The organism is Bythopirellula sp. (assembly GCF_041737835.1).
Lineage (GTDB): Bacteria > Planctomycetota > Planctomycetia > Pirellulales > Lacipirellulaceae > Bythopirellula.
In genome coordinates, this window is sequence record NZ_JBGSQY010000057.1 from 57672 (window position 1) to 115342 (window position 57671).

The window sequence follows — 57671 nt, forward strand, 5'->3', positions numbered from 1 at the left end:
TAGTGTGTCACTTGGTCATAACGCACAAGTTCGAACAACGCCAGATGCTCTCTTCGCTTGCTTACATCATCCGAGTGAGGAATCAGGGTCTGTAGCGATTCTTGCTCTGTTTTGTCTCGAAGATCATCCAGCGAGTCCAACAAGTCAAAGCCTTCAACCGTTGGTAAGTGATCGATCACATGCACATCGTGATGGCCGCCCATGGAATGGGCTTGTTGGCTACCATGGGCCATCTTATTTGGATCATACACACTCAGGGCCCCAGTAAGAATAAACCAATCCAGGTCGGCCCCGCCAGCTAACGAATCAGGAACGTAGTCATCGAAGACGGTTTCTTCAGACTGGAGATAAGCCGCAAAACTCTCGTCTTCGATGTGATGAATGCGCTCGTGATAGTCGCTCGCGCTCGACCATGCGGCCATTAGTAATTCAAGGGTAGTTAGATCGTAGGCCACCAAACCACCGATAAGCAAATCTTCTCCTTGCGAGCCGTTGAGCGAATCCACTCCTTCACCACCGATTAAGACGTCATTGCCCGCGTCCCCTTCCAACGTATCGGCGCCGCTATCACCTGAGAGCAAATCATTCCCCGCCTCACCTCGCAAATAGTCATCCCCTGCTCCCCCGAAGAGGAAATTATTGCCGGCTTGGCCGTAGAGCGAATCGTTGCCATCCTGTCCCCAGAGATGGTCGGCTCCTTCACTACCAGTAAGCTGATCGTCACCGGCGCCGCCATAAAGTTTGTCGTCTCCCAAACCGCCAAACAAGCGATCGTTGCCAGCTTGGCCGTCCAAGAAATCATTTCCGGCATCACCAAACAGCTGATCTGCACCCTCTTCCCCTTCCAACCTGTCATTGCCCTCACCACCATAGAGGAGATCGTCGTCAGCGCCGCCGTACAAGGTGTCGACATCATTCTCGCCATAGAGTCGATCTGCCCCTGCATCTCCACGGAGCAAATCTTTGTCGTTCCCCCCGCGTAGAGTGTCATTGCCATCGCCGCCGAACAAACGGTCCGCCCCTTCTCCTCCATACAACGTATCATTGCCAACATCGCCCCACAAAGAGTCGTTGCCACTCTCGCCAAACATGACATCATCGTCGGCTCCCCCCGTTATTCTATCGTTGCCGTCGCCGCCATAGATTTCGTCGTTACCCCGATCACCATGTAAAGAGTCGTCGCCCGCATCACCAAAAAGTTTATCATCACCAAGATGTCCGATTAGATAGTCATTGCCTAAACCACCGCGTAAGGAATCGTTTCCTTCTCCACCCTTCAGTTGATCGTTTCCATCACCACCTTGTAAGGCATCGTCGCCGTCATCTCCCAAAAGCAGATCATTGCCATCGTCACCTTTAAGTGCGTCATTATCTGCCCCCCCGCTCAACTTATCTTCACCATCACCGCCATTCAGGTCATCGTCCCCAGCTTCTCCTGACAAGGAATCATCGCCCTCGTCGCCGAAAAGGCGGTCATCACCTTGCTGGCCATTAAGCAAGTCGTTACCCAAGCCACCCCGCAAGACATCATTCTCGGTGCCTCCGCGCAGAATATCATCTCCCTCATTTCCGTAGATTATGTCGTTGCCCTCGTCACCAGAGAGAACGTCGTTTCCAGCATTTCCTAACAGCGTGTCATTGCCCAGCCCTCCCATTAGAGAGTCGTCGTGATCTCCTCCTTCAAGGCGATCATTACCATCTCCGCCGGAAAGAGAGTCATTACCTTCGTCGCCGTAAATGCGATCGTCACCACGTTCTCCGAACAATTGATCATTGCCCGTTCCCCCACGCATGTAATCAGCACCTTCTCCTCCTAGAATTAAATCGCTCCCGTCACCCCCCGTGATCGTATCGTTCCCAGCATCACCATGAATCACATCATTTCCGATCGAGCCACGGAGTATGTCGTTTCCATCTCCACCAATCAGCAAATCGCCGCCTTCACCGCCGTCAAAATCATCGACGTTCGTGCCTCCCATTAATGTGTCGTTGCCGCCTTCGCCCACGGCCCGCGAAGGAAGATTTGTGGAGTTAACAAAAGTGTCGTCTCCATCCTTGCCAACAAAGTGAATCTGCGTGACTTGCGAAGCGAGATAGTCCAGAACGATTGACTCGTCACCCGATTCCAATTGCGCTTTGATATTGCCATTGGCCGCCTGGGTTATTGTCACCGTGTCCGCATCGCTGCTTCCCGTGACGACCAACTTCGAGCCGTTCAAATAAAATTGCGCAGCACTCACCGCCAACAACCGGCGATCTTCGAGCGACTCCACGCCCAGCGCGCATTGTGTGACGGGTTTCGCCTTACGGGCCTTCTTCTGGGAATTGAAAAGATCGGAAATACCACGGAGAAGGTTTGCTATCGACATGGGTCTCTATTGGGAGTGCGAGACAAAGATGACGTCACTGCCATCCTGCTCAAGGAAAGAAAATATGTGTGCAACGTTTATCGCGACATCACTGCGCGAACAAAACATCCATGTTGCAAACCATGACTGGCATCATGGCGGCATCAAAGCGATTTACCTAAAGAGGACGCAGTCCCTGGCGTAAGGTAAATGCGAATGTCCATCGAAAAGCCCCTGCATCTGAAGAGTAGGCAATGTCATCGGGAAAAGAAACACAGATTTCACTTTTTTTCGGTCTTCCGACAAATAAAGCGCACAGACCGTGGGATCCAAATTGCTACAAATTCTCCGGCTCACCAATCCCGTAAACTTGGTATTTTTCCGAGCCGACTAAAAGAGCACCCCCCTAAGTGAGGATCGGGCTCACCACCTGCCCGTGAACATCTGTCAGTCGATAGCGGCGGCCTTGGAACTTGTAGGTGAGCCGCTCGTGATCGACCCCCAGCAAATGCAGCAGCGTTGCCTGCAAATCGTGTACGTGGACCGGATTCTTCACAATGTTGTATCCAAACGGATCGGTCTCGCCGTAAACTAAACCCGGCTTCACACCCGCACCCGCCATCCACATCGTAAAACATCGGGGATGGTGATCGCGGCCGTAATTCGAGGCTGTGAGTTCTCCCTGGCTGTAACTGGTTCTTCCGAACTCCCCCCCCCACACGACAAGGGTGTCTTCTAGCAGTCCGCGTTGTTTCAAATCGGTAATCAGTGCCGCGCATGCCTGATCCGTGGCTTGGCACTGCTCGGTCAGCCCCGACGGCAAATTGTCGTGCTGATCCCACCCGCGGTGAAACAGCTGAATGAAGCGCACGTCGCGCTCCGCCAGTTTTCGGGCGAGCAAACAATTGGCGGCAAACGTCCCCGGTTTGCGCGAATCAGGGCCATACAAATCGAAAATGTGCTCCGGCTCCTGCGACATATCCGTCACTTCGGGCACAGAAGTTTGCATCCGAAATGCCATTTCATATTGAGCGATTCGCGCTGAAATCGCCGGGTCGAGCGTCTTCTCGGCTTGGATCTGGTGCAACTCCCGCAAGCGATCGAGCATGCCGCGTCGGCTTGCCGCAGAAATTCCCGCGGGGTTATTTAAGTACAACACCGGGTCCTGTCCCGCTCGAAATTGCACGCCCTGATGCACCGAAGGAAGAAATCCGCTTCCCCACAACCGCGAATACAACGGTTGCCCCCCCGCGCCGCGACTCACCAATACACAGAATGCTGGCAGATTGTCGTTAGACGATCCGAGACCGTAGCTCAGCCAAGCCCCGATCGAAGGCCGACCCGCGATCTGCGAACCCGTTTGAAAAAATGTCGTCGCGGGATCGTGGTTTATCGCCTCGGTGTACATCGAACGAATGATGCACAGTTCGTCGATCACCTTCGCCGTGTGCGGCAACAGCTCGCTAACCCACGTACCGTTCTGGCCGTGCTGATTGAATTTGAAAATCGAGCCCGCCAGCGGCAATGTCGCTTGATTTCCCGACATGCCCGTGAGCCGCTGCCCCTGACGTACCGAGTCGGGCAACTCTTCGCCGTTTCTTTCGTTGAGCAGAGGTTTGTAGTCGAACATCTCCATCTGCGACGGCCCGCCGCTCATGAAGAGATAGATCACCCGCTTTGCCTTGGCAGGAAAATGCAAATTCGGCAACACACCGCCAGAAGGCGAACCAACGACCGACGCGGCAGCCGGCACATTACTTCCCAACATATGCGCCAACACGGCAGAGCCGAGCCCGACACTCGTGCGGGCAAAGAAATGCCGCCGCGTCATGTCCCCGCTCTGGTCATCGACATGGTCGTTATACGAGCAACTCATTGTTTGGTAACCGTTTCGTAATGGTTCATCACCGCCTCGGCCACGACCGTCATCCCCGCGAGCTTGGCCGGATCCAACGCTTCGTCCGACCGATGATCACCCACCGTCAAAAATTCTTTGGCCGCAGCGGGCGACGCTCGGAAACCTGCATACTGCTCCGCGTAAAGCTTCTCTAGCAATTGTAACTCGCTGTCCAACGGGGTTCGGCCAATAAACAGGCGGAACAACTTGCCAATCTGCTCAGAGACCGAATTTTGTGGTTCGAGCAAGACACTTTCCGCCGCGGCACGTGCTGCTTCGACATACTGCGGATCATTGAGCAGCACCAACGCCTGTAACGGCGTGGCCGTTGTCTGTCGCTGGACAACACATACTTCGCGATCCGTGGCATCAAGTGTCACCATCGCGGGGGGCGGAGAAGTTCGCTTCCAAAATGTGTATAAGCTGCGGCGACGGCTCCCCGCGCCTTCGTCACGCACATAGGATTCAGAACCCTTTTCTTCCCACAAGCCGGGAGGTTCATAAGGCTTCACCGGCGGGCCACCCATTTGCTCGACCAGCAAACCACTTAAATAGAGTGCCGTGTCGCGAATCATTTCAGCCGACAATCGATACCGCGGCCCACGGGCAAGCAACAAATTCTGTGGGTCTTCTTCCCGCAACTCCGGATTACAATCCGACGATTGTTGATAAGTCTCCGACATCACAATCTGTTTGATGAGTGCTTTCACGTCCCAACCCGAATCAATAAATGATTGAGCCAGATAATCAAGCAATTCTGGATGCGTGGGCAATTGCCCCTGGCTGCCAAAATCATTCGCGGTCGGCACCAACCCTTGTCCAAATAATGATTGCCAAAAGCGATTGACCGTCACTCGTGCGGTGAGCGGATTCGCCGGATCAACCACCCACTCGGCGAGCCCCAACCGATTCTTCGGCAAGTCCTCGCGTAGCTTGGGCAGCCCACTCGGTGTTTCCGGATTCACCGACGTGCTCGGCGCATCATATGCCCCACGAGCCAGCAAATACGTCTGCCGCTTCTCTGGCAGCTCCTGCATCACCATAATCTCGGGAATCTCATCCAGAAAATCGCTTCTCTGCTTCCGCAACTCGCGAAGTTTCTCAACCGCTTGTACATAGCCGCTCGCCGGCTTAGCGTTCTCCTCCCCCAAAACCTCCCCACTAAACAACCGCCCCACCTCCACCGACATCAACTCACGATTGAAAATCTTCAACTCATCCACAAGCCCATCCTTAAACCCACGATCCCGAAATCGTTGGCCAATCGTAAATTCATCAGCCGTGTCCAAATCCCCTTCATTATTCGCGCGGGCCCGCTTGATGTAGTTAATCGTCTTCGTGAGCTTGTCGCGCACTACGTCGGTCTGTTGCAACGCACCATTGAGATAAATTTTGAGCCCATCCGCTCGGCTCGAACCATCATACGTCACCGTCACTTGCTGCCACTCATTCAGTGGCAATTCATGCTTAGTCCGCACGCTGATCGCATTCCCCGGCCAGAAGTGAATCAACGCCGCATTGAGCTTGCCATTCTCAATCAGCAGCTCGTAACCCCGACTCCCCGCGTCCGACCATGCCCGCGAACGATGCCACACCACGGCTCGCTCTTTCTTCTCAGGCGTATTAATCCACAAACTGATCGTGAACGGATCGTCGCGCGTGAAATCGCCGCCAACTTTGGTCGAGAACTTGTTCTCGCCGCTCAGATGTAAGCCATTTCCGTTCTGACCAGCAACGATCTTCACTTCCCCTTCCGTCTTAGCCGGTTGATCTTTGCCCGCATCATTCGTGATTGTCTTGTCGACGATTTCTTCCATCCTGAAGTCACCGATCAATCCCGCATTTTCCGTGAACACACCAAACTCAGCACCCTGCTCTTTGGCAATCGCTGCTAATCGCTTTTCCGCGGCAGCAATCTGTTCGTCGAATTTCTTGAGTTGCTCCTTTTGCTCCGTCGTCGTTTGCAACAACGTCGGCGTTGGCACCGCCGACGTGAAGTGGGAATACAATCCGCTTTCATCGATGTTGTCGAAGAACGCGAACAGTTGGTAATAATCTTTTTGGCTGATTGGATCGAACTTGTGATCGTGACAACGAGCGCACTGCACGGTGAGTCCCAAGAACGCCGTGCCAAACGTGTCGACTCGATCCACGACATATTCCACGCGGAACTCTTCGTCGATGCTCCCCCCTTCATTCGTTTGCCGATGCAAGCGATTGAACGCGGTCGCCAAGATTTGCTCGTCGGTCGCGTTGGGCAGCAGATCACCCGCCAATTGCCACACGATGAATTGATCGAACGGCAAGTTCTCATTGAACGCCTTCACCACCCAATCTCGCCACGACCACACCGCGCGGTACTTATCCGATTGATAGCCATGCGTGTCTGCGTAGCGAGCCACGTCGAGCCAATCCACCGCCATTCGTTCCCCATAGCGGGGCGAGGCCAACAACCGATCAACCAATTTTTCATAAGCCTCCGGCGATTCATCCGCCAAGAACGCATCCACCTCTTCAAGCGTCGGCGGCAAACCGGTCAAATCAAACGTCACCCGCCGTATCAACTGTTCCTTCGAAGCCGGCCCCGCCAACTTCAACCCCAAGGCTTTCAACTTCGCCGCCACAAATCGATCAATCCCCCCCCCTTTCGGTTTAGCGTCCCCAACCACCAACGGCAAAAACGACCAATGTGGTTTCCACTCCGCCCCTTGTTCAATCCACTTACGAATCAGGGCAATCTCTTCCTCCGAAACCGACAGCTTCGAATCCACCGGCGGCATCCGCATGCTCTCGTCGTCGGTGGTTAGGCGATTCATAATCTCGCTCGCCTCGGGATCACCTGGCACGATCGGGCGCATGCCCGAATCCGCTTCACCCAGCGCACTTTCTTTCTGATCGAGTCGAAACCCACCTTGCTGATCTTCTTGGTCAGGTCCGTGGCAGGTGTAGCAGCGATCCGACAAAATCGGCTTGATATGAAAATTAAAATCAACCCGCTTGGGGAGCTCAGCCCGGAGCGTCCCCGCAAAACCGCAGCTAAGCAGCAGGAAAAACCACAGTGCAGAAGAGAATCGATTCTTCATCACAGCCCGTGGGAAGACGTAGAACGGAGAGGAAAGGGGGCGGCCTAGAATCAGCCCCGCCGACAAAAAAGTTCGCATCGGCGAAATGCCGCATTACTTTTATACTACTCCAAGGCTCCGCGAACGTGGAGTGCCGTCCCCTGCATGCTAAGGGAAGAATCTCGCAACAGTATTGCGAAAAAGGACGGATCAGCTCGCATATTCAGAAACGCCGCTTGGCCATGATTATTCTCCCTTGAAAATCCCACCGAACCCGTCATGAGCCATAACCACTCGCACGCCCCCGCCAACTACGGCCGCGCCTTTCTCATTGGCATCACATTGAACCTGATCTATGTGGTCGTCGAAGCCGGCTTCGGATTCTGGGATAATTCTCTCGCGCTGCTCTCCGATGCTGGACACAACCTCAGCGACATCATCGGTCTGCTGCTCGCCTGGGGCGGTTTTGCCTTGGCACGAATCGCCCCCAGCCCCGGCCGCACCTACGGTTGGCGCGGTTCGACAATCCTCGCCGCTGTGTTCAATGCCATACTCCTGCTTCTGGCCATCGGAGCGATTGTTTGGGAAGCGGTCCGCCGCCTGTTTGAACCAAGCGAAATTCCCGGTGCCAGCATGATCGTCGTGGCCGCAATTGGCGTGGTCGTCAACACGCTCACCGCCCTGCTCTTCATGCGTGGTCGCCATCACGACGTCAACATTCGCGGCGCGTTCTTGCACATGGCTGCCGATGCGGGAGTTTCGCTCGGCGTTGTGATCGCTGGCATCGTCATTCGTGCTACCGGCTGGCATTGGGTCGATCCGGCCACGAGTATCATGATCGCGGCCGTGATCTTCATCAGCACCTGGGGTCTACTCAAAGAATCGCTCAACCTCGCGATGCACGCCGTCCCCCCCAACATCGATCCCCATGAAGTTCAAAACTATCTCGCCTCCGTCCCCGGCATCACCGAGGTCCACGACCTCCACATCTGGGCCATGAGCACCACCGAAACGGCGCTCACCGTTCATTTGGTCAAACCCACAGTCGAGGACGACGATCAACTCCTATGCACTTTGCAAAAGGAACTCCACGACCGCTTCGGCATCGAGCACACCACAATCCAAATCATGCGACTATCAGCCACGATTGCTTGTAGTCTCGCATCCAAACACGACCATCACTAAGATTGGTATCTCTCATGGACGACAGCGAAATTCTCTATACTCCTGATCCCAACGAAGCCCAACTCACTTGGCGGGCCGTCATCGTCGGTTCACTCACGGGCAGCATCGTCGCCTGCACGAATATTTATGTCGGCCTTAAAATTGGTTGGGCATTTGGTGCATCCATTATTTCTGCCGTGTTGAGTTATTCGATCTTCGCGGCACTCAACAGCCGACTCGGGGTACTCGAGACCAACATCGCGCAAGCCTCTGGCTCCACGGCCGGATACATGTCAAGTTCAGCAGGACTTCTCGCAGCCATCCCCGCCATGATGCTCTTGGGATATCCCGTTTCAGGTATTTCGATCGTGCTGTGGGGGACCGTGGTGACCTTGTTGGGAATTTTCTTCGCCGTACCGTTACGTCGCCAATTCGTCGAGATCGAAAAACTGCGATTCCCCGATGGCACTGCCACCGCGGAAACAATTCTCGCCATGGCGTCTGATGCAGGCGATGCCTTGATCAAGTCTCGCGTACTCCTCGGATCAGCACTCTTAGCCGGGGCCTTCACGCTGGCATCCCACTTTAACGAACACATCATGTCACCCCCGCTGGCGGAATGGTTTGGCATTGGCGCACTGGCCACGGCGGCCATGTGGGGATTCAAGGTTACATTGGGCCCATCACTCATCGGCGCTGGCATGATTATGAGCTCACGTGTAGTCTGGTCACTCGTTGCCGGTGCCGTCACCGGTTGGGGAATCCTCGGGCCGCTGGCTCAAAGCACAGGTTGGGCCCCGGGCGCGGTCATGAGTTTTGCCGATGGCCCGCGCGGATGGATCCTCTGGACCGGCGTGGCTGTCTTGGTCAGTGAATCGCTCACCTCGTTGGCTCTCTCTTGGCGAACCTTTGTTAAAACCTTAACAACGCCAACGTCTCTTGGTGAAGGTGCTGACGCCGACCCCGAAGCCATTCCCAACAGTTGGTGGATCGGCGGTATTCTCATTGCCTCGCCGATTCTCATGGTGATTGCCGACTACTTTTTTAATATCCCCTGGTATCTGACAGCGATTGCGATTCCCATGTCGGCGGTCCTCGCGTCGGTGGGCGTGCGCTCGGTGGGCGAAACCAACGTCAATCCCGTCGGTGGACTCGGCAAAGTGACCCAGCTGGTCTACGGTGCAATCGCGCCGGGGCAAATGTCGACCAATCTCATGGCTGCCGCCATCACCGCCGGGGGTGCCAGTCAGGCTGCCGACATGATGCAGGACCTCAAGACCGGCTATTTGCTAGGAGCGTCACCGCGCAAACTGTTCATCGCTCAACTCGGCGGAGTTGTGGCAGGGGTGATCTTTGTTGTTCCGGTTTTTCAAGTTCTGACCAACGCCTGGGGACTTGGCAGTGAAAAACTTCCCGCACCCGCGGCCTTTGCTTGGAAGGCCATGGCCGAAGTCCTTGCCGATGGCCTGGACTCCTTGCCCCGCCACGCGACCACGGCCGCTGCCATCGCCGCTCTCTTCGGGGCCGCACTCCCTTGCTTGCGTCGTTTTCCCCGCGTGAAACCATTTGTTCCCAGCGGTTTGGCTTTCGGCATCGGCTTTATCACGCTTCCCGAGCATGCCCTCTGCATGTTCTATGGGCTTCTCATTTTGTATGCTTGGCAACTTTTCAATTCGAAATCCGCTGAGAAACTTAGCTTTGCCGTGGCGTCTGGTTTTATTGCCGGTGAAGGCCTCATGGGAATTGTCAACGCGATACTCACCATTGCCCAGGATCAATTACAAGCAAAATAAGAATATGGCCTCCGTCATCACCAAGACCGTACTGCTGCTGATCGCATCCAACGTCTTCATGACGTTCGCGTGGTACGCGCATCTCAAGGAACTCAACCACAAACCGTGGTACATCGCGGCGATTCTGAGTTGGGGCGTCGCGCTGTTTGAATATCTGCTGCAAGTCCCCGCCAACCGCATCGGTTACACGATGCTCGACTTGCCCAAGCTTAAGATCATGCAAGAAGTGATCACACTCGCCGTCTTCGTGCCATTTTCAATTTGGTATATGAAGCAGCCGATCAAACTCGACTTCCTCTGGGCAGGCCTCTGCCTCTGCGGCGCGGTGTTTTTTATCTTCCGTAAATAGCGCTCTTACATTCCACTCACACCGGCCCCCGCACATGCGGCCGCACCTTATCCCAATAAAACTTGGTCAACTTCTCCCGCAACGTCAGATCAAGGGCCGCCGTCTGGCTCGCTCCCGCATTCTCAGCCACCTGCTCTGGCCGCGTCGTTCCCGCGATGATCGTGCTCACTGCCGGGTGATCCAAAATCCACCGCAACGCGAATTGACCCAGCGGCATCTCAGCCGGCGCCATCGCCTTCAATTCTTCAACGAGTGAAACACCCTTCTCAAACGGCAGGCCCGAGAATGTCTCACCGACGTTAAATCGCTGCCCATCGCGATTGTGATTGCGATGATCTTCCGCCGCGAACTGCCGCTCGGCGGTCATCTTCCCGCCCAACAACCCACTGGCCAGCGGCAATCGCACGATGATCCCCACATTGGCTGCCTGCGCCGCGGGCAACAACTCTTCGACGGCATCCTGCCGCAGCAAACTGAAAATGATTTGCAACGTCGCCAACCCCGGTTGCTGCAAACAATACAAAGCTTCTTCCACCGTCTCGACGCTCGCCCCGTAATGCCGAATCAATCCTTCGCTCTTGAACTCTTCGAGCCAACCAAAAATTTCCCCCGTCTTCAATAAATCAAACGGCACGCAATGCAGCTGCACCAAATCGAGCGAGTTTCCACCGATGCGTTCCAGCGATGCCACCAAACTCGCCCGCACGCGGCCCGCCGAATACTTGTTCGGATAAAGATCGCCGCTTCGCCCGACTTTCGTCACGATCGTGGGTCGTTCATTCCCCGTCGCATCGCAATTCTTGAGGCACCAACTACCGATCCGCGTTTCACTCAACCCCGCGCCATAAACGTCGGCCGTATCCCAAAAGTTAATCCCCTGCCGCGCTGCTTCATCCAGAATCGCTTCGGCACGCTCATCAGAAATCGCACCGAAGTCGCCCCCCAACTGCCAGCAACCCAGCCCAATCTCCGAAACACGATAACCAGTCTTCCCCAAAGTACGATACTGCATTCCAATTCTCCCCGCCGCTCGCGGCTTAGCGCTCCGGAAACAACGCCTTATGTAAAGCTTCCGCCGGATGCAACGCCCGTCGCCCCGTGCCATGTTTAATCTGCTGCCGGCAACTCACCCCCGCCGCCACGATGGTCGTCTCTTCACCGACCGCTCGTACCGCCGGCAACAATCTTCGTTCTCCCATCGCCAGCGACACATCGTAATGCTCCGCTTCGTAGCCAAACGACCCCGCCATGCCGCAACAGCCCGAGTCGACTTCCTGCACCTCGCCCCCCACCGCCGCTAACGTTCGCTTGGAAGGCCCCGTCCCCACGAGTGCCTTTTGATGGCAATGCCCATGCAGCAAAACTTTGCCCAACGCTTGCTGAATTTTGAGATTCAACGTCCCTTCGTCGGCCAGCTTCGCAATAAATTCCTCAAACAAGAACGAATGCTCGGCGATCTTCGCAACGCGTGTTTCATCAGGAAGCAATGTGAATAATTCATCGCGCAACGTGAGCAAGCAACTCGGTTCCAATCCTACGATTGGAATCCCCTCCTCCGCAAACGGTGAAAGCTTATCCACGCAATCCCGCGCCGAGGCCCGTGCCTGATCGACAAAGCCTTTCGATATCGCCGGTCGTCCACAGCAATAATGCCCCGGCAACACGACGTCATACCCCGCCGCTTCCAGCACTTCCGTCGCCGCGATGCTCACCTCGGGATAGTTATACGTATTGAATGTGTCGTTAAACAGAACGACCTGCTTACCGGTTAGTGTTGGCTTCGGCCGCTTCGCAAACCAAGTCGTGAATGGCTCCCGCGCAAATTGCGGTAACTGCCGCTGTACGCTGATTCCGACCGTCTTCTCCAAAACAACTTTCACCAACCGATTCGAAAGTATCGCATTCACCAACGGCGCAAGTGCTCCGGAACACCACCGGCTCGCCCGCGCGATGTCCACCATCAACCGCGCCCGCAGTGGCTTGCCATTCTGTTCGTAGTAATGAACCAAGAATTCAAACTTGATCTTGGCCATATCGACCGACGAGGGGCACTCGCTCTTGCAAGCCTTGCACTCGATGCACAAATCGAGCGCATCGTATAATCGTTCACTCGTGAATGATCCCGGCGGCAAAATCCCCGACATCGCCGCCCGCAGCAAATTCGCTCGTCCGCGCGTGCTGTGCTCTTCTTCCTGTGTCACCATAAAGCTGGGGCACATCGTCCCCACGGTCAGCTTCCGACAAATCCCCGCGCCATTGCACATTTCAACGGCGCTGGCCAATCCTTGATTCGCCGAGAAGTCGATATGCTCCTTGATCGGCTCGACTTCGTATTGATCGTCATACCGCAAATGGTCCGTCATCGCGGGGCCATCGACGATGTTCCCGGGATTCATAATGTTCTGCGGATCGAAGATACGCTTCACTTGCTGATACAGGCCATAAAGCTCCGGCCCAAAGAATCGCTCGTTGAGCCACGTTCGTGTTCGGCCCGCGCCGTGTTCGCTCGATAGCACACCATCGTAACCATTGAGCAGTTCTACCGAAAACTCCGCAATCCGCGGCAGCTTGGCGATGTCCTCCGCCATTTTGGTGTTCATCAACGGCTTGATGTGCAAACAACCCGCGCTCGCATGCGCGTAGTAAGCGACCTGCGTGCCGATGTCGTTGCAGAACTCTTCGACCTTGGTGATGTAATCCGCCAAATGTTCCACCGGCACGGCCGCATCTTCAATGAACGGAATCGGCTTGTGATCCCCCTTGATGCTCATCAACAGACCCAAGCCCGCCTTCCGCACGACCCACACGTCTTCCTGTTGCAGCGGCGTCTTCGCCTCGGTGATCGCCGTGAACGGCACGCCTTGCGCGTTTAAGTGGTCGCGCAATCTTTTGAACTTTGCCGTCAACTCGGAATCACTATCCCCCGTAAATTCCGTGATCAACACGCAATTCGGAAAGCCCTCAATAAAATTCCGCAACCGATACGCATAACCAGGCACATCACGACACAGCGTGATCCCCAAATGATCGAGCAACTCCACCGCCGTGGGGCCAACTTCCAAAATCGTCGCGACGGAGCTCAGCGCCTTGTACAGCTTCTCGAAATGCACGATCGCCAAGGTCGACAACTTCGGCTTACGCACCATGTTGAGTTTCAACTCATGCATTACGCCGAGCGTTCCTTCACTCCCGCACATCAACTTCGCGAGATTGAAGCGTGCATCGGGCGGAAACGCATACGTTGTCCCTGCCGGATCCAAGCGATCCAAATTGTATCCACCGCATCGCCGCCAATGCCGCGGGGTATGCTCGCGTATAACTTTCTTATTCACATCGTTGGTGACGAGCCCCACCAACTCGCGATAGACTTGCCCTTCAAAACCAGTCAACTTACACTTCGCCGCCAATGCATCTTTCTCGACCACCGAAAAACTTGCGCGGCTGCCGTCTGCCAAGAACACATCCGTTCCCAGCACGTGATCCGCTGTCATGCCGTAGACAATCGAGTGGCTCCCCGTGGAATTGTTCGCAACGATTCCCCCCATCCCCGCGCGATTGCTGCTCGCCGGATCAGGTCCGAATTGCCAATCCAGCGGCCGCAAATGAATGTTCAGCTGATCCAGCACCACCCCCGGTTGCACGCGAACCCAATGCTCATCGACATTCACTTCGAGCACCTGATGAAGATGCCGATTCAAATCAAAAATGACCGCTTCGCCGACCGTCTGCCCTGCTAGGCTGCTCCCCCCCGTGCGCGGCAAGATCGGCACGCCATACTTCGCAGCCAGTTCCACCCCTGCGTGCAACTCTTCCACGTTCTTGGGAAGCACCACCGCATAGGGCATCACCTGATAGATGCTCGAATCCGTGCTGTACAACACGCGATTGATGCTATCGGTCCGGATATCACCGCCCGTGCGTTTCCCCAGTTCCGCTAAATAGTCCCGCACCTTCTCAGGCAGCGGAGTGATCTGGGGACGACTCGAAGCGACGGCGACACTCATGGAGAATACCCAAAACGATATCTAGGCCGAGAAACTTAGAAGTTGTTACGCATCCTAAAGCTTGATCGCTCAACACTCAACGCACATCGCAAAGATTGTAAAATCGCATTGAACCGCCAAGGACGCCAAGATCGCCAAAATAATCTGCAAACTACGAATCCTACAAATTTCACGAGAAGTTCTATTCGTGTTATTCGTGATAATTCGTGGTTAAAAAAATCTTCCTCGGCGCACTTGGCGTCGTTGGCGGTTCAAATCCGCGACTTTTCTGACCCTTACCTGGCAGTGTGGCGCGAACCTTTTCCCAGTTTGTTAAGTCTTCTGAAAACCGCAAGCCGAAGTGGCTTATTCGGTGTCTTTCCCCATGCTGATCGTCTACAATTTGCGATCCCCAATCCCGCTAATGCGCATGCCTACTTATCAGGTGACGAATGGACTCGGCAAGCAGTCAACTGACCAGCAACGAATCATCCTGGTGGCACCGACCCAGCGGCGGACGTGAAGTCCTGCAGGTCGCGTTTCCGCTGGTCATCTCCACGTTGTCGTGGACCGTGATGACCTACGTCGACCGCATTTTTCTCGCTTGGTATTCCCCCACAGCATTGGCGGCCTCCTTCTCTGCGGCGATTGTCTGGTTCGACGTCTTCTGCGTCTTCATAGGCATCTGTAGCTACGTCGCGACATTTGTTTCGCAATACCACGGCGACGAGCAACCTGAACGCATCGGGCCCGTCGTCGCGCAAGGCAACTGGTTAGCCCTGCTTTCGATTCCACTCGCGATTGCTGCCTATCCTCTGGCGACATTCTTATTTACTCACGCCGGCCATAGTCCCGCTGTCACCGAGCAAGAAATTCTGTATTTCCAGATTCTGTGCTTTGCCGGTCCACCCATGGTGATCGCCCAGTCGCAATCCTGTTTCTACAGCGGGCGCGGCATGACCTGGGTCGTCATGATCATCGATGTGTTTTCCGTGGTCGTCAATCTCGCTTTCGACTATGCCCTCATCTTCGGCAATTGGGGTTTCCCTAAAATGGGTATCGCCGGCGCCGGTTGGGCCACGGTCATCGGCTTCTGGACCAAGCCGATCATTTATTGGTGGCTCCTGCGTCAACCGACCCATCGCCAAACCTTTCGCACCGATGTTTGGAAGCTCGACATCCCCTTACTGCGCCGCCTTGTATACTACGGCGGGCCAGGCGGTCTGCAGATGTTGCTCGACGTCACCGGCTTTACGGTCTTTGTCCTGCTCGTTGGCCGACTCGGAGATATGGAAGCGCAAGCCACTTCGATGGCCTTCAGCATCAATACCGTTTCGTTCATGCCTGTGTGGGGGCTTGGCATTGCCGCCAGTATTCTCGTCGGACAGCGCTTGGGCGAAAATCGCGACGATCTCGCGTCCCGCGCAACGTGGACGACCTATCAAATCGGCATTGCCTACATGGCCTCTATCACGCTGCTGTATGTCGTCTGGCCCAATCTGTTTCTGCAGGCCTTCGTCGACGACAAACTCGATCCCGACTATCTCGCCCAGCTGCAGCACATGGCATTGACGCTGCTGTACTTTGTTGCCGCCTACAATCTGTTTGATGCGACGCAAATCATTTTTGTGTCGGCGCTCAAGGGTTCGGGCGACACCAGATTCATCATGTACCTGAGCCTTACCATGGCTACCGTCTTGGCTGTGATGAGCTATCTGGCGGTCGAAGTTTTCCACTTCGATGTCTACGGCTGCTGGGTGCTGATCGTGGTCTGGCTCGTCATAATGGCCGCCGCCTACTTCTGGCGGTTCATGACCGGCAAGTGGCGGCACATGCGCGTCATCGAGCAGGTGCATCATTCCCAAGGTGCCACCTGCGACGAAGAATCGGTCGTCGGCGAACCAGTTGCTTGCAGCGAAACGTGATTTCCAGGGCTAAAATTCACTTTTCGCTTTCGCCGCGAATTGTGTATGCTCCGGAAGTCTCGTCCGCTCACTCCTCCTCTCGCTACGAGGTTTCCATGCATACTTTCACGCGCACATTTCTTGCCATTCTGATTGTCGTTTGTGGTTCAGCACTGCAAGCGCAACCGACCGCGCTCACGGTAACAATCTCCGACATGCACCTCTGTTGCAAAGGCTGCACGGCCGCCGTCGAAAAATCCGTCGCCAAAATCCCCGGCGTCAAATGCACGGCCAGCAAAGAAGACCACACGGCACTCATCACCGCCAGCAATCCTAAGGTACTGCAAGAAGCGCTCGACGCGATCGCCGCCGCGGGCTTTTACGGCACGGTCGACAATAATGAAGTCGAATTCAAACCGATCACCTTCAAAGAAGGCAACGTGCAAAAACTCGAAGTCGCCCACATCCACAATTGCTGCATGGGCTGCACCGACGCCATCAAAGCCGCCATCGAACCCATCACCGGTGTGAAGTCGAACACCATCAAGAACAAGCAAACGTCGTTCGTCGTCGAAGGCGACTTCTCTCCCGACGAAGTCGTCAAAGCCATCCAAGCCGCCGGCTTCTACCCCACGCTAAAAACCAAAAAATAGGCGGCGAGCGGGGGACGTAAGTCCCCTGCAACAATCGCTACAAACGACACAACATCAAAACAACCACCAATAGCCGGAGGGCCACGCCCTCCGGGTTCCCGAATCGCATTGCGATCTGCCTAAGCTGTTGTCGCATAACTCAACCTTCGAGCCCCTTAATTAGTTCATAATATGGCACTGCCAGCGCAAGGCAGGCAAAAGCAATCATTATGATTGCTAACACAATGACGATCGAATCGCAATTCTGTCGAGTTTTTTTGTCGTAAAACAAATACTCTTTGACGACCACGCCGAATGGTAATGCGAGTAACAATATAGGCAGCCCCGGATTCAAAAACAAAATTGTAAGCTGCGAAACTTCTAGATCAAAGTCATTGAATACTGCTTTAACCGAAGCTCCGACAAACCATAAGCCGATGGGCAAGACGAGTGTCAAAACCAGAGTTAGGTAAAAGCTCGTAGAACGAAAAGGAGGAGTTTGTTCTAGCATTCAACACTCTCCAATCTTACGCTGTTATGTCTCGATCCTCATACCCATTCGGATGTGCCTTGTGCCAACCCCAGGCACTTTTTACGATTCCTTCGATTTCACGATACTTGGGCTGCCAGCCTAACACCTCGTTCGCCAAACTCGCGTCGGCCACCAACGCGGGCGGATCCCCTTCGCGGCGTGGGGCCATCTCCGCGGGAATGGCATGCCCCGTCACGCGCCGGCCAGCTTCGATCACCTCCAGCACGCTCGCTCCGTTGCCCGTCCCTAGGTTGAGCTTCAATTCGCTCCCCGCCTGAAGTTTCTCCAGCGCCGCCAAGTGCGCCGTCGCCAGATCATCGACGTGAATGTAATCGCGAATGCAGGTCCCGTCGGGCGTAGGATAATCGTCGCCGTAAACGCGAATGCTCTCTCGCTTACCCAGGGCGACTTCGAGCACAAGCGGAATCAAATGCGTTTCGGGATCATGATCTTCACCGATCGTGCCATCCGCCGCTGCACCTGATGCGTTGAAATACCGCAGCGCCGCGTAACCCCAACCATACGCATGCGCGTAGTCCGCAAGCGCTCGTTCGATCACCAGCTTGGTGAATCCATAAGGATTGATGGGGGCTTGTTTTTCCGACTCCGTGATCGGCACGACGTTGGGCACGCCGTAGGTCGCACACGTGCTGGAGAACACGATTCGCTTCACGTCGGCATGCCGCATTGCTTCCAGCAGCGACAAGGTACCCACGACATTGTTGTGGTAGTATTCCGCCGGATTGGTGACCGACACACCGACATAACACGACGCGGCAAAGTGCATCACCGCTTCAATCTTTTTCTCTTTGAGCGTGGCCGTCAGTTTATCCTGATCGTGCAGATCCCCCTCGACAAGCCGCTCCGCCGGCACCGCCGCTCGATGCCCTTCCGAGAGATTGTCATAAATCCAAATGTCGTGCCCCCGCGCCAGCAGCAACTTCGCCGCGTGCGAACCGACATACCCTGCCCCGCCTGATAGCAAAACTTTCATTCTGATCTGATACTCCGTGAGAATTTTCTAAGAACTATTTTTACCACAGAGAACACCGAGATCACAGAGTCGACAAACAATCTCATAAACTCTCTGTGGGCTCTGGGCCCTCTGTGGCTAATCACGTCTTGCGCTGTATAAACAACACCATGAGTGACCAGATTAATGAATCGACTGAAAAAATTCGTAAACCGCCGCTCCGCTGCCGCTTTCACGGCAAGCTGGCCAACTGGCTCCGCGCTAGCGGTGGCAGCCTCGCGATCACGACCTATACCTCCGGCAAGCTCGTGTTCGTCGGTTGCGAAAACGGACAGATCAAATTCCACTCGCACAAGTTCGCCCGCCCCATGGGCATGGCCCTCAACGGCAAGCGATTGGCCATCGCCGTTCGCGAGCAGATTCTCACCTACCGCCTCGCCGACGACGGCATCACCTTCGCGCCGCAACGTGCTTATCACACCGGCAAAGTGAACGCCCACGATATCGCCTACGGCCGTCGCGGCCTGTATTTCGTCAACACACGGTTCAATGCGTTAGCTCGCGTTTCGGAAACGAAACGTTTTGTCCACTGCTGGCTGCCGCCCTTCATCACAACGATCGTCGCCCAAGATCGCTGTCATTTGAATGGTTTGGGACTCGCAAGTGGCAAACCGACGCTTGCCACGGCCTTTTGCGAAACTGATGAGCGCAATGATTGGCGCAAAGAAGATCGCTTCACCTCGGGCGTGCTGATCGATATCCCCAAGCGCGAAATCGTCGCCCGTGGTTTATGCATGCCCCACTCACCCCGCCGTTATCGTGGCCAGTGGTGGCTCTGCAATTCGGGCCACGGCTCGCTCTCGAAGTTCGACCCAATGACCGGTCAGTGCGCAGAATTCTGTTCGCTCCCCGGCTTCACCCGCGGCCTCGATTTCGTCGGCCAACACGCACTCGTGGGCCTATCCAAGATTCGCCCCAAGCACATCCTCGACGCCCCACCCGTCCGTGAGCGCCACGAAAATCTGATCGCCGGCGTCGCCCTCGTAAACCTCACCACCGGCAAACAAGAAGGCCTACTAGAATTCACCTCCGGCGGCAGTGAGGTATTCGAAGTCACATTCCTACGCAACATCAAAACCCCCAAGTTAGCCGGCAGCGTCCCGCTGCCGATCCCTCTGCCGAGTGAGTCATAAACCTCCCCGCGCTCAAAACCCTCGCGGCGTCTCCACCGCAATCTTCTCCAGCGCATCGAGATTCTCGTCGACATAACGAAAGAGCCCGAACATGACAGCAAAGCCCACCAGTCCTACGCCGCTCACAACTTTCAACGCCCAACGATGATCGGCGGCCGTGTCCGACAGTGTGACCAGCAACATGCCCAGCATCGGCACTGCAGCCGAGAGCGCCAGATGCAGCAGATTGAGCTTGCGCAGCTTTTTGAGGTCGTGCCAGCGCGGCCCTGCGACAATCCCATTGCGTACTAGAGCGGGAAAGTAAATGCGCACAGCGAGCGCCGTCAGTAGGAAGTATGGCGACACCGCCGCCGCGATGCCACACAGCGCCAACGACAAAAAGAAATGTGAATAGAAAGTTACCATTCCCTCGATGGGTTCGCGGAGATTCATCAGCACGGGAAAAAGCAATCCGGATAAACTCCACAACACGAGCGTCAGCCGCGAAATAAACCAGCCAAAAAACAACACATGTTGGCCACCCTGCACGGAGAGTGTTGGCTTCTCACGATCGAGTTGTTTGGCAACTCGCTTGACAGCCCAGATTCCCACAATGGCACCAAGCGGATAGACGATGCAATTGATCCACAATTGCACTTCTTCGAACCACGGCCGGAGAGTGGCAAAATCTTCCTCAATTCGGTGTCGGTTGTATTCTAGATTGAATATTCCAGCAAAAATATTTGTCAACAACCCAGCAACGACCACCGTCACAATCGGCCAAGCGAGCATAAACCGCGTCACCAAGCTTCGCGGCTCTTGCAATAACCTCCAGGTCTGAGGATTCAAGCACAACCGCAGCGCCTGTGCCACCTCCGCCGCCGTTTGAAAACGCTCGCTCCGTCGCGACGCCAAACATTTCACCAGCACCTGCCGCAACGATTCCGGGCAATCACTGGGCAGCGCTCGGCACAATTCATTGAAATCAACATAATGTCGGCGGTCGATCATTCGCTGAATCTGCGCGAGCGAGCCCCCTTCGCTTGGCCCATCATCAAACGGCCGCAAACCGCACAACAGTTCCCACAGCACGATGCCCAACGAATACACATCGCTCTGATCGCGCACCAGTTGCGGCGAGCCCCCCAGCACGGGATGACACGCCTGCAATTGCTCCGGCGACATATAAGCCAGCGAACCCCCAAACGTATCCGCCGGATCTTCATCCGCCCGGCCACCGTTGTAGCTCACATTGAAATCCGCCAGCTTCGGCAAGCCCTCGGTCGAGAGCAACACGTTTGCCGGTTTGATATCCCGATGCAAGACGCCCCGCGAATGCGCGTAAGCCAAACCTTCGGCCAATTGGGCTCCTAATCGGCAAATCACCAGCGGCCATTTCGTTTCCGCGAGCCAATGACGATGCGTCGAACCATCCGGCCGCGCGGCACCGCTCGCCCCCAAATGTTCGTCGACTACGTCCAAGAGCAACTGCCCCGTCCGTTGCTTCTGCGGCGTACTCCGCACGCGTTTCACCACGTCGAACAGCGTCCCCCCCGGCACGACTTCCATATACAACAGTCGCGCCGGCGGCTCAACGCTCACCCGTTGATCAAACACCCGCACCACGTGCGAATGATCAAGCTGCGCGAGCGTCTGCGGTTCACTTCCCGTATGGCGCGAAATCTTGAGCGCGACCAACCGCTCCATCGAAATCTGCCGCGCGAGAAACACCTGCGCAAACGCCCCGTGCCCCAACTCGTTTAAGAGTTGAAAATCATCGATCGTTTGGCCCGCTTCAAAATTCAGCTCGATCTCTTCAAACTTCGATGGCACGCTCGCCTTGCCACTGCTTCCTTCAGCTGCCGCGCCGCTGCGTTTCGTCGACGCACCGTAATACGTGCAAGTCGGTGAACCACTGACCGCCATCCCGCCGACGATCTCACACAGCGCGGTCGCCTGTTTTGGAAACCGCCGGCGAATCTCCTCCTCCGTCACGCGGTCCCCCGCCTGCATTCGCACCTGCAACTCTTCGTGAATCAAATCCACCGGCAGCATCGAGAGTGGACCCAGCGACGGATGGTCGGCCACGTACTCCTCAACCCTGCGCGGCGAACGGCCATACTGCCAACGATATTCCAAATCGACTTTCACGAGCTCGGGCAGCGCGAATTTGGCGAACTCCGCATCCCCCTTAGGCAAAAAATCACCAAGCCGCGGCTCGGTCCGCGAACCCGCGAAATGCGATTCCCAAGCCCCCGAAAGCGCGTCAATCGCCGTGGCGATGCGATCCCACCGCCGCTCTTCAAGTTGAGCCGCCTCGCCCGCGGAGGATTCTCCCTGGGAAGCGTCGCTCAGTTGGCTAGAATGATCGCTGGACATATAGAAGAACTAATTACCACAAAGTCACTAAGGACACAAAGATAAAGTCGAGGATAACTAGATTCGCATAATAAAACGGATCAGAGTTTGCCGAGTTTTCATGACTTGAGTTCCCTGAGTGTGCTTTGTGTCTTTGTGGTAAATCTCTGGAATTCCCATGCACGACCATGATACAAAAATCCTGGCTGGCCTGCGAACGGGCGACGAAGCCGCGCTTGTTGAGTTTTTGAAAACCAACGAGGGTGCGCTGCTGGCGTTCATTCGCAGCCGCATCGGCACGCAATTGCAGCGCAAGCTCGAGCCCGAGGATGTCCTCCAAGAAGCCAGCATCGAAGCCGTCCGCACGCTCCCCCAAACCGACCTCACGAGCTGGGACCCGCTGAATTGGCTGTTCCAAATCTGCGAGCGGAAAATCATCGACGCCCACCGCCGCTTCTTTGCCAGCCAAAAGCGTGACGCCAGCCGCGAGGCCGTGATCCCCGACGGCAGCGCCGCGGCGGGATTGGCCAACTTGCTCGCCGCCAGCATGACCACCCCCAGCGACGCCTTCTCCCGCGATCAACGCCAACTCCGCATGCTCGCCGCGCTCGATACGCTCCCCGAAGATCAGCGCGAAGCCCTCCGGCTCCGCTATCTCGTGGGGCTCTCGTCGAAAGAAATCTCCAAAAAAATCGGCAAGACCGACGGCGCAACCCGAGTCATGATCTCCCGCGCGCTCGCCCGCCTGCACGAAATGCTAGCGGAATAAAGAATGGAACACAGATACCCACGGATCAAACAGATGATCGCGGATTTTTTTAAAGGAGATAACAAAGAAAGCAGAGTAACAAAACAAACCGCTAATAAACGCTGAACACCACTTGCGGATTGATTTTTTCATACTTTCTATTAGCGAATATGAGCGTCAATCAGCGGTTAAATTCTTCAACAAATCCTTCTCCGCTCCCTCTGCTACCTCCTGTAAAAATTCCCAAAAAATCCGCCCAATCCGCGTTCTTCTGTGTTCTATTTATTTTACTGAACCCTTTTCCCCTGCCCGCGGCACTTAGGTTGGCATGTCCGCACTCCTTCGCGAGCCATCGACGATGAAGCCCAACGCCATGGATTTGGCCGAGCTGGTTCGCCAGCATCAAGCCGACGTCTGGCGGTACTTGCGCTACCTGGGGGCCTCGGCCAGCGATGCCGACGACCTCACGCAGGAAACCTTCCTCGCCCTGGCCCGTTCGGAATTCGCGGAGCAAGGTCCCCAGCAAACCAACGCGTACCTCCGCACGATTGCTCGGAACCAACTGTTGATGGCCCGCCGCCGCGAAGGTCGCGAGATCAGCACCGTGGAGCTCGCCGCCGCCGAAGAAGTTTGGAGCGCAAGTCTCCTGGCCGACGACTCGGCCGGATTCCTCGCGGCGCTTGCCGATTGTTTGCAGCAACTCGAAGGACGAGCGCGGCAAGCCATCGACGGGTTTTATCGCGACCACCTCAGCCGCGAAGAACTCGCGGCCAAGCTCGACATGAAACCCGACGGCATAAAAACCATGCTCCGCCGCACCCGCGAAGTTTTGCGCCACTGCATCGAGAAAAAAACAAGTTAGCCGGCATCGTCCCGATGCCGTGAAGGCCTCAAATATGAACAACCATCCCCCCACCGACCACTGTGACGCCCTCCTCGACCGCGGCCTCGCCGAACTGTTGGGCGGCGAAACGCCCCCGGATCTCAGCGAAAAAATCCTCGCGGCCGCGAGTGCCGAACAAGTGCCCGTTCACTGGAGAGAACGAAACCCATTGGTCAGTAATGAACGCCCGTGGATCAAATACGTTTTGGCCGCGTCAATTCTCCTTGTCATTGGGGGGATTTTGCTTCCCGAGAAAAGGGCACTACGTGAAAGCGCTCGAAATGACGTTCAGCCACGCTCAGAGGAACTTGTAGCCACTAAGCCACCCGCCCTCAGCAAAACCGCGAAAGAACAAAACTGGAAAGACACAATCGATTCCGGCATCGGCCTCCGCGGCCTGATCAACGATGCCGAGACTCGCCATTCAAATGATGAACTCATGATGGCCGTCACGCCACACATCATCATCCAAGAAGAGGAAGAAGAACGCCTCGGCATCCATCAAGAGGAAGAGGGAGATCGATCCGGCATTGCTGGCGAGGAAGGCACAAACATCATTGTTGACGAACGCAACTTCGACTGGCCTGCCCGTCGCGAAAAGAAGGCAGGCATCGATATTAGCGGGAAAACGCAACCAATGCACTTTTATGCTGACGTTGATATGGAACTTGCAAGACAGAATCGCGGCGAAGAACTTCGAGGGCGCGGCCAACGCATGCGTATCGACGCCAGACCGGGTATTCAAGCTGGCGATACCATAGTACGTGTCCATCCAAGAGCAGATTTAGTTCTACCCCTTGATGCCCGTTCTTCCCGCGACCAGTACACCCCCATTCACGAAAACCCCTTCATCAAGGCCGACGGCCCCGACGCTGTGAGCACGTTCTCCATCGACGTCGATACCGCCAGCTACGCTAACGTCCGCCAGTTCCTCGAATCGGGCCGGCTTCCCCCCGCCGATGCCGTGCGGATCGAGGAGCTCGTCAATTACTTCGATTACGACTACGCCGGCCCAACCGACACAGAATCTATCGACGGCAAGCCCTTCGCCGCTCACATGGAAGTCGCCGCCTGCCCCTGGAACAAAGACCATCGCTTGACCCGCATTGCGATCAAGGGCAAGGAAATCGCTCGCGACGAGCGGCCCCAATCGAATCTCGTGTTCCTCGTCGACGTTTCCGGCTCGATGAATGATCCCAACAAGCTGCCGCTGTTGGTCGAAGGGATGAAGATGCTCACTCGCGAGTTGGGCGAGAACGACCGCGTGGCGATTGTCGTTTACGCTTCGAGCGAGGGGATGGCCCTCCCCAGCACCCGCGGCGATGAACAAGAAACGATCCTCGCCGCGCTCGACCAGCTTCGCGCTGGTGGCTCGACCGCCGGAGGGGCGGGCATCAATCTCGCCTACCAAGTGGCCCTCGACAATTTCATCGAAGGTGGGACCAACCGCGTCATCCTCTGCACCGACGGCGATTTCAACGTCGGCGTCACCGACACGGCCCAGCTTGAGCAACTCGCCATCGAAAAAGCCAAGACCGGCGTCTTTCTCACCGTCCTCGGCTTTGGCCGCGGCAATCTCAACGACGCGATGATGGAAGGGATCAGCGGCAAAGGCAACGGCAACTATCACTATGTCGACAACCTGACCGAAGCTCGCAAGGTGCTCGTCGAAGAAATGGCCGGCACGCTCGTGACGATTGCCAAAGACGTGAAGATTCAAGTCGAGTTCAATCCCGCGCAGGTCGCCGGCTACCGGTTGATCGGTTACGAAAATCGGATGCTCAAGACCGAAGATTTCAACGACGACAAAAAAGACGCCGGCGAAATCGGCGCCGGCCACACCGTCACCGCGTTGTACGAAATCATCCCGGCGGGCCAGAAAGTCACACCGCCCGCCGCCGACCCCCTGAAATACCAACAGCCGCTCGCCGGCTTAGCGGACGAAACCACCAAGAGCACCAAGAGCGCTAAGCCGCAAGCGGCGAGTGACGAGCTCCTCACATTAAAACTTCGCTACAAACTGCCCGAGGCCAGCCAAAGCACGAAGCTCGAATTCCCCATCACCGATTCGGGCGAATCGTTCGCCGAAGCCACCGACGATTTCCAATTCGCCGCCGCGGTGGCCAGCTTCGGCATGTTGTTGCGTCATTCGCAGTATCAAGGAGAAACCTCGTTCGACGCGATCCAAGAAATCGCCCAAGCCTCACTCGGCAACGATCCCCACAACTATCGAGGTGAGTTTTTGGAATTGGTACGCATCGCGAAAGAGTTAACCACGAGTCAACACGAATAAATGAATGTGATTCGTACGTTAGCCGGCATCGTCCCGATGCCGCGCCTGGGCAAACCGTAGGCCGGAACAAGCTCTGCGCAGTTCCAGCAACCAATAACGAATAGAATTTTCAGACTTTAAACCATACGAGCTTGGCAAACTAGCTTCTTTCCGCCTCCGGCGACCTAGGCTCTCTCAGAATGACCGAGAACAACACAATAAACAAGAATAATCGTGTAGTTCGTGGCTTTCATGGTTCAAAAATCCTTCCATCTGAAGCTGTTAGTGTCTCACATAGCGGTCAAGGAATTTTTCCTGCGACTGGCTATCGCCGATGATCATCAGCTTTGAGCCGGGAGCGAGCACGGTGGCAGGATCGGGATTGATCGTCAGGCCCGCGGGGCCATCGATCGCCACCACATTACACTCCGTGGTCTTGCGAATCGCCGTTTCGCCCAACGTGCGGCCAGCCAGAGCAGCGGGGACATCCACCGTAAACACGTCGAGCCCTTCGGCCAGCAGCAAAATATTCGTCCGTTTGAGCATGTTGAAAATCGCGTTGGCCCCCATCGATGCGTAGGAAAGCACAAAGTCGGCCCCCGCGCGATGCAGTGTGCTGATATTTCGTTCCTTGGTCGAACGGCTAATGATCTGAATATCGGGACGCAACCGACGGCAATAGAGCGTCAGATAGACGTTCATGTCGTCGTCGTGCGTAGTGACGGCCACGACCGCCGTCTTCATCAACCCCGCTTTGGTGAGCATTTCGGCATCCGACGCATCTCCCACGAGGAAGTGAGGTTGATTGAGTGCCCGCTCGGGATTCTTCTCGACGATCACATATTCGACACCCTGATCGGTGAGCGCCTTAGCCATCGCCCGACCGACGCGGCCACCTCCCAGGATGACGACCGGCGCATCCGAGGAATGATAAATACAAAACAGCGAGTCGTATTCATCGAGTTGGGCGCGTGTCCCCGCCAGCAACAAGATTGTGGTCTCTGTGATGATCGTATCGGGACCCGAAGTGAAAAACTGTCCTCGTTGCCACACGCCGACCACATTGACGTTCGCATGGCTGGGAAGCTGAATGTCGCGAAGCGAACGGCCCACCAGCGGAGTTCCCGCCGCGCTCGCCTCGGCAATGAGCAGTTGGTTGAACCGGCCGATGACGTGGGTCTTGGCATCACGACCAATGGCCCGGCGCGCCATGGCTTGGCCCAACAAGTCCGAGAGTTGCAGCACGGCATTGCAGCCGGCGAGTTGGAGATTGTCCACCGAACCTTCATCGGTGCAGGTGGCAATGATCGGCGTTTCGGGGGCCACCTCGCGCACGGTGAACACCACGTTTGTGTTCACCACGTCGCTGTGAGTCGCGGCAACCAACGCTGCGTCGGCAGCGCGAGCGTTGACATAGGTTTGGGGATCATCCAAATATCCGACCATCACTTCCAGATCGAGATCGCGCAGCCGCAGCGCCTCTGCCACTTCGTCTACAAGAATCGCGTAAGGATAGCCGTACTGCGTGAGACGACGCACCAGGGCGCCTTCCACGGGGCCGTAGTTGGTCAGGATCACGTGCCCCGTCGTCGAGCTGGGCAGACTTCGCGGCGCAAGCGCAGCATTCTGCGATTCAATCCAGGGCGCATAGAAGAATTGGATAAACGTAAACGGCAGCAATATCAGCATGAAGATCGTGCCACTCAAGAGCACAACGATCGAAAACAGCCTGCCGAGATCCGAATTGAACGTAATGTCGCCAAATCCCAAGGTCGACATCACCGTGAGCGTCCAATAGAACCCCGTGACCCAAGTGTATTCGTGGCCTTCCCAAGCCATGATGTAATGAAACACAATGCTGAACAAAGTGACCAATGCCGAAAGATACAGGAGGAATTTTCCCAAAGCCTTGAGATTGCGTCTCCCCGAGGAGTGCTGAAATTGGCTGATGACGATCGTGGGAAGAATTTTCATGACTTAAGCAGCATACCGATCAGATGATGAGAGAATGACTCGAAAATATCCATGTTTAACAGAATCCAACTCCTTAAATCTAGCATCTTACGTTCCTACGCACTCGGCCAAAAATTACCTCTCAAAATGGCCATCCCACGCGTGTAAAATTCGTGAACAGCTATTAGCCGTTAGCTATTAGCTTTTAGAAATCTGAATTGTCAGATCAAGATCTGATTGTGAACCACGAAAGACACGAATAGAAGAATGTGTGACTTCAAGGCGTTAGCCGGCATCGTCCCGATGCCGTGCCCCGTCATAGCTAAATCCGTAGAAACATCTCCAGCCGACCCAACTCCTCCGCCAAGGCCACCCTAAACTCGCGCGATGCAGGCTTCTTGAGAACGTACCCAATCTCCGATTCCAACTTTCCATTCTCGACCTTCATATTTCCCCAACCGATTACACGGTCGCCCCACAACAGCGGGAGTGCGTAGTGGCCCATCGCGCGTTTCTCCGGTGAAACATAGGCTTCAAACTTATAGCTCCAACCATGCAGATGTTCGAATCGCCTGCGGTCCCAAACCACGGGATCAAAAGGCGAGAGAAAACGAACCTGACGTTCTCCCTTGATCTCTCGCGATCTCTCGTCCAACCAATAATAGCGCAGCCCATCCACGACGGTCGACTGCATATGTCCTTTTTGTGCTTTGAAGACGCTGCGAATCTCGCTCGCCAGATGCGGCGCGCCATAACGAGAAAGCGAAATCAAATAGCCCAATGAACTTTCGGGGATCGGTGAATAGATATGCAGCATCTGGTGCAGCAAGGTGGAAATCGCTTCGGCCCGGTTCGCGCTCTTGGCCGACACACTTTCCAAGTGAGTGGCGGCCTCATAAAGCTTGATTCCGTTCTCGCGTTTGGCAACTCTTAACTGGCCTCGATAGTGCAAGCCCTCGAGGGCGCGGGTCGTGGCTTGCGAACCACCGCCCCAATAATTGCCAACGGTTTGTTTTCCAAATTCGACTTGCGCCTCTTTAGGATGGATCACGCCCCGGCTTCTCACAAACTCCAAAACGCGTTCACTCAGCCCCGGTGCCTGACGTTCGATCAACAGCTTGTCTTTGTGTTCCCGAGGATAGAAATGTCGCTGCAAGTCGCGGGACATAAATCCATAGTTCACAAAACGGTCTTCTTCGATCTTCAAACGGGGATACTGCTTCTCCAAGTCCCCCGCGAAGTAGTTCCTCACGCGCAGCCGCAAAAACAAATCCTGCGCCCGCGCCGGCGCGCGAATCGGATCCGCTTGAACAAATCCAAAATGCGCGATCGCTTTCGTGATCGACGAAAACCCGATCAAAGAGCGAGTCACCGAGAGTTTGCGAATCTGGTCTTTGGTCACGAGGAATTCTGTGCAAGAAATTAGCAAAGTTCGTGGGACAAACATTTAATACTACAAAGAATTTCCCCCCGCGCCCTCCACGACTCCGCGTGAAACTCCCCACCCGGCCAAAAATGACCTCTCAAAATGGTCACCTATCTCGTGTAAAATGCATCGAAAATTCTTAACCACGAAAGACACAAAACACACGAAAGAACGGCGAGCCAGAAGCGTTAGCGCCTGGAGAGAATTATTTACCACGTATCAAACGAATAGCACGAATAGACTGTTCAACATTGGTGAGCGTAATATGACAGAGGGACTTCTCGTCGCAGCCGCGGTAGCCCTGATCTATTTGTTAAAAGAATGGTTACAACACAAACTTCAGGACCGTGATTAACAGATCACGACCAATAATGAGGCGTACCGCATGTTCGACATTGCCTTGAAACTGTATCCACTGAGCATTTGCTTGGGCATTCTGCTGCTTGTCCTAGCGGAGGCATATGGCCGCCCGGCGCGAGCCAAGCATTTTTGGCCAACACCTTGGCACTCAACGGTTGGAGGATTTCTGATGTTCTGCGGTGCAATCGTTTTGTTTACTTACCCATGGATTTGGTACTCATACTTTTACGAACTGGAGCCTTAGCAACAGTCTACATTCGGAATTGATTAACCACGAATCAAACGAATAGCACGAATAGGAATACCAGACTTCAAACCCTAAAAGCTAGGCAAACTAGATTCTTCGGTCGCCTAGGCTCTCTCAGAATGACTTACAACAAACAAAAAAATTTCGTGTAGTTCGTGTCTTTCGTGGTTTCAAATTTTCTTCACTTTTGAAATCGCGAATACACCCCGACAAGTTGGAAGAGTTGGACAACTTGGAAGTCTTGAAATGAGAAAAAGATAATTTTTGATGGAGGATGTATGATTTCTAATTGGTCAAATCATAGATCCGAAATCATAAATCCTAAATTCCTACCCCACATCGCTGATCTCCAGCGCCTGCCCGTACCGGGCGAGCATTTGTTTGCGCAGCCGTGCGTTCTGAGGGTGTTTGAGATCGGGGTCCTCGCCCACCAGCAGCTGCGCCTCGCGGCGGGCTTCTTCCAACAGTTCGCGATCACGCTGCAAGTCGGCCACCCGAAACGGTGGCAGACCATGTTGCTGCGTGCCAAACAAATCGCCGGGACCACGCATTTGAAAATCAAGCTCCGCCAGTGCGAAACCATCCGTCGAGTTGGCAAACGCGGTCAGCCGTTCGCGGCCTTGCTCGCTGAGCTCTTCGCTCACCAGCACGCCGCAGAAGCCCGGATGCATGCCGCGTCCCACGCGACCGCGGAGTTGGTGAAGCTGCGCGAGCCCAAAGCGTTCCGCTCCCGCGACGGTCATCACCGAGGCATTCGGCACGTCGACCCCGACTTCGATCACCGACGTGCTCACCAGCACTTGCGTCTCGCCGCTGCGGAAGCGGTCCATGACTTCCTGCTTCTCCGCGGGCGACATCCGGCCATGCAAGAGGGCCATGCGATACGCTTCGAGCTCGCCGTTGGTGAGTTGCTCGAACGCCGCCGCAACGCTGGGTGCCAAGATCGTGGTCGATTCATCCACAAGCGGGGCCACGACATACGCCTGCCGGCCTTCACTCAGGCGGTCGCGGACGAACTGCCACCAATTCGGTTGCTTCTCGGATTCGACGAGATAGGTGTTGATCGGCTGCCGCCCGCTGGGGAGTTCGCCAAGCGTCGAGACTTCCAGGTCGCCGAAGAGCGTCATCGTGACGGTTCGCGGGATCGGCGTCGCCGTCATCACCAGATAATGCGGCGATTGATCCCCCTGCCGCAACGCCGCTCGTTGTCGCACGCCGAACTTGTGTTGCTCATCGATCACCACGAGGCCGAGATTCCTGAACCGCACGTCTTCCTGAATCACGGCGTGCGTGCCGATGACGACGTCGATCGTCCCCGCGGCGATGTCGGCCAGCAGGCGATCCCGCTCGGACTTCGTTGTTCCCCCCGCAAGAACCGCGAACCTCACGCGGCTCGCTTCGAGCAAACCGGCGAGCGTGTCGGCATGTTGCCGGGCCAGGATTTCCGTGGGGGCCATCAGCACGGCCTGTCGCCCGTGCGCGATCGCGACCAACATCGCATACAACGCGACGAGCGTCTTGCCGCTGCCGACGTCGCCTTGCAACAAGCGATTCATCGGGCGATCGAGGGCCATATCGGCCGACACTTCGGCGATGGCCCGTTCCTGGCTCGCTGTGAGATCGAAAGGCAGCAACCGGCGAATGCGGGCGTCGATTTTGGTCGTCGCCGGAAGTGGAGGCGCGGGCAACGAACGCTGTTGCGCCCGCCGCACCGAAAGGGCCAGTTGCAATACGAACAACTCCTGAAACACAAACCGCCGTTGCGCGCGAGTGAGTTCCGCTTCATCGGCGGGTTGATGAATCCCACGAATCGCGTCGGGGAGCGTGATGAGGTTGTATTGCTTCAAAAGCTGCGGCGGAAAGACTTCCTCGGGAACGCCTGCAAATTCCTCAACCGCGGTGCCGATAATCCGCCGCATGTAGTATTGCGACAATCCTTCGGTCAGCGAATACACGGGAAGCAGTTTCCGCCCCGCGAGCGGGCTTTCCTCTTCGCCGAGCCAAGTCACTTGCGGGTGCGACATCTCCCACATCATGCCGCGGAGTTTCGGCTTCGCCGTGAGCAGAACCTGCTGGCCTTCCTGAAACTTGCTCCGCATGAAAGGCTGGTTGAACCAAGTGGCTCGCAGATGGCCGGTGCCGTCACTGACCAAAATGGCCGTGCGGGTTTTGCCAAAGCCTTGGCTCGCCACGGCGATTTCTTCAACTTTACAGCGGACGCTCAGCAGTTGGTCTTCTTCGAGATCGGCGATCGTCCGTTCGTCGGAAAGGTCTTGGTAATCCCGGGGGAAGTTGAAGAGCAGATCGCTCACTGTCCGCAAACCCATGCGCCGCAGCGACTCCGCCCGGTCGGAATTCACGCCGCGCAAGCGATCCACGAGCGTCATCAACTTCTGCTTGGCGTCGTCGGTTTTGGCATCAGAATCCATGCCCGCATTGTAACCGCCCGACGCCATCCCGTTAGCCGGTTGCGTCCCGCTGCCGTGTATAAAACATGAGCGCCGAGACTACCTCAAATACTTCTGATACGCCGCGACGGCCAATTGATCGACGCGGTCGTTTTCTTCATGGCCGCTATGCCCAGCCACACGGGTGTACTTGATCTCATGCCGGGCGAGCTGCTCATCGAGTTGACGCCAGAGGTCTTCGTTTTTGACGGGGACAAACTTGGTCCCTTCCTTCCGCCGCCAGCCGTTGGCCTTCCACTTGGGGAGCCATTCGATCATCCCTTTGCCGACATACACGCTGTCGGTGAAAATCTCTACGGAAGTGGGCTTCTTAAGCGCCGACAGCCCTTCGACGACCGCCGTCAACTCCATGCGATTGTTCGTGCTTTCGCGTTCGCCGCCGGAACGCTCGAGTTCCTTGCCGGTGGCAGGATGACGCAGGATGAAAGCCCAGCCCCCAGGTCCCGGATTGCCGCTGCACGCACCGTCGGTAAACAAATGGACCAGGGGATGATTTGCCATGCGATCTGCGAAGCCGAGCGTGAGTTTACTTGCCAATGGGTGCGGCCAGACCGTCGAGCCGCGGTTTCGAGAGTTGCTTCAAATCCTCGGCCAATTCCGAAACGCTGCGCGGCACTTCGGACAACTCCCACGGCAAAGCCACGGTAAACTCGCTGCCCTTGCCCAACTCGCTTTCGACGGTAATCTCGCCCCCCAACAGTCGACACAACTCACGCACGATCGACAACCCCAAACCGGTACCCGAATACTCGCGGGTCATCGCCGTGCCACTGGAAAGCACATTGGACCCCTGACGGAATTTCTCGAAGATCACCCCTCGATCTTCTTCGCTGATACCCACGCCCGTGTCAGTGACGCTCAGTTGCAACTCACCGCGACGATCGCGGAGCACCTTCACCGTAATCCGGCCGCCATCGGGTGTGAATTTAATCGCATTGGAAAGCAGGTTGTTGATGATTTGCTCGACCTTGCTGCGATCTTGCCGCATCAAGGGCAAAGCCGGTTCGATTTCGCAGTCCAGATCGATATTCTTCTTCTCGCTCAACGGCCGGGCCATGTCACATTGCCCCGACACAACCGAACTGATGCTGAAATCACTCAGCCGGATGTCCATTTTGCCGCTTTCGATTTTTGCGAGGTCTAAAATGTCGTTGATCATTTCCAACAATTGCCGGCCGGAACGCTGGATGTTGCTCGCATAGCGGCGTTCTTTATCTTCCAGTTTTTCGAGCGTCGCCAGTAAGTCGCTAAAGCCAATAATACTATTGAGCGGCGTGCGTAATTCGTGGCTCACCGTGGCCAGGAAGTCGCTCTTAATCTGGTTCATCTCGAACAGCCGCATGTTTGCCTGGGCCATTTCGTCGACTTTATGATCCAACTCGGTGTTCACTTCTTTGAGCTCGTCCTGCTGTCGCAAGAGCTGCCGTAACATTCGGTTAAACGCGGCTCCGAGTTCCTCGAACTCGTCCCCCGTGTGTATGACGGCCCGCTGCTCGACATCGCCGCTGCGAATCGCGTTGCTCACGTCGCGCAAATGACGTAGCGGCTTCACAATGATGTACCGCACAATGACAAATAATGCGACCATGGAAAGGAACACAGTCACTACAGCCGCAACGCTCAACCAGGCAGCGACTCCCGCCTGAGTCTGCTTAATTTCCTCGGCGTCGGTCTCCACGCGCACAATCGCCATCAGGTCGCCAATTTCCAAATCCGGCAGAGGAACTCGCATCGCCGGAGTTCGATGGCAAAAGATACAATCTGCCTTCGCATAGATCGGCTCATAATATTGCTGCACCCACTTGGACGAGCTGTCCTCCACGCTATCCGCTGCTGTGGGATTGGGAGTGATCTCGCTTTTGGGCACAACCCGCTGATACCACTGAGGTTCTAGGCCATCAATTTCCTTATCGGTTTCAATTCCTTTGCCAAGATTTTTCCAACGATCCATAAGCTCCCACTCAATCTGATCTTCGGGCTTACCAATTCGTTGAGGATTATCGGGATAGAGGACTTGCCACTTATATGCTCGACTACGCAAAAGGTCTGCAATCTTGCGATCCGCACTTTGCATAACCTCATCTTCTTCCTGCTTATTGAAATGCGCTTCGACGATCGCGGCATTAGCCAAGGCAGAGCCGGTTGCGCGACCTTGAACTTCGACCAACTGATTCGTCTGTCGCACGCTCCACCAGAAGCTCCCCGCAATCAGCGGCAACAAACACGCCCCAAACAGCCAGCGGCATTTACGCTCGAGGCTCGTTTCGCCAATCGCTGTGGTCAGGCCGCGATAACTCATTCAGGAGAGGTCAGGGGTCAGAGGTCGGGGGGCGGAATTCAGAAGTCAGAGAGTTGGGTCGTCCCGACCCCGGTGGTACGTCTACATTCTAAGGGAGCAGCTCCAGCCAGTCCAAGTGCAACACCCTGGCCTCTGACCTCCGACCCCTCACCTCTTCGCTACAACATATCCCACGGATCGACGTCCACCGCCAAAAAGACCTTGTCTGGCAGCTTGATTCGCGATGTGGCCTGCTGCACCACGTCGTGCAGTGGTGGCATCGATTCTGCTTGCAATTGGATTTGAAATCGGTACTGATCGCGCAACTTGGCGATTGCCGCCACAGCGGGGCCCATCACGCGCACTCTTGGCTGATCGCTCGCCACGGCACGTAGTCCAATGCCAATCTGCTCCGCCACAGCACGCGTGGTTTCTTCTGCCGGGCCACGAACCACGAGCCGAATCATCGAACCATACGGCGGGTAATGCAGTTGATTGCGAACCGCGAGTTCTTCCACTGCGAACATCTCGTAGTCGTGCCGTACCGCCGCGCGGATTGCCAAGTGATCGGGGCTCAAGGTTTGCACCAGCACACGCCCCCCCTTCTCACCCCGGCCGGTCCGTCCCGCCACTTGCGCGACGAGCTGAAACGTGCGTTCCCCCGCGCGAAAGTCCGGCAAATGCAACGCAGTGTCGGCATTGATCACCCCCACCAGCGTCACGTTGGGAAAATCCAAACCTTTGGCGATCATCTGCGTCCCTAGCAGGATATCAATTTTGCCTTTATGAAAAGCATCAAGCACGCGCTGATGGCTGCCGTGGCTTTTCATACTGTCGGTATCCATCCGTTCGCACACATAATCGGGAAACCGTGCATTCACTTCCGCTTCGAGTTTCTGCGTTCCTACACCACCAAAGCGAATCGCCACGGAATGGCAATCCGGGCAACTCGCTGGTGGCTCGGTTTGATAATCGCAATAATGGCACCGCGTCACATGTTCTTGGCGATGAAACGTGAGCGGCAATTCGCAGTGCGGGCACTTGGCCACGTATCCACATGCCGGGCATTGAATGTGCGTGGCAAACCCACGCCGATTCAACAACAAAATCACTTGCCCTTCATCACGTAGCGCCGCCACCATCGCTTGATGCAACGGCCGGCTGATCGCACCTCGACTATGCCGCGTCTGAGCGGAATCACGCAAATCGACGATCACCACATTGGGCAACGGCCGATTGGAAACTCGTCGTGGCAAATCGAGCCGCTCGAATTCTCGCAGTTCTGTTCGCTGCCAAGCTTCCAGTGACGGTGTCGCGCTGCCCAGCACCAATGGAATCTTCTCCGCGAGCGCCCGTTGCCAGGCCACATCCCGCGCATGATACCGGGGCGTGCTATCCTGCTTGAACGAAGATTCATGCTCTTCGTCGATCACAATGAGTCCCAAATGCGGCGTCGGTGCAAACACGGCGCTCCGTGCACCGATCACCACCTGCACTTCACCCCGCGAGATCCGTTGCCACTCGCGATGACGCTCGACGTGTGTTTGATGGCTGTGCAAAACCGCCACACCGTCGAATCTAGCGCGAAAACGTCGCACCGTTTGGGGCGTCAGACTTATCTCGGGTACAAGCACAATCGCTTGCCGACCAAAGCTCACGACACGATCAATCGCTTGCAAATAAACTTCCGTCTTGCCGCTGCCGGTGACGCCATGCAGCACCATGCCGTGGGCTTCAGATATTTCTAAGGCCGCATGAATTCTATCGAGCGCCTGTTGCTGATCTTCATTGAGTGTTAGCGGTGTTTCACGTTCGGCAAATTCCAGTTCCGATTCGCCGGAATCGATTCGCTTTTCGCGGGCTTCGATCAAACCTTTCTTAAGCAGCTGTTTGATCGGCGCGACCGTGCAATTGGCCTTCTCCGCGAGTTGCCGAATCGTGAGAGGGCGTTCGGCCTTCGCCAGAAATTCCAAAGCCTGAGCCTGCTTGGCACTAAGCTTCAAACTTCCCAACTGCTCGCGCACGTCGTCAGGCACGGAGAGCAAAATGACTTTCCGCGTCCCGGCAAGCTGCCGCACGCCGGCAGGCACCACCGCTTCCAGCACCTCGCCCCAGCTGCATAGATAGTAGTCGGCCATCCAGCGCGTAAGTCGCAGCATCGCCGGCGACAACAGTGTGGCCGTGTCGACAATCTCCGCGACTGATTTCAGCCGCGCAGGATCAACCGTCTTCGTGCCCAATGAGACACAGTAGCCAACCACTTTGCGATTGGACCGACCAAACGGCACGCGCACTCGGCGACCGGTCTGCAAATAACGGTCAGGCGAATCCTTATCGCACAGAAATTCCGGAACTAAATAATCGTACTCGCCCGCGGCCCCTTCCCCCAACACCACGGTTGCCACCAACCGTTGTTGCCGCGCATCAACTTCCCACTCAGCGGGCTCATCGTCGAATAAACTGGTTTGCTTACTTGGCATGAAATCTCAATATTTAGACCCGCTGCTTGCAGCAGGAGAACATCCTGAATAAGATCGCGCTCGAGGTTGTTATTATAGAACTCTTTCCCCTTCATCGCAGTCCGCTGTAAAACCCCATGCGTCTCGGCATTTTCGGTGGCAGTTTCGATCCCGTGCATCGGGGGCATCTCATTCTGGCGGAGAGTTGCCGTCAACAGGCTCAGCTCGATCGCGTCTGGTTTATCCCGGCTGCGCAACAGCCTTTCAAACCAGATGGTCCGCGAACCAACGCCGATGAACGTTTGGCTATGCTGGAACTTGCCCTCGCCGACTACCCCAACTTCGAAATTTCTCGGATTGAACTCGAGCGCGGCGGCACGAGCTACACGGTCGATACGCTGACAAACATCGCCGCGTTGCACCCGTCGGCTCAACTGTTCCTGTTGATGGGGGCCGATTCACTGGTCGACTTCCCACACTGGAAGAATCCTCATGAGATCTGCCAACTGGCCACCCCGCTCGTCGTCAATCGTGCGGGAGAACCGTCACCTAATTTTGTGCCACTCACCGAAATTGTCTCAGCTGAAAGATTGGCAGAGATTCTAGCCAATCAAGTTGAAATGCCGCCGATGGAAATCAGCAGCTCGGAAATCAGACAACTCATCGCAGAGGGCGGAAACTGGGAAGAATTTGTTCCCGTTGCCGTCGCAACATTTATCCACGAACACCACCTATATCAATAAATTTTTAACAGGAGTTCGCAGAGGAAACAGAGAAGACGGAACACTAATTATTACTAATCAACACTAAGATAATTTTTATTAGTGTTTATCAGCGAAGATTAGCGTTCTTAATTCCCTCTGCTCTCTCCGCTACCTCCTGTAAATTTTTTTTATGCTGCCCGCAAGGCCGAGTCATTCAAACTCGCTGCTAGCAGTGGATGAAGTTCGCCTGACGGCGATTCCGCGCGCAGGGCGTCGAGCACATCATTAAGTTGCTCGCGATGCGATTGCGTCATGTCGAGCAGTAAACATTTCTTGCCATGAATCAAATAATGCCCACCGCCGGCACCGTCGAGCACGTCTTCGCGAACTTCGTAACCCGCCGATCGTACGGCTTCGAGAGCAAGTGATAGCAACTTGGCGGCGTTCATCGGTTTCCCTTTCCAACTCGTTTTCTGCTGTGGGGCCGGATTGTATCGGCTTCGGTTTGAGTCGCCCAGGGGAATTCGTCGATACCGTCTACTGAGCTAAGTACCGATATTAAAAGCAGTTAAAGCGTTCCAGTCAGTCAAAAAGGGCAAGCTACACAAGCCCGGAGACCACGTTTCCCCAACGCCCGCAACCCGAGACGATGCCATGCAAGGCAGCAATCTGAATCCTCAACAGGAAATCGAACTTCTCAAACGGCAACTACTGCAAGCGCAGCGAATGGCCGCACTGGGGGAACTCGTGGGCACCACCACCCACGAATTCAATAATGTGCTGATGACGATCCTCAACTACGCCAAACTCGGCCTGCGTCACAAAGACGAACCGACCCGCGACAAGGCCCTCGAAAAAATTCTGGCTGCCGCTCAGCGGGCGGAAAAAATCACCAACAGCGTGCTGGGCTTGGCTCGCAATCGCAAAGAGGAGTTTGCCCCCACGCATCTTGACCAACTCATCAACGAGTCGTTGATCCTGCTGGAACGCGAATTGCAAAAGTATCGTGTGCAGGTCCGCTGCGAGTTTGCCGAAATCCCGCCGGTTCGGGCGATTGGCAATCAAATCCAGCAGGTCCTGCTTAATATGATGACCAACGCCCGACAGGCGATGCCTAACGGCGGCGAACTCTTACTGCGATTGGCTCACGACGCAGCCTCTAACACGGTGGAACTTACGATACGCGATACTGGCTCGGGCATACCCCAAGAAAGCCTGCCGAAGATTTTCGATCGCTATTACTCCACTAAGAATGGACCCGACGAAACGGGCAAGGGAGGCACGGGCGTGGGACTCGCCACTTGCAAAGATATCATCGATGCCCATCAAGGCCGTATCCGTGTGGAAAGCAGCCTCGGTCGCGGCACAGCGTTCATCATTCGCTTACCAGTAAGCCAGCCGGTCGTAGCACCGACTCTTCCACTACCAAAGCTCGGCGTCCCCTCTGCACTCCCCATATCATAGCCGCTTGCGGCAGCCAGTGGTTTTCCCTGCTCATGCCCCGGGCTACCGCATGCGGCTACGAACTTAAACATGCATTAATGATGTGGCTGCGGCGGATTTGCAATCCGTTCTTGAATATCGAGCAGCATGAGTGTTTCAATCTCGCAGTCCCGCCCCATTGGAATCCAGAACTTAGAAAGCTTGGTGCGGCTCACGCTTTCATCAAGACGGCTGGGGATTGAACTGTCAAAGCGAAATGACGCCGCGCCAGCCGTAGCATTTTCTGGCCGCGCGAGGTCTTCAAACTCCTTGTAAACAATCGCTTCGACAAGCCAACCCCCTTGTTGTGGCACGACGCGAATCTCGGCCCGCCGGCGGACGCTTTGGAGTGTGCTTTCCACCAAGTTGTATCGGCCTACCGAATCCCTGCGATGTGGCTCAAGCAACGTTCCACCGATCTGTGGGAATGTTTCGATGCGACCTTCCGTCACGACGTTGCCGACCAATTGCACACGATGTTCTTGATCGACGTCGAAGTAATCATCAACCGTGTCGACAATCAACTCCCAGGTGTAATCCTCGTTCGTCACGGGAATGACAATCGACCGCGACACATTGGGATCAGTCGCGGCGGCTTGTTGCACACCTTGCGGCGTTTGAAACAAAGGATTGCCACCACTCCCCGGGGCAACAAATGTTGCACCCCCTGCGGCCACGGTTGGCGATTGCAACGCGGGCGGCTCGTTATGAAACGAGTGGCAACCCACGGCAATCAGCATTGTCAGGATTATTAAGTGATGGCGCATTCACAGACCTTCAGCCCAGCGCTTCGATGTGAGCGCATTAGGGCGGCGAATAATCGCCAAACGATGCCAGCACCGCAAGGGCGATCACGATTGCTAGCAGACTGCCAGGCAACTCAACCAGCTGGTTGCTAAACGACCAATCAATATGTTGCCTCAGCTCCTTTTGCAGCCGCATCTGTAATAAACACTGCAAATACAGGCATTTTTCATAGCGGCACACTTCTTGCGTTTAGGGCCATCCATCTGTTTTCACAACACCTTCAGGAGAAAAATCATGAAGACTCGCGTCGCCAATCGTACAGGCAAAATCAAATATGGCATCCTAGCTTGGTTGATCGGCCTGCCACTCCCTATCGTTCTTATCTTGTTGTTCTATCGCGGTTGCGACTTTTAATTCACCGAGGAAACGATGGCCAACAGCTCCAAGCAAGAAGGCAAATCGAGCAAAAAACAGCAGCGTCCTGCTCAAACCCAATCGCGCCAGCCAGGTCGTCAAACTAAGATGCGGCCCGAACCGGTCACCATCGTGCCCGAGTTGCGTGGCAGCGATAAGCTCGCCGATCGTGTTGCCCTGATCACCGGTGGTGACAGTGGCATCGGTCGCGCGACGGCCGTCCTTTTTGCTTGCGAGGGAGCAAAGGTCGCCATCGTTTATCTCGAAGAACAAACCGATGCCGAGGAAACGCTGCGCCTCGTGGAAGAGGAAGGATCCGAAGGTTTGTTGATCAAAGGCGACATCGGTCGGGAAGCGTTTTGCAAGCAAGCCGTTGAGAAAACGGTTAAGAAATTTGGGCGACTCGATATCCTTGTGAACAATGCCGCCGAGCAGCACCCCCAGAAATCGCTTGAGGACATTACCGAAAAGCAGCTCGATGCCACGTTTCGTACGAATATTTATTCGATGGTGTTTTTGTCGAAAGCCGCCCTGCCGCATCTCAAGAAGCATCAAGGCTCAACGATCATCAACACGACATCGGTCACCGCCTACCGCGGTAGTCCCGGTCTGCTGGACTATTCTGCCACGAAAGGCGCGATTGTCAGCTTTACTCGCTCGCTCTCTGGAATGCTCGCCAAAGAAGGCATTCGCGTGAACGCAGTTGCGCCCGGACCGATTTGGACTCCGCTCATCCCAGCAACGTTCCCCGGTGAAAAAGTGGCCAAGTTCGGCAGCGACACACCACTAGGCCGTGCCGGCGAACCGTGGGAATGCGCCACCTGCTTTTTATTCCTGGCATCCCTCGATTCCCAATACATGACCGGCCAAGTGCTCCACCCAAACGGCGGTGAAATCGTCAACGGCTAGTAATCATCCCCCTCCCCGTACTCGGAGAGGGGCTAGGGGAGGGTCTTCAGCATTTGTTCAAAACACTCTTTCTAGGACCACGCTATGGATAATCAACAAGATTACTCCTTCGATCTCTACCGCATCTTTCTCGGCGAGCATCCCGTCACCTACTTTTTTGAAATCGCTCTACGAGTTTTTCTTGTCTATGCCTTCACGCTCATTTTCCTGCGCTGGAGCGGCAAACGGACCATGGCTGACATCACCTTTTTCGACTTTGCCATTATCATTGCGCTCGGGTCGGCGGTTGGTGATGGCATGATCTTTCACGACGTGCCTCTACTCCATTCATTCGCGGTTGTGGGATTAGTCTTAGGGTTGGAGCGTGCCGTCGCATTGCTGACCGAAACGAACAAGACACTCGAAAAAATTATCGAGAGTGAACCCACTTTGATTGTGGAAAATGGAGTTATTTTGCTCGATAAACTCCACGAAGAAACGCTTTCCCGCGACGAACTCTTCGAAAGCCTACGTGCCGACGGCATCTATCAACTCGGGCAAGTGGCCGTGGCCTATCTCGAACCCTCAGGAAAACTTAGCACGATCAAACGAACTGAAGCCCTACCAGGACTTTCAGTTCTTCCCGACGGCAAACGGCTGTGCGAATCAACTGACGAACCGATTCTTTGTTGTAAAAAATGCAGCTGCCTCGCCAATCAGCAAGAAAAACAATGCGTTCGCTGTGGCGATCACCAGTGGCAACCGGCTACTCTAGCTGATTGCTAGAGTACTCGGATAACGAACTAGCTGTCGAGCTCACAAGCATGAAACATGAGCCAGCGACGAAAAGGCTAATAGCAAATGTTTCTAAATGTTTGAAGAAAAAACAGATGCTTCCTACAAAGAACAACGCATTACCTAATAAACCCAAAACAACAAACCACCATTCATAGCGATCAAAAAATCGTTTTGTTTTTTCATTACTGCGTCGACTACCCGACCGCTCTTCGCGGCCAGCATTAACTCTTTTCCTGACAGAGGTGACGGCCTCAACCATTTCCGTTGACCCTATAGAAAAACGGCGGAGACGACCGCGAATATCGTGTCATTGACCGGAGATCCCATGATCCCGACGTCCCCTCGGACTAGAGAAGATGCGAAAACCTTAGCCTTCATAGGGTTACAACAAACCACGATAACCTGACGCACCTGATCTTCGTGCGGTCGTCTCCGTCGAAAAGCCCCGTTAACTTCCCGAACCACTACCACCGGCTCCACTTCCTGATCCTGTACCTCCAGAACCGCTTCCAGTCCCAGTTCCAGTACCCGTTCCTGTAGCTCCAGTACCTGTTCCGGCACCTGACTGTGTACCAGTCCCAGTTCCCGTCGCATCCCCGGTCGGATTTAGACCTGTTCTAAACCCATGAGATTCTCCAGTACTGAAACCAGGAGAACCCTCTCCATTTGCGGCTGCTGCCTGATTGCGTTGATTATTCAAATAGGTATCAGCTCCAAAATCATAGGGCTGACCAGCCATCTCGTTGTAGGATTGGCGTTGCTGATCATTGAGAATTCCTTGGAATCGCTCATTTGAACGGTTGCGCAACTCATTGAAGCGATTTGTGGCATCATCACGATTGCTCGCATATCCTTCACGTAAACCCTCAATTTCAGAATTCCATTCGTTGTAAAGCTCCTGCAACTGACGGTTCTGCGTATCGTTGAGATTTAACTGACGTTGCAACCGAGGATTTTGAAACGCACCATATCCCTGATACTGCAACTGCAATTGATTGAAACGAGCTTGTTGCTCGGGATTGCGAAAAACATCGCGTGAACTACGCGTGAACTCGTTGTCGAAACGATCGCGGTACTCATTCAACCGCTGCCTACGAGCTTGTTCATCTTGTGCGTTGGTATTGTTGTTCTGGTTGTTGGCTCGCATTTGCCGCCATGTATCGCCATAAGCTCTATTAAGCCGCTCCATCTGGTCATCATCGAGCTTTAATTCGTTTCGCAAGTTTTCAGCTTCAAACCAGGGGGATTCGTCATCAGGATAGTAACCCCCGCCAGCTCTCGCACTACTCCCTGTTTCAGCATTAAGTTGACTCCCTTGTTCCGAAGGAACGTCAGCCTTAATATTGGTTTCCACTTTAGCTGGCTGGGCAAAAGCAGGGAGGGCAACGCATGCCAAAGCACCCACGGTACATATTTTAAGTAAGATTCTCATAACAAGACTCATTTCTAAAAAAGTAGATTGTTGCTGGCACAACGTCTCGGCGAACATGCCCCTGCCAAACGGAATTGCACATTCCATACCAGTGAGAAAAGCGACGACAACGCTGAAACTGGGAGTTAGAAATTGGCACGCGCAATAACACTTGGTCATCATCAAACCGCATCGGTCTGACACCAATCGAGAAGTCCACCAGCAATGCCAGGAATAGGCTGTGCCATTCGCTAAAAAAAGTCAGGCCGGTGATTCTTGCGAATCACCGGCCTGGCGGTTGCAAAGCCGCGGCCAAAGTGGATTGGCTACGCGCTAGTTATCTCATGCGGCCTAATAGCCGGAATCAATCCCCAGACGCATTTTGAGTTCTTCAAATTGGGCAATGTAATCATCGTTGGTCGAGTGCACGTGTTCAGCCTCGGTAATGAACCGCATCTCTTCCCGGCAGTTCAAGCCCGCATCGATCAATGCGCTTTCAAACGGGGTGAGCTTCTTACCGTAAACGATCAATAATTTGTGTTCGTCGAATTGCACTTCCTGAGGCGTGCTGGGATTCAGCACCGCGATCCCTGTGCAGCCGTCGTTCACCAGCATATCTTCATATTCCCACAGAATGCTCTGCAAGATCGGCATGTCGATATGTTCGCGATAAAGATCTTGATTGCCTGATGACGGATAGTGGTGACTGCTCTCCAACACCACGTCGACCACGGGTCCCAGTGGATCCAAGAGTTCCATGAAAGTCTCGAACAAACTTTCCCGGGATGCCGAGGCCATCACGACCGGCACGTCTTGTTTCGACGACTCATCGCGGTACGTATCATGGCGAAAACCGGCGGAAGGAACCACTTCCAAGCCATAGGAAGGCCGCACCGCTTCAGTGAGCATAAAGCTACCGTAGCGGCTTACTTTCATGTGCGCTTCAAGCTCGTCCTCGCGCAATGTTTCGAAGCTGCTCGTGCCTTGTGCGACAAGGTCTTCGTGGAAGACGTTACGAAAAAATTTCTTTAGGAAGCCCATCGGCGAACTCTTTGCTGGTCAGGCAGTCAATTGATGTAGGTAAGTTGCAAGGAAAGTTGCCAGGAGCGTGTTCCACACATAACTTTGCGTGGTCGAGGGGGTCTCACTCGTCGGTTTCCGCGGCAGCTTTCCGAGCGCCGCTGGATACTCAAATCTAGGTCACTCTGGCGGTTGGTTTCCCCTACAAGGCACGATTTTTTCCCGGGAATCCAAGCCCGTTACAACCGCCACAATCCGTCGTTGGCACTCGTTTTCGCCCGGTGGTTGCCCTCGTGGGCTCTCTTCGGGCGAGATAGCTAAACGTAGCTCAACACAATTCGATATTCGCCTTGGAGGCAAAAATTTGTGCTCCCGTTTGCGGACATTCGCACGTGGTCTCAGGCAACCAACGACACTTTCGCTCCAACCCCACCGTCAGGTTGATTCACAGGAACGCACGACCAGAACACGTTGCCCGTAGGCAACACTTTTATGCGTCAGCGCACAAAAAAACGCCTAGGGATTGCAATCCCTAGGCGTTTGTCGTTGGTACATTTTCAGGCACTACTTACGCAGGCTGAAGTTCACGCTTCCGATCGGCGATAATATCGGTTTGGATATTACCTGGCACCGGTGCGTACTTGCTCAATTCCATCGTGAAGGTTCCCTGCCCTTGGGTTTGGCTCCGCAGATCGGTTGAATAACCAAACGTCTCGGCCAGCGGCACTTCGGCGATGATCTTCGTAATCTTGTTAGCCGTGTCGGTCGACACCACCATGCCACGCTTGCTGGAAATCTGCCCGACGACCGGGCCTTGGAAGGCCTCAGGGCATTCGATTTCAACGAGCATGATCGGCTCCAGCAAAACTGGCTTCATACGTTGGAAGTTCTCGCGGAAGCACTCCTGCGCGGTGAGCATGAACGCCATATCCGACGAGTCGACGTCGTGGTACGAACCATCGTTGACTTCTACCGTGAGACCCACCACCGGATAACCGGCCAAGGGCCCCTTGGTCAACATTTGACGGAAGCCTTTTTCGATCGCTGGAATGAAGTTCTTGGGGATCTTGCCGCCAGTGATTTTATCGACAAATAACAATTCGCTGCCAGCGGCTTCTTCGCGATCCTCGGCAGACATCGGCCGTAGTTCGCCCTTGATGTGACCGTATTGACCCGAACCACCGGTTTGCTTTTTGCGCTTGTGATCGTACGCGTAGGGTACGGTGCCACTCTCGCGATAGCTGACCTTGGGAGCACCCACTTCGACCTCGACACCGTATTCGCGTTTGATCCGTTCGACGTAAATCTCAAGATGCAACTCGCCCATGCCGGCGATGACGGTCTCACCCGTCTCTTCGTCGGTGGCCACTTGGAACGTGGGGTCTTCCTTGCGGAAGCGCTGCAGGGCCTTGCCCAACTTGTCGGCATTGTCGCGTGAAAGCGGATTGATCGACATCTTGATCACCGGTGCCGCCACAAACATGCTTTCGAGCGTGCAGTAGCTCGCTGTCGAGCAGTAGGTATCACCGCTCGCGCAATCGAGGCCCATAATGGCCACGATATCGCCCGCCTCGGCCTTGTCGATTTCTTCACGCTTGTCGCTGTGCATCTTGACGATGCGGCTAAAGCGTTCTTTCTTGCCAGTGCGCTGATTGAAGTACGCTTCACCCTTGGCAATCGAACCCTGATAAATACGTGTGTAGGTTAACTGGCCATATTCGTCGTCGACGATCTTGAACGCCATTCCCACGAACGGATCTTTGGGATCGCTAGTCAGTGGAACCTTCTTGCCCTCTTCTTTGGGGTCGAGAGCATAAAACTCGCGATCGAGTGGCGAAGGCAGGTAGCGGTTGACCGCGTCCAAAAGCGGCTGGACCGCCTTGTTTTTGAAGGCCGAACCCATGTAAACGGGAGTGAAACCTTGGTTGATCGTCGCATTGCGGATGATCTTATGGATCAACGGCATCGGGACTTCTTCCTCGGAAAGCAAAAGCTCCATCAACTCATCGCTGTACATCGACAACGATTCAAGCAGATGATGACGACCGGCTTTGGCTTCTTCGAGCAACTCGGCAGGGATTTCCTCTTCCCGGACGGTTTCGCCGTTGGAACCGTCGTTGTAGATCGCCTTCATGGTCAACAGGTCGATCACGCCCTTGAAGTTTTCTTCCTTGCCAATGGGAAGCTGCATCGCCACGGCATCGGCGCCGAGCTTTTCGCGGACTTGCTTCACCACCGAAATCGGATTAGCACCCGTGCGGTCCATTTTGTTGATGTAGGCCAAGCGGGGCACGTTGTAGCGCTTCATCTGACGGTCGACCGTCATCGATTGCGATTGTACGCCGCTGACCGAACAAAGCACCAACACCGCACCGTCGAGGACGCGCAAGCTGCGCTCCACCTCGACCGTGAAGTCGACGTGACCCGGGGTATCGATCAAATTGATCGTGTTGCCCTGCCATTGAACTGTCGTGGCCGCGCTGGTGATGGTAATGCCACGCTCTTTTTCGAGCTCCATGTGGTCCATGGTCGCACCGTCACCACCGCCGCGAACGTCTTCAATTTTGTGAATACGCCCAGCGTAGTACAAAATGCGCTCGCTCAGGGTCGTTTTGCCCGAGTCAATGTGCGCTGAAATACCAATGTTTCGAACTTTACGCAGATCCATATATCAACCTCAACAAACCCTTCATCACTCAACAAATGTATCGACGCCGTCGTGTATCGCACACGCGGTGGTAGCTAACTGGGGATTGCCGGAAGGCGAATCGCTTTCCCGGCGATGCAGAATTACCGTCGGTGTGACTTCCTGTCACCCTGTCGCAAGGCGGGGTAAACTGGTATTGTGCCTTCGCTGGCCGCTGATAGCTAGTGCAAATGCGATTTCCTCCGGGAAAACCGCCTTGAATGACCAATGGACATTCCACATTCAATTCGCACCAGCGTAGGCAGCGGGCCGATTTCCGCAAATAGCGATTTCTATTCTACGCGCCGTTTGCAAACTTGCGTATGAAGATTTCGTGCGCCACGTCGTCCGAGCCGATACCTCCGCGGCCAATAAGTGCTTTTCCTGCCATTAGATACGCAATATGACCGATTCATCCTCGCCGAATGCTGGCATGGCCACAGACACGGACTCCAACGAGCCACGCCCCGTTGCCGCCGAGCTGCCCGAGGGTTGGCTCTCGCGTTATCCGTGGGCCACGTTCATCTTGCCGATGGCCGCGTTCATGCTGCTTGGAAGCTTTGAGCCCACTCCGCCGCGGAATTTCAAACCCAACGACGCCGAGAACATCGCCGAGCTACGTACCCAGCTTGAACGGGCCGAAGCCTTGGAATCCACCAGCTCAGGTCTCCTCCCCAAGTTCTCCTACCAAGATTATCCGTGGATTTACACGGCCAAGCTCGCCCTCGTGATTCTCACGATGATCGCCGTCTGGCCCGGCTATCGCACATTCCCCTGGCGAGTGAGCTTCCTGAGCATCGTCGTCGGCGTCGTGGGGGTCGTTCTGTGGATTGTCCTCTGCCACATTCGTCTCGAACCAAAAATCATCGGCCCCATCGATCGCACACTCGGAGCCGTTCGCAACGTGTTGCCAGGGATCGATCACCCTGATCCCCCCACGATCGGCCTGATGGCGATGCTGGGAACCGGCGAACGCAGTGCCTACAATCCCTTTGTTTACCTGGCTGACCAACCGGGGCTGGCTTGGGCGTTCCTGGTGATTCGATTCATCGGGCTTGCGCTCGTCGTGCCGATCATCGAAGAATTTTTCCTCCGCGGCTTTCTGATGCGCTTCGTCGTGCATGAACAGTGGTGGCAAGTTCCCTTCGGCACCGCGACCCGCGCGGCACTGATCACCGGCACGGCGGTCCCCATGCTGATGCACCCCAGCGAACTGTTGGCCGCGTTCGTCTGGTTCAGCTTGGTCAGTTGGTTGATGGTCCGCACCAAGAATATTTGGGACTGCGTCGTCGCCCACGGCGTGACGAACTTTTTGCTCGGCGTGTACGTCGTGACGTTCGATCAATGGCAACTCATGTAACTTCTTATATAACCCGGTCGTCCCGGCCGGGCCTGATACAAAATGTCCGAAATCACCACCCCCGACAGCTCCCTCGTCCCGCCACGGTTCCTCTTCCGCTTTGCGGTCGAAGTTCACCGTTGCGAGCCGATCTGGACCGCGCAAGGCATCACACTCGACGAAAAGTACCGCCTTCCGCTGCTCGCCCAGCTCGATAGTGAGCGGCAGATCGCCGACGTCCGCATGGCCTGGAGTCCGCAAGGCTTGGCTTGGTGGGTCAAAGTCGAGGGCAAGGCCCAGCTCCCCTGGTGCCGTGATTCGCGTCTTGAAGACAGCGATGGCCTGCAAATTTGGGTCGACACCCGCGCAACGACCAACATCCACCGCGCGAGTCAGTTCTGCCACCGCTTTGCGTATTTGCCTCGTGGTGGCGGACATTCCGCCGAAGAGCCCGTGGCCGACCAATTGTTGATCAATCGCGCACGCGAAAATGCCCGTCCCATCCGGCCACGCGAATTGCAGGCAAAGGCCAAGGTCACCAAGAACGGCTACGAACTTTCCTGTTTAGCCACGGCAATGTCGCTCTACGGCTACGATCCTGAAGGCTCACCGAAGTTGGGATTCACCTACGCCCTGCTCGACCGCGAACAAGGCTTGCAAACCTTTTCGCTGGGCACGGGATTTCCCTACGAAGAAGATCCCAGCTGCTGGGCCGAGATTCTGTTAGTACCCTAAGGCGAGCGGGAGGCGTAAGCCTCGCGCATGTATTGCGCTGTGATTGTGCTCCGCTATGCAGGGGACTGACGTCCCCCGCTCGCCTATTTGCCGCAGTAGTCGATGATCTTCGCGATTTCGCTCTTCATGTCGGCCCGCTCGACGATGCGGTCGATGTAGCCGTGGGCGAGCAAAAATTCGCTCGTTTGAAATCCCTTAGGAAGTTCGATGCGAATTGTGGCTTTGATCGTCCGCGGACCGGCGAAGCCAATCAGCGCCTTGGGCTCGGCAAAGATAACATCGCCCAGTGAGGCAAAACTCGCGGCCACGCCACCCATCGTCGGGTTGGTCAGCACCGAAATAAACAGCCCTTGAGCTTCGTCGTAGCGAGCCAGCGCGGCCGAGACTTTCGCCATCTGCATCAGCGAAAAAATTCCTTCGTGCATCCGGGCGCCACCACCAGAACCGCTAATGATGATCAGCGGCAGACGCTGCTCGGTCGCACGTTCGATCAGCCGGGTGAGTTTCTCGCCCACAACAGAACCCATGCTCCCCATGATGAACGCAGAATCGGTGACGCCAAACGCCACGCGGCGGGCGCGAATCATCCCCGTGCCTGTCAGCACGGCATCCTTCAAGCCCGTCCGAGCTTGCTCGGCCACAATCCGTTCGCTGTACTTTTTCTTGTCTTCAAAGCCCAGCGGATCGGTGGGCGAGAGATTCGCATCCCATTCCTCGAACGTACCGTCGTCGAGCACGCTCTTGATGCGGTCGCGAGCGCTCAAATACATGTGGAAGCCGCATTCGGGGCAGACGTTGAATATCCGCTCGAATTCCTTGCGGAAGATCATCGCTCCGCAATCTTCGCAGCTCAGCCAAAGCCCGCTCGGCACGCCGCGCTTTTCCCGGGTGGGTTTGGCTTCGTCGTCCCGCATCGGTTTCGCTTGCTCGCTCGTAATATCGGTCTGGCTGGATGCCATGGGCTTGTTCGGGATCGTGATCATAAGCAGGAGAGTTCAGAAAACGTCCGCCTCTAGTATATCAGCGGAGAAACATGCCAGCCATGCCGCGTTATTTCGCCATCGCTTGCGGTGGAAAGGGGTCGAAAAACGCCCAAGCCTCAGGTTTCCAAACGCGGGGCAAGCTCCGCAGCCAAATAGGCCTCGCCATTTGTCCCGGCGTGCCCATTGGTCTCGACATGTCCGTTGGTGTGGGCCACACCGTTCACATCGGCCGAACCATTGAGGACGACCGTCTGCTCAGCGCCGTGCGAGAGCAATTCCCACGCAGGCCGCGACTTGCAGCAAGTGGTCCAGAGATTCCCGAGGTCGTCTTCTCGCACCAAATTGCACAGCAAACTCGCCAAAGGCTCGGCCAGTACCAAGGCCACGGTTCCCGACTTGTGCTTCTTGGAAAGCTTATCAATCGCACCCTGCAGGCGCTCCTGCGCCGCGGCGACGGGTTCCCCTTCGGGGGGGCACACCGTCTCAGGATGTTCGATCCACTGCTTGTAAACCTTGGGCTGCTTCTGCTTCACGTCTTCGATCAGCATGCCCTGCCACAAACCGAGATCCAGGTTATACAGGTCTTTGTTGGTTTTGACTTTTTGTTGCAGGCTTACCGAGACCAATTCGGCCGTTTGCTGGCTGGCTTGATCGGGCGCGGAATATATCGCTTCGACTTCGTGCTGATGCAATTCTTCAGCAAGCGCGGCGACTTTCTGCCAGCCTTCTTCACTCAATGGCAAATCAAGCGTGCCTTGGATGCGGTGCTGGCAATCATAGTCTGTCTTACCGGCACGAATTAACAAAATGTTGTTCATAGATGCGAAGTGCGTTTCAATCGCGACTCCTCTAGGGGTCTCAAGTTCGCTGGGCCAACTGCCTCAGCGTCGTCATGCTTGTCGCGTAGTCGGGTGTTTTGAAAATCCCCGATCCCACGACAAACATCTCCGCTCCCGCGGCAGCAGCCATAGCTATTGTGTCATCATTAATTCCGCCATCGACTTCGATCATTGCTTTGTCGTGAAGCAACTCTCGCAACTGACGTACCTTATCCATCACGCTCGCCGTGAACTTTTGCCCGCCGTAGCCAGGCATCACCGTCATCGCGAGCACATAGTCGCACGCATCAAGAAATGGCTCCACCGCCGAAACCGGCGTGGGAGGATTGAACGCCAAACCGGCTGCCCCCCCTGCCGCGCGAATCGCTTCCAAAATGGGTCGCGGATTATCAGTCGCCTCAGCATGAATCGAAACGAGCGTGGCCCCCGCTTCCACGAATTGCACTGCGTAGCGTTCCGGATTGGAAATCATCAGATGCACGTCCAGCGCAAGTGGAGTGAGCTTGCGACACGCTTCCACGATCGTGAAACCATACGTGATGTTCGGAACGAAGTGGCCATCCATGATGTCGAGATGCAAAACTCTTGCACCTGCTTCTTCCACCGCGCGGATCTCGCGTTCCAAATGTCCAAAGTCGCAGAGCAACATCGACGGCAAAATAACCGGCGAGTCGGCACGCAGTTCGGCGAACTTGGAACCTTGGGACATAATGGAAGATTGACAAAGAGCTGTGCACATGGAAGACGAGCCACCGGCTCGACGGGAATTCGCAAGGAATGATATTCGCGAGTCTTAGCCTGTAACGCTAGAGAGGATAGGTAGGGCCTCATTATTTCATCGTGATCGCAACGGGGCAAAATTCTAGCAGTCCTGTGGACCACCGCTAGGGTGTGGACTCGGAGAACGCCGTTAAGCGTTGTCCCACAATCACTTGCGACCTGCTCAATTATCGTCCAGGTCTTCGCTTCTCGGCAATTCCGCTGGAGACTTGATGTTGAGCAGCTGATTGAAGCGATCCGTCGTGCGGTAAACCGGTTTCGGTGCCTCGCCTACTCTTTCGAGTTGCAACAGTCCCCGGCGAATCAATTGATTCAGCAGCGCATCGCTCCGCGAACCTCGCGCGCGAGTGACTTCTTCGGCATTTACTGGTTGCCGATAGGCTACCACTGACAACACTTCGATCGCTTGCGGCGTGAGTTTCACCTGCTTGCTGCGCCCACTCAATCGTTGCCGCACGATTTCGTGTTCGGACCGAAGCTGCATCTGGTAACCGGCCCCTTCCCCGACGATGTGATAGCAGCAGCCATTCTGCTCATAGATTTCATTCAACTCGGTCACCAGCGCATCGACTTCCTGCGGCGAGACATCGCGTATATGCGCGGCCATGGACCGATTCGTGAGCGGCTTACCATCGGCCAGCCCCACAAACAGCATTCCTTCAATGATCATTCTCGGTGAAAGAATTTGCCGATCGTTGGCCAGCGTCGTGGTTTGTACTTCATCATGCGACCTTGTGACTTCCGCTGCAGTTGGTTCCGGCGTTTCCACGGTCCCCGTCAAACGAGCGAACGCGGCCGAGAGCCGGTGAAGCGAAAACCGCCCGCCGCCTGCATTAGCTTCCGAATTATTTGGTACTTGAGCCACGCGCGGATCATACGCCGCACGTTTCTCCAATCACAAGAGCGCTCCCAAACAATTGCTAGCTGCTAGCCCCCTAGTAATCTCAACACTGGCTGATCTCGACAAATACCCAAACACGAACTAGATACCGCAATCTCCCAGATCATTCGAACGACAAGCACTTTCCATGACTAACTATCTCTTTGCGCTAGCTGTTGCTCCCGTGCCACGTCCCGAGGCTGAAGCCTATGCCAAGCTCCATGCGGAGACCTTACGTTTAGTGCGTTCTCTCAACTTTAGCCAACTCGACCAACAACATTGGGTGCACCTAGGAGAATATTACGGCCTGCGAGCAATGTTCGTCATCGTGCTGATGATCCTGGCCTGGACGCTTTCCAGTTGGACATCCTCGATCGTGCAGAAGGCCCTGACGAGAATCAAGTTCGATCAAACACTCACCCTGTTTCTCGCACGGCTCGTTCGCTGGGGCATCTTATTTCTCACGGCGCTGACGTGTCTTAGTTACTTCGGCATCGAAACCACAAGTTTCGCCGCCCTGATCGGTGCCGCGGGCTTGGCCATCGGCCTCGCGTTTCAAGGAACACTTTCCAACTTCGCCGCCGGGGCGATGCTACTCATCTTCCGTCCCTACAAAGTGGGCGACACGATCACCAGCGGCAACTACCAAGGCACGGTCGCGGAGATCGCCCTGTTCACTACCGAGGTCGATACTTTTGATGGTCGGCGCGTCATTATTCCGAACAGCTCGATCAACGGCTCGGTCATCGAAAACGTCACCTACCATCGCCTGCGGCGAGTCGATGTCCCTGTGGGTGTCTCCTACGACGCCGACCTCGACACCACGCGGCGGGCTCTGGAACGGGCTCTCGCACAAGTTCCCCAAGCCGTTCGTGATCCGGCCCCGGATGTCGTGCTCGTGGGCCTCGGCGATTCAGCCGTCAATTGGACCGCCCGAGTCTGGGCCACCCAAAAAGACAATTCCCCGGCCAAGCAGGCCCTCATCCGTGCCGTAAAAATGGAACTCGACCAAGCCGGCATCGGCATTCCGTTCCCCCAACTGGACGTACACCTCGTCCAAACCGACAAACAGCCGCTCGCGGCTTAGCGATAACCAGTAGCTTGTCGGACTGCACAATCGGCGGTAGCCTAAACCGCTGCTAACTTTGCCGCTTGTTGCAGGAATAGGTTCCGTGGACGTTTTTAATTTGGCCGAAGTCCCCGCGTTTACGACCAAAGACGGGTCGGAGATTCGCGAGTTGCTGGCTCACCGCAATTCGTGCATCACGAACCAAAGTTTGGCCGAAGCGCGACTGCCGATCGGAGCCAGCACGGCACCCCACTATCATCCGCTGTGCGAGGAAATTTATTATTTGCTCGCAGGCCGAGGCCGCATGCAGATCGAAAACGACATCCACAGCGTGGCCCCTGGCGATGCAATTGCGATTCCTCCCGGCAAACGGCATCAAATTACCAACATCGGCGACGAGACATTACGGTTCCTCTGCTGTTGTGCTCCTGCCTACGAGGACGAGGATACCGTCATGGTGAGCGATTGGCCCGCTTGTTGATTCACCCGGGCGAGACGACCGAGCTTTGTTAACAACCAACCACTGACAACGAACACAAAATCATGACCCAATACCGTACCGAACGTGACACGATGGGCGAGATGCAAGTTCCCGCTGATGCCCTTTACGGAGCCTCGACCGCGCGAGCCGTCGACAATTTTCCGATTGCTCACGAGCCCGTCCCCGCTGCGATGATTCATGCCTTTGGCCAACTGAAAGCCGCCTGTGCCGAAGCCAACATGAATCTCAGCAAGCTCGACGCCAAGCGGGGCGACGCCATCGTCGCCGCGTCCAACGATGTTGCTGCCGGTAAATACGACGTTCATTTTCCGGTCGACATCTATCAAACCGGCTCGGGCACGTCGACCAACATGAACGCCAACGAAGTGATCGCCAATCTAGCCAACGAACGGCTGGGCTTCGGCGTCGGCGCCAAAGGTAAAGAAGGTGCCGTCCACCCCAACGATCACGTCAACATGGGGCAATCCTCGAACGACACCTTCCCCGCCGCGATGCACATCGCCGGCGTGACCGCCCTCACGCGCGATCTGCTCCCTGCCCTTGGCCGCTTGGCCGAAGCACTCGAAGAAAAGGCGAAGGCCTGGGATCACATCGTCAAAATCGGTCGCACGCACTTGATGGATGCCACGCCGATCCGCGTGGGCCAAGTGTTCGGCGGCTACGCGGCCCAAGCCCGCTACAGCGAAATCCGCGCGGGACGTGCGCTCGCTCGCTTGCTCGAAAACATGCCCATCGGTGGCACGGCCGTCGGCACGGGCATCAACACCCACCCCAAATTTGCCGCTGAAGTTTGCACTTCGCTCAGCAAACGACTCGGCCACGAATTCCACGAAGCGGCCAATCACCCCGAAGCCCAAGCCGCCAAGGATTCGTTTGTTGAAGCCCACGGGGAATTAAAAACTATCGCCGTGGCCCTCAACAAAATCGCCAACGACATCCGCTTGTTGGGCTCCGGTCCGCGGTGCAGCATTTTCGAGCTCTCACTCCCCGCCACACAGCCGGGTTCCTCGATCATGCCTGGCAAGGTCAACCCGGTGATCTGCGAATCGGTCATCCAAGTCGCGTGCCGTGTGATTGGCAACGACACGACCGTCACCACCGCCGGCTTGGGCGGCATCGGTTCACTGTTTGAGTTGAACGTCGCCATGCCGGTGATGATAGACGCGTTTCTTGAGTCGGTCAAACTGCTGGCGAATTCTTCGAACGTCTTCGTCGACAAGCTACTCACGGGATTGGAAGTCAACGAAGAACGCTGCAAAGAGCTCATCGACCAGTCGCTAATGATGGTGACTTCGCTCGCACCGCTGGTGGGTTACGAACAATCCGCCACGCTGGCCAAAGATGCGTTCAAGCTCAACACAACCATTCGCCAGTTGTGCCTCGACCGCAAGATTCTCCCCGCGGAAGAACTCGACAAAGCGCTCGATCCCATGTCGATGACCCACCCCAGCGCGTAATTTATTTAGCGCCGGTGCTTGGGCCGCGCTCTATGAACTCAGTGCGCCGGTGCTTGCACCGCATGTACTGCCAGCACACACATTGGGGGAATTGGCAAAACTTTTCCAATCGTTTTAGCTTGTTCGATTGCAGCAACTTTGCCGGCGCGGACGATACAACGACCGAGGCGGGAAATCTCTCCGCCGCGTGTATTGTTTATCCTGCAAAGTCTCGCTTGCGGATCGAAGATCATGGAAGTTTCGTTTGCTCGCCGACTCGTCTATCTCCTTGGCATTGGGCTCCTGTGCTCGTCGAGCCTCAGGGCCGCCGACAGCGGTTCGGTCGTCTTTGTTGAGGATACCAACAATGCCCCACCGGCCGTGAATGCTGGCAGTGGCTCGTTTGTCGTGATTGACGAGCAGCCCACGCCAATAAGAAAACAGACCCAAACCAAATCTGCTCCCCAGCGCAATGCGGCACGCAAGAACACGCCATCCAAGAATATTGTCCGCCACGTCGCCGAGGCTCCTCAGCTCGACGAAGCGGGGCAGCTACTGATCGAAGCCCACACAGCTTCGACCACGGCCAAAACCGAAACCGAACTGACCGAAGTCATCGACAAGTGCATCGCCGCGCTTCGTTTGAACATCAAGGGCGAGAACAAACAGTTTGCCACTACGTTGATTTCGTGGTCGCTCAATCGCCGGGGGCAAGTTTATGCGGACGCTGGCAACTCGGAACTCGCGGACTCTGATTTCGAAGAAGCTCTGAATTTTGATCCCAACAACTGGCGCGCCCTCCACAATCGGGGCGTCTCGTTTGCTGAGTCGGGAAAATTCGCCGAAGCGTTCGACGACTTCAACACAGTAATCAAGACCAACCCTAAATTTGCGAAGGCCTATACCAACCGCGCGACCCTGTTCGTGCAAGCTGGTGATCTGGAAAGCGCCGAAAAAGATTATCAATCCGCTTGCAAGTTGGATGGCAAGCTCGCCTCAGCTCGCTTGGGCCTCGCGCGTGTTTGCCACTCCGGTGGTCGCTGGGATGAAGCCCTCGAGCACTTCACCGCCGCCGCGAAGCTCGATCCCGAGAATCCAGGCATCCTCTGCAGCCGTGGGGATCTGCTTTCCGACATGGGTCAGTATGCCGACGCCTTGGCCAGCTATGCGATGGCCATCGAAGTCAAACCAAGCTTTGGTCATGCTTATCGAAATGGAGCTTGGCTGTTGGCTACGTGCCCCGACGAACAATTCCGCGATCCGGAAAATGCCATTCTCGGTGCCAAGCAAGCCTTGGAATGTGAATACGGCGAACGCCACGTTGCCCTCGACACTCTCGCGGCGGCCTTGGCGAGTGCCGGCGAATTCGACGAAGCCATCGCCACGCTCGAAGAAGCGATCGAATTGGCACCCTCCACAGTTCGTGCTGAATACGTGGCCCGTGTGAAACTTTACGAAGAGGGCCAGCCCTTCCGCACGCAACCCGTCGCCGACATTTCACAAGCGGTCTATGAAGAAATCGATGTCGAAGAGATCGACGCCGAATAGTAATCGCTCCCGCGACTATTTCACGGGCAAATCGTCGTGCAGACAGCGAACGAGCGCCGACACGGCCATCGCCGTGCCGTACTGCTGGTGATAATCGTACAAAATGTAGTCCCACCAACTGCCATCTTTTTCTTGCAACGGCATCAGAA

General features: G+C 55.5%; 45 protein-coding genes (2 of these 45 cut by a window edge). 19 read left to right on the plus strand and 26 right to left on the minus strand.

The window, feature by feature from the left end; genetic code table 11:
• The 3 genes from AC6T8Q_RS17810 to AC6T8Q_RS17820 form a co-directional block, all read right to left on the minus strand.
• Positions 1-2369, minus strand: partial view of a G8 domain-containing protein gene (locus AC6T8Q_RS17810; RefSeq protein ID WP_500680364.1) — the 5' portion only. Its footprint begins 2038 nt before the window's first position; the window shows 2369 of its 4407 coding nt (coding positions 1-2369); it begins with the start codon at positions 2367-2369; the stop codon falls past the left edge of the window.
• A gap of 385 nt (positions 2370-2754) precedes the next feature.
• Positions 2755-4224, minus strand: coding sequence for a DUF1501 domain-containing protein (locus tag AC6T8Q_RS17815; protein WP_500680365.1), 1470 nt, complete (start codon positions 4222-4224; stop codon positions 2755-2757).
• Entirely contained in the window at positions 4221-7406 is a 3186-nt protein-coding gene (locus AC6T8Q_RS17820; RefSeq protein ID WP_500680366.1) for a DUF1553 domain-containing protein, read from the minus strand. Before AC6T8Q_RS17820 ends, AC6T8Q_RS17815 begins: the two co-directional genes overlap by 4 nt.
• 180 nt (positions 7407-7586) lie before the next feature.
• Between AC6T8Q_RS17820 and AC6T8Q_RS17825 the strand changes: the two genes are divergently transcribed.
• Genes AC6T8Q_RS17825 through AC6T8Q_RS17835 form a run of 3 tightly spaced genes read left to right on the plus strand, consistent with a single transcriptional unit; the run spans position 7587 to position 10613 of the window.
• Complete coding sequence (locus tag AC6T8Q_RS17825) at positions 7587-8492, plus strand: cation diffusion facilitator family transporter (RefSeq protein ID WP_500680367.1); 906 nt, start codon at positions 7587-7589, stop codon at positions 8490-8492.
• Positions 8493-8506: 14 nt separating this feature from the next.
• The gene (locus tag AC6T8Q_RS17830; protein WP_500680368.1) at positions 8507-10264 is read left to right on the plus strand and encodes an OPT family oligopeptide transporter; all 1758 of its coding nucleotides are present in this window, start codon (positions 8507-8509) and stop codon (positions 10262-10264) included.
• Between the two features lie 4 nt (positions 10265-10268).
• Positions 10269-10613, plus strand: coding sequence for a DMT family protein (locus tag AC6T8Q_RS17835; protein WP_500680369.1), 345 nt, complete (start codon positions 10269-10271; stop codon positions 10611-10613).
• Positions 10614-10629: 16 nt separating this feature from the next.
• Here AC6T8Q_RS17835 and AC6T8Q_RS17840 read toward each other — a convergent pair whose 3' ends face one another.
• Complete coding sequence (locus AC6T8Q_RS17840) at positions 10630-11625, minus strand: aldo/keto reductase (RefSeq protein WP_500680370.1); 996 nt, start codon at positions 11623-11625, stop codon at positions 10630-10632.
• Positions 11626-11650: 25 nt separating this feature from the next.
• Entirely contained in the window at positions 11651-14617 is a 2967-nt protein-coding gene (locus tag AC6T8Q_RS17845) for an FAD-binding and (Fe-S)-binding domain-containing protein (RefSeq protein WP_500680371.1), read from the minus strand.
• A gap of 431 nt (positions 14618-15048) precedes the next feature.
• Between AC6T8Q_RS17845 and AC6T8Q_RS17850 the strand changes: the two genes are divergently transcribed.
• Both AC6T8Q_RS17850 and AC6T8Q_RS17855 read left to right on the plus strand, forming a co-directional pair.
• Positions 15049-16521, plus strand: a complete 1473-nt coding sequence (locus AC6T8Q_RS17850; protein ID WP_500680372.1) for an MATE family efflux transporter — start codon at positions 15049-15051, stop codon at positions 16519-16521.
• A gap of 95 nt (positions 16522-16616) precedes the next feature.
• Positions 16617-17153 carry a cation transporter gene (locus AC6T8Q_RS17855; protein ID WP_496921479.1) on the plus strand — a complete coding sequence of 179 codons (537 nt, stop codon included), beginning with the start codon at positions 16617-16619 and terminating at the stop codon, positions 17151-17153.
• A gap of 139 nt (positions 17154-17292) precedes the next feature.
• Here AC6T8Q_RS17855 and AC6T8Q_RS17860 read toward each other — a convergent pair whose 3' ends face one another.
• Positions 17293-17643, minus strand: a complete 351-nt coding sequence (locus AC6T8Q_RS17860; protein WP_500680373.1) for a hypothetical protein — start codon at positions 17641-17643, stop codon at positions 17293-17295.
• A 16-nt stretch (positions 17644-17659) separates the two neighbouring features.
• The gene (gene galE / locus AC6T8Q_RS17865) at positions 17660-18658 is read right to left on the minus strand and encodes a UDP-glucose 4-epimerase GalE (RefSeq protein WP_500680374.1); all 999 of its coding nucleotides are present in this window, start codon (positions 18656-18658) and stop codon (positions 17660-17662) included.
• A gap of 149 nt (positions 18659-18807) precedes the next feature.
• Between galE and AC6T8Q_RS17870 the strand changes: the two genes are divergently transcribed.
• Positions 18808-19830, plus strand: a complete 1023-nt coding sequence (locus AC6T8Q_RS17870) for a TIGR03032 family protein (protein ID WP_500680375.1) — start codon at positions 18808-18810, stop codon at positions 19828-19830.
• A 12-nt stretch (positions 19831-19842) separates the two neighbouring features.
• On the opposite strand, the gene AC6T8Q_RS17875 is transcribed toward AC6T8Q_RS17870, so the two are convergent.
• On the minus strand, positions 19843-22188 hold the full coding sequence (locus AC6T8Q_RS17875) for a serine/threonine-protein kinase (protein WP_500680376.1): 2346 nt from the start codon (positions 22186-22188) through the stop codon (positions 19843-19845).
• Positions 22189-22345: 157 nt separating this feature from the next.
• On the opposite strand from AC6T8Q_RS17875, the gene AC6T8Q_RS17880 reads away from it, so the two are divergent.
• The 3 genes from AC6T8Q_RS17880 to AC6T8Q_RS17890 all read left to right on the plus strand — a co-directional run bounded on the left by AC6T8Q_RS17880 (position 22346) and on the right by AC6T8Q_RS17890 (position 26091).
• Complete coding sequence (locus AC6T8Q_RS17880; protein ID WP_500680377.1) at positions 22346-22936, plus strand: sigma-70 family RNA polymerase sigma factor; 591 nt, start codon at positions 22346-22348, stop codon at positions 22934-22936.
• Between the two features lie 307 nt (positions 22937-23243).
• Positions 23244-23777 carry an RNA polymerase sigma factor gene (locus AC6T8Q_RS17885; protein WP_500680378.1) on the plus strand — a complete coding sequence of 178 codons (534 nt, stop codon included), beginning with the start codon at positions 23244-23246 and terminating at the stop codon, positions 23775-23777.
• 34 nt (positions 23778-23811) lie between these two features.
• Complete coding sequence (locus AC6T8Q_RS17890) at positions 23812-26091, plus strand: vWA domain-containing protein (RefSeq protein WP_500680379.1); 2280 nt, start codon at positions 23812-23814, stop codon at positions 26089-26091.
• Between the two features lie 261 nt (positions 26092-26352).
• Here AC6T8Q_RS17890 and AC6T8Q_RS17895 read toward each other — a convergent pair whose 3' ends face one another.
• From AC6T8Q_RS17895 to priA, 6 genes are all read right to left on the minus strand, one after another.
• A complete protein-coding gene (locus AC6T8Q_RS17895; RefSeq protein ID WP_500680380.1) occupies positions 26353-28044 on the minus strand; it encodes a potassium channel family protein in 1692 nt (563 codons plus the stop codon).
• Between the two features lie 301 nt (positions 28045-28345).
• Positions 28346-29425 (minus strand): winged helix DNA-binding domain-containing protein, encoded by a 1080-nt coding sequence (locus AC6T8Q_RS17900; protein ID WP_500680381.1) that lies wholly within the window; start codon positions 29423-29425, stop codon positions 28346-28348.
• Positions 29426-30385: 960 nt separating this feature from the next.
• On the minus strand, positions 30386-32485 hold the full coding sequence (gene recG, locus AC6T8Q_RS17905) for an ATP-dependent DNA helicase RecG (RefSeq protein ID WP_500680382.1): 2100 nt from the start codon (positions 32483-32485) through the stop codon (positions 30386-30388).
• A gap of 78 nt (positions 32486-32563) precedes the next feature.
• Positions 32564-33025, minus strand: a complete 462-nt coding sequence (gene rnhA, locus AC6T8Q_RS17910) for a ribonuclease HI (RefSeq protein WP_496921466.1) — start codon at positions 33023-33025, stop codon at positions 32564-32566.
• 25 nt (positions 33026-33050) lie between these two features.
• Complete coding sequence (locus tag AC6T8Q_RS17915; protein WP_500680383.1) at positions 33051-34823, minus strand: sensor histidine kinase; 1773 nt, start codon at positions 34821-34823, stop codon at positions 33051-33053.
• 158 nt (positions 34824-34981) lie between these two features.
• The gene (gene priA / locus AC6T8Q_RS17920; RefSeq protein WP_500680384.1) at positions 34982-37282 is read right to left on the minus strand and encodes a replication restart helicase PriA; all 2301 of its coding nucleotides are present in this window, start codon (positions 37280-37282) and stop codon (positions 34982-34984) included.
• Between the two features lie 116 nt (positions 37283-37398).
• Between priA and nadD the strand changes: the two genes are divergently transcribed.
• Positions 37399-38004, plus strand: a complete 606-nt coding sequence (gene nadD / locus AC6T8Q_RS17925; RefSeq protein ID WP_500680385.1) for a nicotinate-nucleotide adenylyltransferase — start codon at positions 37399-37401, stop codon at positions 38002-38004.
• Positions 38005-38153: 149 nt separating this feature from the next.
• Here the strand turns inward: nadD and AC6T8Q_RS17930 are convergent, their stop codons facing one another.
• Positions 38154-38414, minus strand: coding sequence for a hypothetical protein (locus tag AC6T8Q_RS17930; protein ID WP_500680386.1), 261 nt, complete (start codon positions 38412-38414; stop codon positions 38154-38156).
• A 205-nt stretch (positions 38415-38619) separates the two neighbouring features.
• Here AC6T8Q_RS17930 and AC6T8Q_RS17935 point away from each other — a divergent pair, with 205 nt between their 5' ends.
• Entirely contained in the window at positions 38620-39429 is an 810-nt protein-coding gene (locus AC6T8Q_RS17935) for a sensor histidine kinase (RefSeq protein WP_500680387.1), read from the plus strand.
• 74 nt (positions 39430-39503) lie between these two features.
• Here AC6T8Q_RS17935 and AC6T8Q_RS17940 read toward each other — a convergent pair whose 3' ends face one another.
• On the minus strand, positions 39504-40214 hold the full coding sequence (locus tag AC6T8Q_RS17940) for a hypothetical protein (RefSeq protein ID WP_500680388.1): 711 nt from the start codon (positions 40212-40214) through the stop codon (positions 39504-39506).
• A 409-nt stretch (positions 40215-40623) separates the two neighbouring features.
• Here AC6T8Q_RS17940 and AC6T8Q_RS17945 point away from each other — a divergent pair, with 409 nt between their 5' ends.
• Both AC6T8Q_RS17945 and AC6T8Q_RS17950 read left to right on the plus strand, forming a co-directional pair.
• Positions 40624-41517, plus strand: a complete 894-nt coding sequence (locus AC6T8Q_RS17945) for an SDR family oxidoreductase (RefSeq protein ID WP_500680389.1) — start codon at positions 40624-40626, stop codon at positions 41515-41517.
• 84 nt (positions 41518-41601) lie between these two features.
• Positions 41602-42282, plus strand: coding sequence for a DUF421 domain-containing protein (locus AC6T8Q_RS17950; RefSeq protein WP_500680390.1), 681 nt, complete (start codon positions 41602-41604; stop codon positions 42280-42282).
• On the opposite strand, the gene AC6T8Q_RS17955 is transcribed toward AC6T8Q_RS17950, so the two are convergent.
• The 4 genes from AC6T8Q_RS17955 to fusA form a co-directional block, all read right to left on the minus strand.
• Entirely contained in the window at positions 42263-42553 is a 291-nt protein-coding gene (locus AC6T8Q_RS17955; protein WP_500680391.1) for a YrhK family protein, read from the minus strand. The two genes, AC6T8Q_RS17950 and AC6T8Q_RS17955, sit on opposite strands and share 20 nt — an antisense overlap.
• A 189-nt stretch (positions 42554-42742) precedes the next feature.
• On the minus strand, positions 42743-43783 hold the full coding sequence (locus AC6T8Q_RS17960; protein ID WP_500680392.1) for a hypothetical protein: 1041 nt from the start codon (positions 43781-43783) through the stop codon (positions 42743-42745).
• 273 nt (positions 43784-44056) lie between these two features.
• On the minus strand, positions 44057-44746 hold the full coding sequence (locus AC6T8Q_RS17965) for a hypothetical protein (RefSeq protein ID WP_500680393.1): 690 nt from the start codon (positions 44744-44746) through the stop codon (positions 44057-44059).
• A gap of 547 nt (positions 44747-45293) precedes the next feature.
• Positions 45294-47393, minus strand: coding sequence for an elongation factor G (gene fusA / locus AC6T8Q_RS17970; protein WP_500680394.1), 2100 nt, complete (start codon positions 47391-47393; stop codon positions 45294-45296).
• Between the two features lie 421 nt (positions 47394-47814).
• Between fusA and AC6T8Q_RS17975 the strand changes: the two genes are divergently transcribed.
• Both AC6T8Q_RS17975 and AC6T8Q_RS17980 read left to right on the plus strand, forming a co-directional pair.
• Positions 47815-48771: a CAAX prenyl protease-related protein gene (locus AC6T8Q_RS17975; RefSeq protein ID WP_500680395.1), complete on the plus strand. Its 957-nt coding sequence runs from the start codon at positions 47815-47817 to the stop codon at positions 48769-48771.
• A 42-nt stretch (positions 48772-48813) separates the two neighbouring features.
• A complete protein-coding gene (locus tag AC6T8Q_RS17980; RefSeq protein ID WP_500680396.1) occupies positions 48814-49485 on the plus strand; it encodes a DOMON domain-containing protein in 672 nt (223 codons plus the stop codon).
• 83 nt (positions 49486-49568) lie between these two features.
• On the opposite strand, the gene accD is transcribed toward AC6T8Q_RS17980, so the two are convergent.
• From accD to scpB, 4 genes are all read right to left on the minus strand, one after another.
• Entirely contained in the window at positions 49569-50399 is an 831-nt protein-coding gene (accD, locus tag AC6T8Q_RS17985; RefSeq protein ID WP_500680428.1) for an acetyl-CoA carboxylase, carboxyltransferase subunit beta, read from the minus strand.
• A gap of 185 nt (positions 50400-50584) precedes the next feature.
• Positions 50585-51286: a histidine phosphatase family protein gene (locus AC6T8Q_RS17990; RefSeq protein ID WP_500680397.1), complete on the minus strand. Its 702-nt coding sequence runs from the start codon at positions 51284-51286 to the stop codon at positions 50585-50587.
• Positions 51287-51326: 40 nt separating this feature from the next.
• Positions 51327-52016, minus strand: a complete 690-nt coding sequence (rpe, locus tag AC6T8Q_RS17995) for a ribulose-phosphate 3-epimerase (RefSeq protein ID WP_500680398.1) — start codon at positions 52014-52016, stop codon at positions 51327-51329.
• A 234-nt stretch (positions 52017-52250) separates the two neighbouring features.
• The gene (gene scpB, locus AC6T8Q_RS18000; RefSeq protein ID WP_500680399.1) at positions 52251-52952 is read right to left on the minus strand and encodes an SMC-Scp complex subunit ScpB; all 702 of its coding nucleotides are present in this window, start codon (positions 52950-52952) and stop codon (positions 52251-52253) included.
• 163 nt (positions 52953-53115) lie between these two features.
• On the opposite strand from scpB, the gene AC6T8Q_RS18005 reads away from it, so the two are divergent.
• The 3 genes from AC6T8Q_RS18005 (at position 53116) to AC6T8Q_RS18015 (ending at position 55995) form a co-directional block, all read left to right on the plus strand.
• Entirely contained in the window at positions 53116-54054 is a 939-nt protein-coding gene (locus tag AC6T8Q_RS18005) for a mechanosensitive ion channel family protein (protein ID WP_500680400.1), read from the plus strand.
• An 85-nt stretch (positions 54055-54139) separates the two neighbouring features.
• On the plus strand, positions 54140-54517 hold the full coding sequence (locus AC6T8Q_RS18010) for a cupin domain-containing protein (RefSeq protein WP_500680401.1): 378 nt from the start codon (positions 54140-54142) through the stop codon (positions 54515-54517).
• A 62-nt stretch (positions 54518-54579) separates the two neighbouring features.
• Positions 54580-55995, plus strand: coding sequence for a class II fumarate hydratase (locus tag AC6T8Q_RS18015; RefSeq protein ID WP_500680402.1), 1416 nt, complete (start codon positions 54580-54582; stop codon positions 55993-55995).
• A gap of 38 nt (positions 55996-56033) precedes the next feature.
• Here the strand turns inward: AC6T8Q_RS18015 and AC6T8Q_RS18020 are convergent, their stop codons facing one another.
• Complete coding sequence (locus AC6T8Q_RS18020) at positions 56034-56228, minus strand: hypothetical protein (protein WP_500680403.1); 195 nt, start codon at positions 56226-56228, stop codon at positions 56034-56036.
• Between AC6T8Q_RS18020 and AC6T8Q_RS18025 the strand changes: the two genes are divergently transcribed.
• A complete protein-coding gene (locus AC6T8Q_RS18025) occupies positions 56227-57522 on the plus strand; it encodes a tetratricopeptide repeat protein (RefSeq protein ID WP_500680404.1) in 1296 nt (431 codons plus the stop codon). The two genes, AC6T8Q_RS18020 and AC6T8Q_RS18025, sit on opposite strands and share 2 nt — an antisense overlap.
• Positions 57523-57537: 15 nt before the next feature.
• Here the strand turns inward: AC6T8Q_RS18025 and AC6T8Q_RS18030 are convergent, their stop codons facing one another.
• Positions 57538-57671: the 3' portion of a prenyltransferase/squalene oxidase repeat-containing protein gene (locus AC6T8Q_RS18030; RefSeq protein WP_500680405.1), read on the minus strand. Its footprint extends 1210 nt past the window's final position; the window shows 134 of its 1344 coding nt (coding positions 1211-1344); its start codon lies beyond the right edge, outside the window — the gene reads right to left on this strand; its stop codon occupies positions 57538-57540.

Coding starts and splice junctions, on each gene's coding strand:
- AC6T8Q_RS17815 (WP_500680365.1), bottom strand. CDS start 4,224: ATGAGTTGCTCGTATAACGACCATGTCGATGACCAGAGCGGGGACATG.
- AC6T8Q_RS17820 (WP_500680366.1), bottom strand. CDS start 7,406: ATGCGAACTTTTTTGTCGGCGGGGCTGATTCTAGGCCGCCCCCTTTCC.
- AC6T8Q_RS17825 (WP_500680367.1), top strand. CDS start 7,587: ATGAGCCATAACCACTCGCACGCCCCCGCCAACTACGGCCGCGCCTTT.
- AC6T8Q_RS17830 (WP_500680368.1), top strand. CDS start 8,507: ATGGACGACAGCGAAATTCTCTATACTCCTGATCCCAACGAAGCCCAA.
- AC6T8Q_RS17835 (WP_500680369.1), top strand. CDS start 10,269: ATGGCCTCCGTCATCACCAAGACCGTACTGCTGCTGATCGCATCCAAC.
- AC6T8Q_RS17840 (WP_500680370.1), bottom strand. CDS start 11,625: ATGCAGTATCGTACTTTGGGGAAGACTGGTTATCGTGTTTCGGAGATT.
- AC6T8Q_RS17845 (WP_500680371.1), bottom strand. CDS start 14,617: ATGAGTGTCGCCGTCGCTTCGAGTCGTCCCCAGATCACTCCGCTGCCT.
- AC6T8Q_RS17850 (WP_500680372.1), top strand. CDS start 15,049: ATGGACTCGGCAAGCAGTCAACTGACCAGCAACGAATCATCCTGGTGG.
- AC6T8Q_RS17855 (WP_496921479.1), top strand. CDS start 16,617: ATGCATACTTTCACGCGCACATTTCTTGCCATTCTGATTGTCGTTTGT.
- AC6T8Q_RS17860 (WP_500680373.1), bottom strand. CDS start 17,643: ATGCTAGAACAAACTCCTCCTTTTCGTTCTACGAGCTTTTACCTAACT.
- galE (WP_500680374.1), bottom strand. CDS start 18,658: ATGAAAGTTTTGCTATCAGGCGGGGCAGGGTATGTCGGTTCGCACGCG.
- AC6T8Q_RS17870 (WP_500680375.1), top strand. CDS start 18,808: ATGAGTGACCAGATTAATGAATCGACTGAAAAAATTCGTAAACCGCCG.
- AC6T8Q_RS17875 (WP_500680376.1), bottom strand. CDS start 22,188: ATGTCCAGCGATCATTCTAGCCAACTGAGCGACGCTTCCCAGGGAGAA.
- AC6T8Q_RS17880 (WP_500680377.1), top strand. CDS start 22,346: ATGCACGACCATGATACAAAAATCCTGGCTGGCCTGCGAACGGGCGAC.
- AC6T8Q_RS17885 (WP_500680378.1), top strand. CDS start 23,244: ATGTCCGCACTCCTTCGCGAGCCATCGACGATGAAGCCCAACGCCATG.
- AC6T8Q_RS17890 (WP_500680379.1), top strand. CDS start 23,812: ATGAACAACCATCCCCCCACCGACCACTGTGACGCCCTCCTCGACCGC.
- AC6T8Q_RS17895 (WP_500680380.1), bottom strand. CDS start 28,044: ATGAAAATTCTTCCCACGATCGTCATCAGCCAATTTCAGCACTCCTCG.
- recG (WP_500680382.1), bottom strand. CDS start 32,485: ATGGATTCTGATGCCAAAACCGACGACGCCAAGCAGAAGTTGATGACG.
- rnhA (WP_496921466.1), bottom strand. CDS start 33,025: ATGGCAAATCATCCCCTGGTCCATTTGTTTACCGACGGTGCGTGCAGC.
- AC6T8Q_RS17915 (WP_500680383.1), bottom strand. CDS start 34,823: ATGAGTTATCGCGGCCTGACCACAGCGATTGGCGAAACGAGCCTCGAG.
- priA (WP_500680384.1), bottom strand. CDS start 37,282: ATGCCAAGTAAGCAAACCAGTTTATTCGACGATGAGCCCGCTGAGTGG.
- nadD (WP_500680385.1), top strand. CDS start 37,399: ATGCGTCTCGGCATTTTCGGTGGCAGTTTCGATCCCGTGCATCGGGGG.
- AC6T8Q_RS17930 (WP_500680386.1), bottom strand. CDS start 38,414: ATGAACGCCGCCAAGTTGCTATCACTTGCTCTCGAAGCCGTACGATCG.
- AC6T8Q_RS17935 (WP_500680387.1), top strand. CDS start 38,620: ATGCAAGGCAGCAATCTGAATCCTCAACAGGAAATCGAACTTCTCAAA.
- AC6T8Q_RS17940 (WP_500680388.1), bottom strand. CDS start 40,214: ATGCGCCATCACTTAATAATCCTGACAATGCTGATTGCCGTGGGTTGC.
- AC6T8Q_RS17945 (WP_500680389.1), top strand. CDS start 40,624: ATGGCCAACAGCTCCAAGCAAGAAGGCAAATCGAGCAAAAAACAGCAG.
- AC6T8Q_RS17950 (WP_500680390.1), top strand. CDS start 41,602: ATGGATAATCAACAAGATTACTCCTTCGATCTCTACCGCATCTTTCTC.
- AC6T8Q_RS17955 (WP_500680391.1), bottom strand. CDS start 42,553: ATGGTTGAGGCCGTCACCTCTGTCAGGAAAAGAGTTAATGCTGGCCGC.
- AC6T8Q_RS17960 (WP_500680392.1), bottom strand. CDS start 43,783: ATGTTCGCCGAGACGTTGTGCCAGCAACAATCTACTTTTTTAGAAATG.
- AC6T8Q_RS17965 (WP_500680393.1), bottom strand. CDS start 44,746: ATGGGCTTCCTAAAGAAATTTTTTCGTAACGTCTTCCACGAAGACCTT.
- fusA (WP_500680394.1), bottom strand. CDS start 47,393: ATGGATCTGCGTAAAGTTCGAAACATTGGTATTTCAGCGCACATTGAC.
- AC6T8Q_RS17975 (WP_500680395.1), top strand. CDS start 47,815: ATGACCGATTCATCCTCGCCGAATGCTGGCATGGCCACAGACACGGAC.
- AC6T8Q_RS17980 (WP_500680396.1), top strand. CDS start 48,814: ATGTCCGAAATCACCACCCCCGACAGCTCCCTCGTCCCGCCACGGTTC.
- accD (WP_500680428.1), bottom strand. CDS start 50,399: ATGCGGGACGACGAAGCCAAACCCACCCGGGAAAAGCGCGGCGTGCCG.
- AC6T8Q_RS17990 (WP_500680397.1), bottom strand. CDS start 51,286: ATGAACAACATTTTGTTAATTCGTGCCGGTAAGACAGACTATGATTGC.
- rpe (WP_500680398.1), bottom strand. CDS start 52,016: ATGTCCCAAGGTTCCAAGTTCGCCGAACTGCGTGCCGACTCGCCGGTT.
- AC6T8Q_RS18005 (WP_500680400.1), top strand. CDS start 53,116: ATGACTAACTATCTCTTTGCGCTAGCTGTTGCTCCCGTGCCACGTCCC.
- AC6T8Q_RS18015 (WP_500680402.1), top strand. CDS start 54,580: ATGACCCAATACCGTACCGAACGTGACACGATGGGCGAGATGCAAGTT.
- AC6T8Q_RS18025 (WP_500680404.1), top strand. CDS start 56,227: ATGGAAGTTTCGTTTGCTCGCCGACTCGTCTATCTCCTTGGCATTGGG.
- AC6T8Q_RS18020 (WP_500680403.1), bottom strand. CDS start 56,228: ATGATCTTCGATCCGCAAGCGAGACTTTGCAGGATAAACAATACACGC.